Source organism: Ralstonia sp. 1138 (assembly GCF_040544795.1).
Taxonomy (GTDB): Bacteria; Pseudomonadota; Gammaproteobacteria; order Burkholderiales; family Burkholderiaceae; genus Ralstonia; species Ralstonia flatus.
This window is the reverse complement of record NZ_JBEPKQ010000002.1, coordinates 56,790-112,835: the sequence shown is the minus strand read 5'-3', so window position 1 is coordinate 112,835 and position 56,046 is coordinate 56,790. Positions and strand designations below refer to the sequence as shown.

Genomic DNA, 56,046 nt, shown 5'->3' with positions numbered 1-56,046 from the left:
GCAAAACACGTCGAGAGGAGCCTGCCTACATGAACTGGACCGCGACCCGGCCGATCCGCGTGGTCGTGCTCGATGACCATGCGGTTGTCCGCCATGGTCTGGCTGCGCGCCTGAAACAGGAAGCCGACATCGAGGTTTCCGGCATGTTTGCCTCGGGCCGCGACATCGTGCGGGCGCTCAGGGACGCCACCGTGGAGGTGGACGTCCTGCTGATGGACTACTCGCTCGGGCCGACCGAGATCGATGGGCTGAACCTGATCCGCCTGATTCGCGTGCGCTACCCGGACTTGAAGATCCTGGTGGCGTCCGCGCATCACAACAAGGCGACCGTCGGCATGGTCATGCATGCCGGTGCGCGCGGATTTGTCGGCAAGGAAGAAGACCTGTCGGAACTGGTGCGCGCCATCCGTACCGTGGCCGCGGGCGGCAAGCGCCTGAATGCCGCCCTGGCGGCCGAGATGGAGCGGGATGCGCTTTCCACCGATGCGCCCGCGCCCGCCGCCAACAGCACCAAGCTGTCGGCGCTGCTCGACCGCTCCGAACTTAGCCCGCGCGAGCGCGAGGTGCTGCGCTGCTGCCTGGACGGCATGTCGGTCACGGACATTGCCGAGAAGTTCGCGCGCAGCATCAAGACGATCAGCTCGCAAAAGCAATCGGCCTTTCGCAAGCTGGGCATCCGCACCGATACCGAGCTGTTCAAGATCAAGCACGAGCTTGAGGGGCAGTGAGCGCTGAACCGCGCCCGCGCCATGCCGTGCGCGTCCGCAACGCCGTCGGCCAGCACGGCGCCGCCTGCCCAGCCGCCAACGCCTGAACCAGTCAGGCGTTATGCAGCACGCGCAGCAGCAGGTTCTCCAGCTGCTTGACCTCGGTCTGCGAAAACCCGCGCAGCAGGTGGTTCAGCACGTCGATGATCAGCGGCCGGATCTCCGGATACAGCGCACGACCCTGCTCGGTCAGCGAGACCACCACCGAGCGGCGATCCGCATCGCTGGGCGCGCGCTTGACGATGTTCTTCTTCTCGAGCCGATCGATCAGCCGCGTCATCGCGCCCGGATCGTAATGCAGCAGGCGCGAGAGTTCGGCCGGCGTGGTGGCCAGGTCTTCAGCCAGGTAGATGACGACCGTCCACTGCGCGGCCGTCAGGTCCAGCGAGGCCAGGGCACTGTCGATGTGCGTCACCAACGCGTGTCGGACTCGATGCACGAGCCGACCGATGTTGGTATCGCGGTCCATGGTGTCAAGCTGGTAGGCGCCTTCGGTGGTGCTGGCGTGGGCGGCCTCAGGTGTCTGTACGTCGATGCTCATGGTGGTGCTCCCCGTTCTGCCGGTGATCCGGCTTGTAAGGCACACCGCGTTCCCGTAACGCTGGCGTGCTTCATTGCACACTAATCGTCGCTTGCCCAGGCCGTCAAGCCGGGATCGACACCAACGCCGATCGTCAAATCTCGTTGGATACCGCTGCAAAACGATTGCGGCTGCCAAGGGGCGAGGTGCTTCGTATCATGGTTGAAACGCCGACGCCGTAACCCACGCGCACCATGTGGCGCGGCGTGCTCGTCCTCCCCCATATTCCTTTTTTGAACGCCATGAACCTCCACCTTCAGAACAAGCTTGCTCTCGTGACCGGCTCGACCAAGGGCATCGGTCATGCCATCGCTGTAGCACTGGCCGCCGAAGGCGCCCGCGTGATCGTCAACGGCCGTACCCAGGCGTCCGTGGACGACGCGATTGCGCGCCTGCGCACCGAAGTGCCCGACGCCCAGGTCGAGGGCTTTGCCGGTGACCTGTCCAATGCGGGACAGGTCGACGTGCTGCTCGGGCGCTTTCCCAAAGTCGACATCCTGATCAACAACCTGGGCATCTTCGATCCCAAGCCGTTTGAAGAAATCGACGATGCCGAATGGCAGCACTTCTTCAACGTGAACGTGCTGAGCGGCGCGCGCCTGTCCCGCGCCTACCTGCCCGGCATGCGTGCGCAGAACTGGGGCCGCATCGTGTTCATCAGCAGCGAGAGCGGCGTGCAGATTCCTGTGGAGATGATTCACTACGGCGTGACGAAGACCGCGCTGCTGGGCCTCTCGCGCGGGTTGGCCGAGCTGACTGCGGGCACGGCCATCACGGTGAATGCCGTGCTGCCGGGGCCGACGCGGTCCGAGGGCGTGGATGAGTTTGTCGAGAAGCTCTCGGGCGGCCAGAGCTTCGACGCGTTCGAGAAGACCTTCTTCGAGACGGCCCGCCCGACTTCGCTCATCAAGCGCTTTGCCAGCACGCAGGAGGTGGCCAACTTGGTCGCCTATGTCGCGAGCCCGCTGTCCTCGGCCACCACGGGTGCGGCGCTGCGCGTGGACGGCGGCGTGGTGAAGTCGGCGTTCTAGAACGCCAGCCCTGACGAACGCACCATTCCGGCGCACGGCCCCGGCTTTTACGCTGGCCGTGCCGCTGGTGCATGCCGGCGGGACCAGCCGGCAGCGTGTCTGTTCACCCGTATCGTCAAGAACGCAGACCAGCCAGACCGAGCGTGTCCTCGCCCGTGCGTTGGCGGCATTCCTTCCACACCTTCGGAGTGATTGCCATGTCCCACTGCAAAGTCTACGGAACCAAACCGGATAACGGCCCGGGCCTGCTCGCCGCGCAAGCCGCACGCGATCGCGTCAACCAGGCGCATGCCACCTGGGCAGTCACGCTTGCCTACGACAGCGGCACGACAACTGCTGTCTACACCTCCGCAGTCGCCAGCGCCGACAACCTGGAGAAGGCGTTCGAAGCGGAATTCCCGCAGTACTCGGTGGTCGGCTACTGAGCCGCGTACGCCTGCCATGCGCACCCGAGGTGCCCTGGCGGGCACGCAGCGGCCCCAAACATTGCAATCGGACGACTGCCCGACACAATAAAAGTCGGATCGACTTTTCGAGGACCGGGATGCAGGGCAGGCAGGCGGTGGGCAAGAAGCGGGTGTGGCGGTGGGCACGGCGGTGGCCCGCGTGGCTGGGCACCTGTGCGTTGGCGTGGGTGTTTGGCGTGGCGAACGCGGTCGCCCAGCAACCCGCAACGTCTTCTTCCGCTGATCCGCAGATCGCCTTCTACTACGGCCGCGATGTCCCCGTGGCTGAACTGCAAGCCTTCGATTGGGTCGTGCTGGACCCGGCCACGGCGGGCAGCTTCGATCCGAAGCAGCCATCGCCGACGCTGTGGTTCGCCCGTGTAGACCTGACGCAGCAGACCGACGCAATGCGCGCCAGCGCGTGGCCCGCCAATGTGATCGACCAGGTTTTTGCGCCGCTGCTGGCGCAAGGCTATGCGGGCTTCCTGCTGGATGGGATCGACGTGCTTCAGCACAGCGCGCCCGACGCGGGCAATCGTATTGCGGCCCTGGCCCAGGCGCTGCACGCCCGCGCGCCGCAGACCAAGCTGCTGGCCGGCGGCACGGCGTGGCTCGAGACGCTCGCACCGCGGTTGTCCGGCGTGGTGACGGCGGGGCTGGTGCGTGAGCGCACCGGCGGCGAGGGCTTGCAGGATGTGGCCGATGCCGACCGCACGGCGCGGATTGCCACGCTGCGCAACATCGGCACGCAGTACCACCTGCCTGCGGTGGCGCTCGATTACTGCCCCAACTACAACCGGGCCTGTCTGCGCGAGACCGCCAACGTGGCGCGCGCGGCGGGCGTCAGCAGCTACGCGACCACACCGGGCGCCGACTTCATCGGCATCGGCCGGCTGGAGGTGATGCCGCGCCGCATCCTGCTGGTCGAGCCGCAGGAGCCCGGCACCAGCACCAACACCGCGCCGTCGGTGCTTTATCTGGCCATGCCGATCAACTATCTCGGCTATCGTGTCGAATTTGCCGACGCCAACAAGCCGTTGCCGGCCGTCACGCCCGACCGCTATGCCGGCGTCGTCACGTGGTTCGATGGCGTTGCATCCCGGCCGGGCGCGTGGGCGTCGTGGCTTCGGCGGACGATGGGCGCCGGCGTCCGCGTGGCGATGTTCAACCAATTCGGGCTGAACATGGATGCCCCCACGGCGCAGATGTTCGATCTGCAAGCCGTGTCCGGCACGCCGGCAGGGCCGCTCGCCGTGGTCTCGCGCGATCCGATCATGGGCTTCGAGTTGCAGCCCCATCCCGACCGGCGCATGGCCGTGGGGGTACAGGTCGATTCCAGCGTGGCAGGGGCGCAGTCGCTGCTGCGGCTGTCGGCCGGGAGTTACGCCTACGACGCGGCGGCCATCATGCCGTGGGGCGGTTATGTGCTGCAGCCGTTTGCCGTGTTCCGCATGCCCGAGGTCGACCAGGCGCGCTGGGTGATCCAGCCGCTCGATTTTCTGCGCCGCGCGTTGCAGCTGCCGGCCATGCCCGTGCCCGACACCACGACGGAGAACGGCCGCAGGCTGATGACCGTGCATATCGACGGCGACGGATTTGCCTCCCGCACCGAATTCCCGCCGAGCGAGTTTTCCGGCCAAGCGCTGCTGCGCGAGATCCTGGACCGCTACAAGGTGCCGACCACCGTGTCGATCATCGAGGGCGAAGCGGCGGCCGACGGCGTGTACCCGAAGCTCACACCGCAACTCGAGCCGATCGCGCGGACCCTCTTCGCACAGCCTTACGTGGAACTGGCCAGCCACACGTTCTCGCATCCGTTCAACTGGCTGCGCACCACCAATCCGCCCGATCCGGCCTCCGCCGCAACGCCCGAGGGCAGCGACACCTCTTTCTCGTTGAGGATTCCCAACTACCGCTTCAGTTTCGACCGCGAGATCGCCGGCTCCATCCAGTACATCAACACGAAGCTGGCGCCGCCAGGCAAGCGCGTGAAGGTGCTGCTGTGGAGCGGCAACGGCCAGGTGCCGCCGATTGCCGTGCAGAAGACGGTGGAGGCCGGGGTGTTGAACATGAACGGCGGCGACACCTACATCACCCGCTCCAACCCGAGCTGGACGGCCGTGGCGCCGCTTGGCGTGGACAAAGGCGATGGCCTGTTCCAGGTCTTTGCGCCAGACCAGAACGAGAACATCTACACCAACCTCTGGCACGGCCCGTATTACGGGTTCTCGCGGGCCATCGAAACGTTCGAACTGACCGACAAGCCTTATCGCTTCAAGCCGATCGGCATCTACTACCACATGTATTCGGGCACCAAGCTGGCTTCGCTCACCGCCTTGCGGCAGGTGTACGACTGGGCGGTCGCCCAGCCGGTCATGCCGATCTACGCGTCGGACTACATCCGCAAGGTGCTCGACTTCCGCGCCATCGCCGTTGCGCGTGACGGCGATGCCTGGGTCGTGCGGGGCAATGGCGACCTGCGCACCGTGCGCTGGGCCGGCTCCGGTGTGCCGCGTCTTGCGGATGCGCGCGACGTGGCGGGCTACGCTGCCGGTCCGGGCGGCACGTATATCCACCTGACCAGCGGCTCGGCGCGCTTTGCGCTCGACAGCGGCGGCCCAACGCTGCCGTACGTGCGCGAGGCCAGCGGCCGCCTGTCGAACTGGCGGCGCAGCGCGGACGGCCGTTCGCTTTCGGTCGATGTTGCCGGCTACACGCGGCCGTTCATCCGCTTTGCCAACGCCGGACGCTGCCGCGCCACGGTGGAGGGCCGCGACGTGGGCGCCGCGCGCGGCGCTGACTGGCGCATCGAACTCGGCGCCGGCAACCCCGCCAGGCTCACGCCGCAGCATGTCGAGCTGACCTGCGACCGGTGACGTCCGGGATGGCAGACAGTTGTCTGGTTTGCCAGACAAAGCTGTTTGTAAAACGTTTGCGCTCAAGGTTTTCCCGGTCGATCCGTTGTTAACCCGACTGACGACCCCCAGGAAAAAAAGTATGAGAGCGTCTGCGCCCCTGTCCGAAGTTTCACAATCGCCAACGAGCCTTGGCACCCGTCTGGCCGTGATTGGCTTGATCGCCCTGGTGGCGGTGTTCGGCATGTTTGCCTTGGCCAACTCGCAATCGAGCCTGCGCATGCTGGAGGCCAATACGCAGTCGGCCATGCACAACCAGGAAGCCGCCATGCGCGACATGATCAGCCTGTTCGACGGCACCATGCGCACCGAGGCCGACCGCTTCCTGACTGCCTTTGCCGACGCGGCGCCCGGGCCGTACAGCGTAGATCCGGCGCAGACCGTGGAAGTGGCCGGCAAGCCGACGCCCACCTTCAAGAGCGGCGACACGGTGCTGAACCTCAACTTCACCGTGCCGGACAAGTTCTTCGCGCGCACCGGCGGCACGATCGCCACCGTGTTTGCCCGCACCGGCGACGATTTCGTGCGCGTGACCACCTCGCTCAAGAAGGAAAACGGCGAACGCGCGATCGGCACGCTGCTCGACCGCGCCCACCCGAGCTACAAGGCGCTGATGGCCGGCGAGCCGTTCCGCGGCCTGGCGTGGCTGTTTGGCGTGCCCTACATGAGCAAGTACGAGCCCGTGCGCGATGCGTCGGGCAAGGTCATCGGCGCGCTGTACGTGGGTGTGGACGTGCGCTCGGAACTGGCGCTGCTCAAGGACAAGATCCGCTCGCACGGTATCGGCAAGACGGGCGGCTATTTCGTCATCGACGGCAAGCCCGGCGCAGACCAGGGCAAGGTGCTGATCGACCATGCGCAAGACCGCGAAGGCAAGAATCTGCTCGACGCCAAGGACACCGGCGGCCAGGCCTGGGTGCGCGAGATGATCGCACGCAAGGACGGCACGCTGCGTCACGTGCTGGCCGACACGGAAGGCGGCACCGCGCGCGAGCGCCTGACCGTCTTCACGCAATATCCCGACTGGCAGCTCGTGATTGCCGGCACGGCCTACGTAGACGAACTCAACGCCGACCTGGTGGCCGCCCGCAACCGGTTCCTGCTGCTGGGGCTGGCGCTCGGCGCGCTGCTGGCCGGCGGCTTGTACTGGATGCTGCGCCGCGCCGTGAGCACGCCGCTGGCCGAGGTGGTGAACGTGGCGCAGCGTGTGGCTGCAGGCGACCTCACGCACCGCCTGCCCACCACGCGCCGCGATGAGATCGGCCAGGTCATGCGCGCCGTCAACGGCGTTGGCGACGGCCTTTCGGGCATCGTCGACAAGGTGCGCGCCAGCGCCTCCACCATCGCATCGAGCACCGGCCAGATCGCCGCCGGCAATGCCGATCTTTCCGCCCGCACCGAAGCGCAGGCTGGCAACCTGGAACGCACCGCATCCAGCATCGAGCAACTGGCCGCCACCGTGCGCCAGAACGCCGAGAGCGCCCACCATGCGCACGACATGGTGCAGTCCGCCAGCGAGGCGGCCAATGCCGGCGGCCAGACCGTCGAGCGGCTCGTCGGCACCATGTCGGGCATCCACGCCACCGCGCAGAAGATTGCCGACATCACGGGCATCATCGACGGCATCGCGTTCCAGACCAACATCCTCGCGCTGAACGCCGCCGTGGAAGCCGCCCGCGCCGGCGAACAGGGCCGGGGCTTTGCCGTCGTGGCCGGCGAGGTGCGCAGCCTCGCCCAGCGCAGTGCAGCGGCCGCCAAGGAGATCAAGGAATTGATCAGTCGCTCGGTCGAAGAAGTGCAGGCCGGTAACGAGGCCGCCCGCGGCGCCGGCGATGCCATGCAGGACATCGTGACGCGCGTGGAGCGCATCGCCGGCCTGATGGGCGAGATCAGCCACGCGTCGCGCGAGCAGTCGCAAGGCATCGAAGAGGTCAACCGCGCAGTCACGTCGATGGACGAGGTGACGCAGCAGAACGCCGCGCTGGTCGAGGAAGCGGCTGCTGCGGCCGAAAGCCTGCGCCAACAAGCCCAGGAACTGCGCGGCGCGGTGGACGTGTTCCGGCTCGCCTGAAGCGGTTTGTGGTCGGCTGAATGAGAAAAACCCGGGCCGAAACCCGGGTTTTTTGTTGACGCCTGCGCCGCGCGCTGCGGCCTAGTGCAGGATCACGCGTCGCACCACGGCCACCAGGGGCGGCCGGATCGAGCGCTCGAACCCAGGCCGCAGGCGCAGCGGCTTGAGCAGCATCTTGGCGGCCATGTCGAGCGGCAGGTATGAGCGCACCAGGGCGCTCACGCGCGAGTTCAAGGCGCGGACATCGGCTTCGGGCACATCTTCCTGGCCGCGCTCGATACGCAGCACATTGCGCAGCGCGATCATCGAATCTTCATTCTTGATTTCACGCAGGCGCGAGGCGAGCGCCTTGAGCACGCGCGCGCGGCCCACGCCCTCGCTCGCGTTGCACTCGTTGAAGAAACGCAGGAAGTGTTTGTAATGCCGGACTTCATCGGCCGAGATGCGGCTGGCGAGGTCGCGCAACACGGGTTCGTCGGCGTCGGCCGCGGCCTGGGCGATAGCGCGATAGAAGGTGGCCGTGCCCATTTCGACGACGCAGCGCGCGACCATTTCCAGCGCCTGCGTGGGCTCGAACTGGTCGACCGAACACGTGACCGAGTATTCCTCGAAGAAACGGGCGTAGCCGCGCTCCCAGTCGAACTCGGGCCAGACGGCTCCAACGTAGTGGCGCAACGCGCGGCCGTGCTGCAGCTCTTCACGCTCCCAGTGGTGGGTCAGCCAGTGCGCGGTTTCGGGCCGATCGGCGTAGTACTGAGCGAGGTTGCCAGCGTAGAGGTCGGAGCCGCTCTCGACAAACGAGGCACTCGCAACCAGGTAGAACAGCGTGCGGTTTTCGCGCACGCGCGCAACGTCGATGCTGCCGTAGCTGATCTCTTGGATCGACCACGGCATGCGCTCGCTCGCAGATGACGTTTCCAGATGAACCTGTGACAAGGCGTTTCCTCCGTCGGCAATCTCGCAAAAAGCGGGCCGGTCATCCTATGAGAATGAAACATCACGTCCCATGTTTCAAGACAGATGTGCGCTTGCAAAGGTTCCGAAAAGCAATCTTGTGCCCACAAAGTGGTGAATGCGTCATGGCAATTGCGTCACCTTGGGACGCGACGCAGCCGCCGGGACGTTGCGTTTTTGCGCGTTCCGCAAGCCGTAAACGAAGGCCGCCAATGCGACGAGGGCGGCTCCGACCATCGCCCACTCGACTGCTGCATAACCACCGCTGGCACGCCACAGCAGTGCCCCCAGCCATGGCGCGCTGGCCTGCGCAAGCAGCACGGGCGTCATCATCAGGCCGTTGAGCGTGGCGTACTGATTGCGTGAAACCAGCTCCGGCATTGCAAGCGCGCGGACCATCGTGTTGATGCCGTTCGCTGCACCATAGACCAGCGCAAACACGAGGAGCAGCGGCCCGCTGGAGAGTGCCAGCAAGACAAGCGCAACCGCCATGGCGCCGTACGTCCAGGGTGCGATGCGCAGGGGGTGCGCCGGGCGTGAACGCATCATTGCCAGCCGCCCGAGCACTTGGGCGGGGCCGATGAGCGCGGCGATCAGCAACTGGCGACTGGTCGGCACGCCTTTCTCCGTCAGCAGCGGAATCAAGTGCGCGCCGAGCACGGTGGCGATCAGGCTGGTGGCCACGAAGGCCAGCACCACCGCCCAGAACACAGGTAGGCGCAGCACCATGCGCCATGCCGAGGCATGCACCGGTGCTGTCGGGTCGAGCGCATCGGCTGGCGCGTGCAGGGGCGGGCGCACACGCACTCGCGCATGGATCGGTAGGCAGATCAGCACATGCGCCAACGCAAAGAATTGCAGCGTATGCCGCCAGCCGAGGTGTTCCACACCCCACTGCGCGAGTGCAATGCACAGCGTGCTGGAGAACCCCGCGATCAGCGTGAGGCCGATGATCGGGCGCTGATACCCATCGCCAAACGCTTGGCGAAGCACAACGAAGGCGGGGTCGTAGAGCGTGGTCGCCATCGCAAGGCCCATCGGTAGCCAGAGCAGCAGGAAGGCCGTCTCACTCGAGACGAAGGACCACGCCAGCAGGCCGGCTGCCGCAAGCAAGGTGCCTCCGCCCATCACGAGGCGCGCGGGCCAGCGGTCGAGCGCGCGTCCGACCCAGAACGAGCACAGCGCCCACACCAGCAGCCCAAGCGAAAACCCGCCCGCCAGAAACGGCCGCGCCCAGCCGAGCGTGCTGTGCATTGGCCCCAGAAATACGGTGAAGGTGAAGTACAGCGTGCCCCACGAAACCATTTGTGCCAGGCCCAGCAACAACACAAGGCGCCGGCCTTCAGGCGAGCCGGCCGAGAACATGGGGTTCATGGAGATGGTGGCGGTGGAAGGGGCAGATCTGCGCGGGAAAAATCCATTTTATCGGCGCCGATTGTGGCGCGCGTGCCCCGTGCGCAGGGCACGCTCAGGAAGCGTGCCCGCCCATCAGCCTCCGCAAAGCTCCCGCATCGACGATCTCGACGGTCCGGTAATGGCAGCGGATCCAGCCCGCGCGCTGCCACGCCTGCAGGTACTTTGAGATCGTCTGCCGCGAGCGGGCCAGCATGCGGCCGAGTTCTTCATTGCTGGCGGCCACGGAGCGGCCATCGCCGGCGCGGGCGAGCTGCAGCAGTCGCTGGGCGAGGCGGGCGTCGGCGGGCATTTCGCTGGCGTGCTCGAACTCGTCGAAGATCAGGCGGATGCGCTGGCAGAGCTGCTGCATCAGCGCCCACATGCCGGCCGGGTAAGCCGACACCACGCGCGCAAACGCCGCGCTGCCCAGCAGGACGAGCGTGGTCGGCCCCTGTGCATGGGCGCTGTGCGTGCGTCCGCCGCCGTCGATGAGCGCGATCTCGCCAAACCATTCGCCCGCCCGCAGCACGCCGTAGACGAGTTCGCTGCCGCCGTCGGTGGTCCGGCTGATGCGCACGCGGCCGCGCACGATCAGGAACATGCCCTGGGCGGGGCCGCCGTGCGGGTGGATGCATTCGCCGTCGGGGTAGGTGATCAGGCGTGCGGTGGGCGCAATCTCGGCCAGCAGATCGGCGGGGGCGTCGCGCAGCCAGCCCTGCGCGAGCTGTGCTGGCGTGGGCGCGGCGGCGGTGTGGGTGGCGTCTGCGGGCATGGCGGCAGGATGCGGCGAGGGCGGTCCGATCATTGTCAAACGCTTGACAGTCTGCATGCAAGCGGCGGGCAGAGAATGGCCCGCTAGCCGCGCACTCAGCCATTAAGAAATACGACGCGGTACCGACGCGACCATTCCGGCGACGAAGGAGACACTCCAATGACCGATCCGCAACACACCGCTCCGCGCGCGACGTTTTCCCATATGGAGCACGGCACGCGCGAAGACTGGGCCGCCATCTCGGCGGAGTTCATGCCTTTTGCCCGTGCGCTGCCCGACCGGGTGCTCGCGCACCTGAAGCTGCTCGACGGCGATTGCGGCGGCTTCCCGATCGACCGTCTCGCGCATTCCCTGCAAACCGCCACGCTCGCCCACCGCGACGGGCGGGACGAGGAATACGTCGTCTGTGCGCTGTTGCACGACATTGGCGACACGCTGGGCAGCTTCAACCACCCGGACATCGCCGCGGCCATCCTCAAGCCGTTCGTGAGCCCCGAAAACCTGTGGATGGTCGAGAAGCACGGCATCTTCCAGGGCTACTACTTCTTCCACCATCTCGGGCTCGACCGCAACCTGCGCGAGCAGTACCGCAACCAGCCCGAGCTGTTCGAGCGCACCGCCGAGTTCTGCGCCAAATACGACGCCGCGGCCTTCATGCCCGATTACGACAACCTGCCACTGTCGTTCTTCGAGCCGATGGTGCGGCGCGTGCTGGCCAGGCCGCGCAACTCCATCTACGTGAAGGAAGGCGAGAGCGAACTGTCGCAGCCGAAAGCCGCGGCCTAGGCCTTCACCACATTGACGGGCGCGCCTGCCGCCCACGCCGCCACGTTCGCGAGCGTGGTGTCGGCAATGCCCGCCAGCGCTTCGCGCGTGAAGAACGCCTGATGCGCGGTGACGATGACGTTGGGAAAGCTCAGCAGGCGCGCGAGCACGTCGTCCTGCAGCACGTCGGCGGAGCGGTCTTCGAAGAACAGATCGGCCTCTTCTTCGTAGACGTCCAGCCCGAGGTGGCCGAGCTGGCCGCTCTTGAGCGCGTCGATCAGGGCGGGGCTGTCGACCAGACCGCCGCGGCTCGTGTTGATGAGCATCGCGCCCGGCTTCATGCTGGCGAGCGCGCTGGCGTCGATCAGGTGGTGTGTGCCGGCGTTGAGCGGGCAATGCAGGCTGACGATATCGGCCTGCGCCAGCAATTCGGGCAGCGGCACGTAGCGCACGCCCAGCGCCGTCAGCGCCGCTTGCGGAAACGGATCGAATGCCAGCACGTGACAGCCGAAACCCGCCATGATGCGCGCGAACACCTGGCCGATCTGCCCCGTGCCGACCACGCCGACGGTCTTGCCGGCCAGGTCGAAGCCCAGCAATCCGTCCAGCGAGAAATCGCCTTCGCGCGTGCGATTGCAGGCGCGGTGCAGCCGCCGGTTCAGCGTGAGGATCATGCCGACCGCATGTTCTGCCACCGCGTGCGGCGAATACGCCGGCACGCGGACCACCGTCAGCCCCAGGCGCTGCGCGGCCGCCAGGTCGACATGGTTGAACCCTGCCGAGCGCAACGCGATCAGCCGCGTGCCGCCTGCAGCCAGCGCCTCGAGCACTTCCGCACTGAGCGAATCATTGACGAACGGACACACCACTTCAAAGCCAGCCGCGAGGGATGCCGTCTGCGCGTCGAGGTGCGCGCGCTGGAAGACGAGGTCGAAGCCGTGGCCGCCACGCGCGAGTGAGGCGCGGAAGCTGTCTTCGTCGTATCGGTGGCTGCTGAAAAAGAGAATGCGCATGGCGGGTGGGGCAAGCGGACGTGATGCCTGCAGCTTACTCGCACCGCCGGGTGCCGGCGCTCAGAGCGTCAGGACGATGCGGCCATCCACCTTGCCGGCCTTCAGATCGGCGAACACTTGGTTGATGTTGTCGAGCTTGTCGCGGTGAATGTGGGCGCGTACCAACCCCTCGGCGGCAAACTGCAGTGACTCCTGCAAGTCGCGCCGCGTGCCCACAATCGAGCCCCGCACGGTGATGCCGTTGAGCACCGTGGAGAAGATGGGCAGCGGAAAATCGCCCGGCGGCAGCCCGTTGAGCGAGATCGTGCCGCCGCGCCGCACCATGCCCAACGCTTGCGCAAAGGCACTGCGGGACACCGCCGTCACCAGCACGCCGTGCACACCGCCGATCTCTTTCTGGATCACGGCCGCCGGGTCTTGCTGTGAGGCATCGACGACGAGCTTGGCCCCAAGCTCCCGTGCCAGCGCCAGCTTGTCGGGCGCCACGTCGACGGCCACCACGTGCAGGCCCATCGCAATCGCGTACTGCACCGCCACGTGTCCCAGCCCGCCAATGCCCGAAATGGCGATCCACTGGCCCGGCCGCGTATCCGTCATGCGGATGCCCTTGTAGACCGTCACGCCTGCGCAGAGGATCGGCGCGATTTCTTCGAAGCTGACCTGTGCGGGCAGGTGGCCGACGTAGTTCGGGTCGGCCAGTACGTATTCGGCATAGCCGCCGTTAACGGAGTAGCCGGTGTTCTGCTGCTCGTGGCAGAGGGTTTCCCAGCCGCTCAGGCAGTGCTCGCAGTGGCCGCAGGCGGTGTAGAGCCAGGGCACGCCCACGCGGTCGCCTTCTTTGACGGCGGTCACGCCTTCGCCCACGGCTGCCACATAACCCACCCCTTCGTGCCCGGGGATGAACGGCAGGCTGGGCTTGACGGGCCAGTCGCCATCGGCGGCGTGCAAGTCTGTATGGCAGACGCCCGAGGCCGCGATCTTGACAAGAATCTGTCCGCGCCCAGGTGTGGGAATCGGCACTTCCTCAATGCGCAAGGGTTCGCCAAACGCATGGACTACCGCGGCTTTCATCGACTTGGCCATGAGACATCTCCGGGTTGGGGGAGATACCAGTCTGGTTGACGCCTGCCCGATGCGGGTTGATGTGAGTCAACCGCCAAGGAGGGCGAGCGGGATGGGCAACACTGTTAACATGCCGGCATCTTCAGTGTTTTCCAGCGAGCCGCTGCCTTGCCCGTCACTCCCACCTTTCTCTGGCACGACTACGAAACCTTCGGCGCCGTGCCGCGCCGTGATCGTCCCGCGCAGTTTGCCGGCATCCGCACCGATGCCGAACTGAACGAGATCGGCGAGCCGGTCGAACTGTTCTGCCAGCCGTCCAACGATTGGCTGCCCGATCCGGTGTCGTGCCTCATCACCGGCATCACGCCGCAGCAATGCGCCCGGCAAGGCATTCCGGAATACCGCTTCGCCCAGGCCATCGAGCGCGAACTCGGCACGCCCGGCACCATCGGCGTCGGCTACAACACCATCCGTTTCGACGACGAGGTCACGCGCCACCTGTTCTGGCGCAACCTGATCGACCCGTATGCGCGCGAGTGGCAGAACGAATGCGGACGCTGGGATCTGCTCGATGTCGTGCGCACCACGTGGGCCCTGCGCCCGGAAGGCATTCAATGGCCGACCCACGAAGACGGCCGGCCGAGCTTCAAGCTGGAGCATCTGTCCAAGGCCAACGGCCTCGTGCACGAGGCGGCGCACGATGCGGTGTCCGACGTGCGCGCGACGATTGCGCTGGCGCGCCTGATTCGCAATGCGCAGCCGCGCCTGTTCGATTTCTGCCTGGCGCTGCGCAAGAAAGACCGCGTGGTGGCTGAGATTGGCGATGCGCCGCGGCCGTTGCTGCACATCTCCGGCATGTACGGTGTGGAGCGCGGCTGCATGGCCGTGGTGTGGCCGCTGGGTGGGCATCCGACTAATAAGAACGAACTGATCGTGTGGGACCTGGCGTTCGACCCGTCCGAGCTGTTCCACATGGATGTGGCGACGATCCGCGAGCGCATGTTTACGCGCACGGCCGATCTGGCCGAAGGCACCACGCGACTGCCGATCAAGTCGATCCACATCAACAAGTCGCCCATCGTCATCAGCAACATGAAGACGCTGCAGCCCGCGCAGGCAGAACGCTGGGGCATCGACTTCGCCACGATCGAACGCCACGCCGCCATCGCCCAAGGCGCGCCCGACATGCGCGAAACATGGCGTCAGGTGTACGCCCGCGAACTGGAGCCGATCGAAGACGTCGACCAGAACCTCTACGGCGGATTCGTCGGCAACGACGACCGCCGCCTGCTCAACGAGCTGCGCACGCTCAGCGGCGAACAGCTCGCGCGCTTGCACGCGGAGTTTGCCGACGCGCGCCTGCCCGAACTGCTGTTCCATTACCGCGCACGCAACTTCCCCGACACGCTGAACGAAGAGGAATACGAGCAGTGGGAGCAGTTGCGCGCCGAGCGGCTGTTCGAAGGCCGTGACGGCTACATGACGTTCGAAATGTTCGGCGAGCGGCTTCAACAGTTGGGCGCGGAAGCGGCAGAGAACGGCGACACGCGTGCGCAGAGCATCCTGCAGGATCTGTACGACTACGCGCAGCAGATCGTGCCGGGCTGACGAAGCCGACGCATCAAGAAAAACGGAGGCCGAAGCCTCCGTTTTTTGTTGGCGATGCCGAACGCTTAGCGCCGATCAGGCCGCCTGCTGTGCCCCCGCCGGATCGCGCCACTGGGCCAGCAGCTTGTTCCAGCGGATGCGCGCCGCAGCCAGGTTGGCCTCCTTCACATGGCCGAAGCCGCGAATGTCCTCCGGCAGGCGAGCCAGTTCCACGGCTTGGGCCAGCTTTTGCGCCGTCAGGCCCTTCACCAGTTCATCGACCAGCGCGCGGTATTCGCCGATTAGCGCGCGCTCGGTGCGCCGTTCTTCGGTCTTGCCGAAGATGTCGAGCGCCGTGCCGCGCAGGCCCTTGAGCTTGGCGAGCAGCTTGAAGATGCGCATCGTGTTCGGGCCAAAGCGTTGCTTGACCAAGTGGCCCTTCTCATCACGCTTGGCCGTCATGGGCGGCGCGAGCCAGAAGTTGAGCTGGTAGTCGCGGCCGGGTTCGCCTTCGAACTGCGCGCGCAGCTTGTCGAGGAAGGCCGGATCGGTGTACAGACGGGCGACTTCGTATTCGTCCTTGTACGCCATCAGCTTCGACAGATTGCGCACCACGGCTTCCGTGAACGCCAGCGGTTGGCCGGCACCCACCACGGCGGCCTCGGCTGCACGCACGCGCTCGACCACCGCGCGGAATTCAGCGGCATACGCGGCGTTCTGGTATGCGGTCAGCAGATCGACACGGCGGGCGATCAGCGTGTCCAGCGAGGGCAGGGCGATGACGTCGGCCTTGGCACGGGGCGCATCGCCGGCGAGCTTGAGCACCGCCTCGCGGTCTTGCGCGAGGTGGCGGCCCCATTCGAACGCGGTCTTGTTCTTCTCGACGGCGACGCCGTTGAGTTCGATCGCGCGGATGAGCGCGTCGTGCGTCAGCGGAACCCAGCCCTTCTGCCATGCAAAGCCCAGCACCAGCGGGTTGGTGAAGATCGCATCGCCCAGCAGGCGCACGGCCAGCGTGTTGGCGTCTTCAAACGCGCAGGCGTCGCCGACAGCCGCGCGGATGTCCGCCTCGGCCGAGCTGCCCGGGAAGCGCCAGTTCGGGTTCTTGATGAAGTCGGCCGTGGGCGATGCGGTGCTGTTGATGATGGCGCGCGTCTGGCCGTGCTGCACCTTCGACAGCACTTCGTCCGACGCCGACACAATCGCGTCGCAGCCGATCACGAGGTCGGCCTCGCCCATGGCGATGCGCGTGGCGTGGATCGAATCGGGGCGCTCGCCGATCTGCACGTGCGAGAGCACCGCGCCGCCTTTCTGCGCCAGGCCCGCCATGTCGAGCACGGTCACGCCCTTGCCTTCGATGTGCGCGGCCATGCCGAGCAGGCCGCCGATGGTCACCACGCCTGTGCCACCGACGCCGGTCACCAGCACGCCATACGCGCGGTGGATGGCCGGCAGCTCAGGATGCGGCAGCAGCGGCAGGCCGTCCATCGACACGCCGTGCGACTCCGGCTTGCGCACCTGCGCGCCTTCTGCCGTCACGAAGCTCGGGCAGAAGCCGTTCACGCACGAAAAGTCCTTGTTGCACGACGACTGGTTGATCTTGCGCTTCGTGCCCAGCTCCGTTTCCAGCGGCTCGACCGACAGGCAGTTCGACTTGACCGAGCAATCACCGCAGCCTTCGCACACGGCGTCGTTGATGAACGCGCGGCGGGCCGGATCGGCCATCGTGCCGCGCTTGCGGCGACGGCGCTTTTCCGTCGCGCAGGTCTGGTCGTAGATCAGCACGCTGGTGCCTTGCACTTCGCGCAGCTCGCGCTGGATGGCATCGAGGCGATCGCGGTGATGCACCGTTACGCCTTCCGGGAGCTTGATGGCGGCGTTGTACTTCTCGGGCTCGTCCGTGACGATGACGATGCGCGACGTGCCTTCGGCGTAGACCTGCGCGGCAATCTGCGGGACGGAAAGCGGGCCGTCGACCGGCTGGCCGCCCGTCATGGCCACGGCGTCGTTGTAGAGGATCTTGTAGGTGATGTTCACCTTGGCCGCAATCGACGCGCGGATCGCCAGCAGGCCCGAGTGGTAATACGTGCCGTCGCCCAGGTTGGCGAACACGTGCTGGTCGCCCGAGAACGGCATCTGGCCGATCCACGCCACGCCTTCGCCGCCCATCTGGCTGAAGGTGTCGGTGCGGCGGTCCATCCACACGGTCATGTAGTGGCAGCCGATGCCGGCCAGCGCGCGCGAGCCTTCCGGCACGTTGGTCGACGTGTTGTGCGGGCAGCCCGAGCAGAACCACGGCTTGCGCTCGGCGGTGATGCGCGGCTTGGCGAGCGCTTTTTCTTTGGCGTCGATGATGGCGATGCGCGAGGCAATGCGCGCGCGCACGTCCGACGGCAGCTCGAACTTCTCCAGGCGCGTGGCGATGGCGCGCGCGATGAGCGCAGGCGACAGTTCGTAATGCGCCGGCAGCAGCCAGTTGGCCATCGGCACCGACCATTCGCCGCCGGCGTTGTCCTTCTCGTCAAACTTGCCGTACACGCGCGGACGCACGTCGTCGCGGTAGTTGTACAGCTCTTCCTTGAGTTGGTATTCGAGGATCTGGCGCTTTTCTTCCACCACCAGGATCTCTTGCAGCCCTTCGGCAAAGGCACGCGCGCCGTGCGCTTCCAGCGGCCACACGCAGCCGACCTTGTACAGCCGGATGCCGATGCGGCGGCAGGTGTCCTCATCGAGGCCGAGATCGACCAGCGCTTGGCGCACGTCCAGGTACGCCTTGCCGGCGGTCATGATGCCGAAGCGCGCCTGCGGCGAATCGAGCACCACGCGGTCGAGCTTGTTGGCACGCACGTACGACAGGCCGGCGTACCACTTGTAGTCGAGCAGCCGCGCTTCCTGCACCAGCGGCGGATCGGGCCAGCGGATGTTCAGCCCGCCCTGCGGCATGACGAAATCTTCGGGCAGGATGATCTGCGCACGGTGCGGATCGACGTCCACCGAGGCCGACGATTCCACCACGTCCGTCACGCACTTCATCGACACCCACAGGCCGGAGTAGCGGCTCATTGCCCAGCCATGCAGGCCGTAGTCGAGGTACTCCTGCACGTTCGACGGATACAGCACCGGAATGCCGGCCGCCTTGAAGACGTGCTCCGACTGGTGCGCCAGCGTGGACGACTTGGCGGCGTGGTCGTCGCCTGCCAACACCAGCACGCCGCCATGCGCGGACGAGCCGGCCGAGTTGGCGTGCTTGAACACGTCGATCGTGCGGTCGACGCCCGGCCCCTTGCCGTACCACATGCCGAACACGCCGCTGAACTTGGCATTCGGATACAGATTGACCTGCTGCGAGCCCCAGACCGCCGTGGCGGCCAGGTCTTCATTGAGCCCCGCCTGGAAGACGATGTTGTGCCCGGCCAGATGCTTCTTGGCCTTCCACAAGGCCTGGTCCAGCGCACCCAGCGGCGAGCCGCGGTAGCCGGAGATGAAGCCCGCCGTGTTCAGCCCAGCGGCGCGGTCGCGCTCTTGCTGCAGCATCGGCAGACGCACCAGTGCCTGCGTGCCGCTGATGTAGATGCGGCCACGCTCGAGCGTGTACTTGTCGTCCAGGGAAACGGTTTCGAGCGCGCGGCGTAGCGCGTCGTTCAGAGGGGCATTCATGCGTGCTCCGTGTGGGTGTGCCGGGATCACCGACAGCAGGTCTCTTTTGGTGCCGCCTGCGCCGCTTCTTGTGGAAACTGGCAGACGGCCGTGGGTCGAGGCATCGTAGCATCGCGTGACATTCGGAACACCGTGCAACGCAGCAAGAATGGGGGTGGGTTTTCCCTTGGTTGTGGTGTCCGATGCACGCATGCAGAGGGACGGAAGCGGTGGTTGCACCGGTTGTGCGGTGCATGCAACGTTTGCGGCTAAATCGGCAAACTTCGGTGAAGAAGCTGCGACCAAGTCACGCGATCCCTGGACTTTCGCCAGCCGCGCCGCCATCCTGCGCAGTTCCGCCCGAATTCCTCAATCCACGATCGTGATCGCCACCGCTTTCGCCGCCGCCCGACCCCGGCACACGCTGCCGGCAGACGGTGCGCGCCTGCGTGGTGGCGCTTGGCGCGATCGGCTCAACACGCACGTCGCCCTCCGGCACTTCCTGCTCGCCCGGCTTTCGTAAGCCGTGCGGGGCGCCGCCACAAGCTGGCGCACCTGCCCCGTACGGCACGCTCCGCTCCCGTCTCCCTTTCATTCCGGCTTGGCGCAAACACGCGCCGGCGCCGGTACGCCTGCCATCGCCGGATGCAACCCGGCGCGGCGGCGCAGGAACCGTCATGGAACTCACGCAAAACTTCGTCAAGGCCAAGCGGCCTTGCGCGGATGGCTACCGCTGGTACATCCGCAATCGCCACAGCGGCACCGACTACCAACACCTGCTCGACAGCCTCGTACGCGAAGGCCGCATTGGCGATGCGATCTGGCTGCTCGACAACTTCGGCCCGACCGATGCCGTGCTCGATGCCGACGACATCGAAGCCGATGCGCTCGTCTTTGCCGGCACCATCGTTGTACGCGGCGGCATTCACGTCGACGGAGTGTTGCGCGCCGGTCAGGCCATTCGCGCCGGCGGCGGCGTGCGCGCGGGCGAGTCGATTACCACCGGCGGCGATCTGGAAGCCAAGGCCGGTCTTTATTGCGACGGCGCCGTGCATGTCGGCGGCGACCTGCGCGTTGGCTGGGGCGTGACCGCCACCGGCGCATTGCATTGCGGCGGGCTGGTGCGCGTGCATCGCGACTTGCATTGCGATGCCGGCATCGACGCGGCCGCGGATTTGCTGGTTGGCGAGGCACTGGCGGCGCGCGGCAACGTGCGCTGCGGCAAGGGCCTGCGCGCTGGCGGCGAGGTGATCAGTGAGGCCGGCATCGTCAGCGCGAACGGCATCTTCGCCGGTGGCGACCTGTGCGCCGACACGCATCTCGAAGCAGGGTGGGGCATCCGGGCGGGCGGCGACATTGAAGCGGGCGGCGCTATCCGGGCGGGCGAAGGCGTGGAGGCCGGCGGCACGATCGTGGCCGGGCCCGGCTACGGCGTGTATGCCGGGCTGGCGGTGCGCATGGCCGACTGGCCCGTCAGCGCGCGCGTGTATGCCGTTGCGCGTCCTGACGGTCTGGTCAGCGGACACTGGGGTGCGCGATGAGCTGCGCGCTGCCCATCCCGCCGCCCATCGATTGGCCGACGCTGCCTTCCGTCTTGCAGCAGTTGCAGCACTGGCTTGCACCGCTCGGCTTGCGCATCGACGTCGAGCACGGCAGTGAAGACATCGAGCGCGAACTCGACACGCTGTACGAGCGCATGCAGACGCCCGGCACGCCGCTGCACGGCATGGCCTGCGACGATGGCACCTTGCCCGGCTTTCGCCTGCACACACGCAAGGCCGACGGCGAGATTTACGTCTACGTCCAGGATGTGGCCGCGCGGCGCTTTGCTGGCGTCACGGTGTTCAACCGGCTGATTGAACTCGACAAGCGTGCCGACCGCATCCTGCGTGCACCGCATTCGAAATATGCGGCGCGGTATCAGCGGCGCGGGCTGGCATCGGCGGTGTACCGGCGCGCGCTGGATGGCGGCATGTGCCTGATGAGCGGGGCGCGGCAGTCGACGGGCGCGCACGCGCTGTGGCAGTCGCTGGCGGCGCGGTATGCGTCGGGTTACGTGGAGGTGCGCGACAAGCGCTTGCGCTATCTCGGCGATGCGGTGGGCGGCGACGTGCTCGACGCCTTGCACACGCGCCGCGTGTTGTTGGGCGCCGGCTGGACCATCGCGGCGTTGGCGGCCGCCACGAAGATGACCGCGTGAAAATCAGCCGGCGACGCTCTCGATCACGTCGCGCATGCGCTGGGCCAATCCGTCCATCGCGTCGGCCGGCACGTTGCCGTAGCCGAGCACGAGGCCGTTGTATTGCGCGGTCAGCGTGCCGGGCAGGCAGAAGCGTGACAGTGGCCGCAGCACCATCCCGCGTTCCCGGGCGACGCGGCTGACCTCGGTGTCGCGCACCGGTGCATCAAGGCGCGTGGAAAGATGCATGCCGCCTGCTCCGCCCGATACGGTGACGATGCCGGCCAGGTGTTGCTCGATTGCGGTCTGCAGCGCATCGCGGCGCTCGCCATACAGGCGACGCATGCGGCGCAGGTGCCGCGTGAAATGTCCCGCCTCGATGAACTCGGCCAGCGCGAGCTGCTCGGCCACGCGCCCGCGCAGCATCAGCGCCCCTGCCGTTTTTTGGAGCACGGGGGCCAGTGCCGGCGGCACCACCATGTAGCCCAGGCGCAGCGCCGGGAACAACATCTTGCTGAACGTGCCGAGATAGATGACCGGCGCATCTTCGGTCAAGCCTTGCACGGCGGATAGCGGCGCGCCGGTGTGGCGGAATTCGCTGTCGTAATCGTCTTCGATGATCCACGCGCTGGCTGCGCGTGCATGCTGGATGAGCGCAAGACGGCGCTCCAGGCTCATCACCGCGCCCAGCGGGTATTGGTGCGACGGCGTGATGTAGATGAGCCTGGGCGGCGTGTCGCGCCAGTCTTGCTCACGCGGCGCAAGGCCATCGGCGTCGACGCTGATCGGTACCAGACGCATGTCGGCGGCTTGCAACGCGGCGCGCGCCCCGTAGTAGCCGGGATTCTCGATCCATGCGGTGTCGCCTGCATCGGCCAGCGTGCGGGCGCACATGTCGAGGCTGTTCTGCGTGCCATCGGTGATGAATACCTGCGTCGCATCGCAGCGCACCCCGCGCGAGACGCGCAGGTATTCCGCCACGGCTTGCCGCAGCGCGACGTTCCCTTCGACCGGGCCGTAGCCCATCTGTCCCGGGCCGATGCGGCGCCACCCGCGCTCCATGCAGCGGCGCCATTGCGCCAGCGGGAATTCGTCCAGCGCAGGCGTGCCGGGCAGGAAGGGCAGCAGGTCGCTCATTTCGCCGCGCGGGCGTTCGAGGTCTTTCACGCGGTGCGACAGCTCGGGCGCGGCTTCGGGCGCCTGCGCGGGCGTCTGCTGCAGGCCGACGCGCGCCACCACTGTGCCTTGCCGCCGGCTGAGCACAAAGCCCTCCGTGGCGAGTTGCTCGTACGCGTAGAGCACCGAGTTGCGCGCGATGCCCAGCTCTTCGGCGAGCGTGCGCGATGGCGCCAGGCGCGTGCCTTCCTCGATCTGTCCGCTCAGGATGGCCGCACGCAGGCAGGCATACAGACGATGCTGCTGCGAGGTGCGGGCTCCGCCTTCGCCGTGCATCGCCGTGCGTTCGTAGTTCGACAGCAGGACGCCGTAGTCCATCGTGGCTCCAGGATTTTGGATTTTTGTGGGTCTATGCATGGTGCCACGGTTTTTTTATCGTCGGCATATCGATTGACGATTCACGATTCGGAGCCGCCGCATGTCCACCACAGAACCCACATCGCCCAGCGCCCGCACCCGCGTGCGCCGCATCGCGCACCGCGGCCACTATGACCGCACCACGCTGCATGCCATCCTCGACGAGGCTTACGTCTGCCACATCGCCTTCGCCGACGAGCACGGCGTGCATTGCATCCCGACCGCTTGCTGGCGCGAGGGCGATCATCTGTACATCCACGGTTCCAACGGCAGCCGCATGCTCAAGCTGGCCGGCAGCGGGGCGCAGGTCTGCGTCACGGTCACGCACATCGACGGTTTGGTGCTGGCGCGCTCGGCGTTCAACCATTCGATGAACTACCGGTCGGCCGTGATCTACGGCGCGTTCGACGTCGTGCCGGATGGGCAGAAACCTGCGGTGCTCGATACCTTCATGGAAGTGCTCGCGCCGGGCCGTTCGCGACAGGCGCGGCCCGGGAATGCCAAGGAGCTTGCTGCTACGACCGTGTTGCGCATTCCGCTGGATGAGGCGGCGTGCAAAGTGCGCACGGGCGGGCCTAAGGATGATGCTGAAGACCTTGACCTGCCTGTGTGGGCTGGGGTGCTGCCGATGGCGCTGTTGCCGTTGCCGCCGGTGGTGGAGGCTGCGCCGGCGGGTACGCCGGATTACGTGCAGGAGTGGAGGGACAGTGCGCGTGGGCTGGTGGGGGATGTGGTGGTGTCGTGATGGCTGTGGGGTAGTCGATTGGTTTTGTTTTGGCCTTGGTGGTCCACCTCCCTTTCGTTCCCTGCCGGGACCGACTTACTTTTCTTTGTCTTGCCAAAGAAAAGTAAGCAAAAGAAAGGCGCGCCCGAGATGGCGACTTCCCCTTGAATTTGCGTAACCGGGCGGAGGTGGGGAAAACTCGCTTCGCTCAGACAGTTCCCCACCTTTTTTCCGCCCGTTTACGAAAATTCAAGGCGCCATCAAGGGCTCAACGTCAAAAGAAAAAGGCCAACCCGTCGTGAGGCTGGCCTTGTCGCTTGGGCTTGCGCCCAGATGGTGTGGCTTTTGTCTTTTGACTTTCCCTGCCCTAGATGGCGCCTTGAATTTCTGTTGCAGGGAGGAAAAAGAGGGGAGGCCTGTCTGAGCGCAGCGAGTTTGCCTCCCCTCCCTCCCTGCGACAGAAATTCAAGGAGGGGGTCGCCATCTCGGGCGCGCCTTTCTTTGCTTACTTTCTTTGGCAAGACAAAGAAAGTGAGTCAGCCCCGGCAGGGGATGAAACAAGAGATGCACCAAAGCCCCAAAAAACCCCCTCAGTGCACCAACTGATTAATCTCAATAATCGGCATCAACACCGCCAACACAATCAACAACACCACCACACCCATCGTCAAAATCAGCGCCGGCTCAAGCAAGCCAGTCAGGAACAGCGTCCGACGCTCAAGCTCTTGCGCCTCGCCTTGCGCAGCCCGCTCCAACATCGCAGGCAGATTCCCAGTCGCCTCACCCGAGCGAATCAAGTGCACCAGCACAGGCGGAAACTGGTTCTGCGCTGCCAACGCCCGCGCCAGCGAAGTCCCTTCGCGCACGCGCGTGGAGGCGTCCTCGACGTTGGTCTTGAGCGCAACGTTGTTCAGCGTTTCCCCCGCTGCCTGCAACCCACGCAAGATCGGCACGCCGGCACTCGTCAGGATCGCCAGCGTGCTCGCGAACCGCGCGGTGTTGTAACCGCGGACGAGCTTGCCGAACAGCGGCGCAGTCAGCAGCCATTTGTGCCATGACAACCGCAGCGCCGGCTGCTTGAGCAGATTGCGGATCAGCACGCCGATCGCCACCAGCACGATCGCCGCCAGCCAGCCCCAGTTCCGCACAAAATCCGACAGCCACAGCATGATGATCGTGAGCGTCGGCAGCTTTTGCTTGGTGTTGGCAAATACGCTGACCACCTGCGGCACCACGTACGACAGCAGGAAGATCACGATCGCAAACGCCACCACCGTGACGATGGCGGGGTACGTGAAGGCCAGTTTGATCTTCGAGGTGAGCGCGTTGCGGCTCTCGATGTAGTCGGCCAGGCGCGAGAGGACGAGGCCCAGGTTGCCGGAGTGCTCGCCCGCTGAAACGAGGGCGCGGTAGATGTCGGGAAAGTCCTTCGGATGCTGCGCCAGCGCGACCGACAGCGAGCTGCCGCCCACCACTTCCGCGCGGATGGCGGCGAGCAGTTCGCCGACGTAGGCGCGTTCGGCCTGATCGGCCAGCGCGGCCAGCGCTTCGTCGAGCGGCAGGCCCGCCACGAGCAGGCTGGCGAGCTGGCGCGTGACGAGCGCGTTTTCCTGCGCCGAGAGCCGCTTGCCGAAGCTCGACCCGCCGCGCTTGGTGGCCTGTGCGCCAAGCGCGTCGACCAGCAGCGGCGTCAGCCCGCGTGCGCGCAGCAGCGTGCGCGCCTGGCGGGCGCTGTCGGCTTCGATGACGCCCTTGTCGGTCTTGCCGGTGGCGTCGGCGGCTTCGTAGCGGAAGGCTGGCATGCGCTATTCGTTGATTCGCGTCTTAGTCGCGCGTGACACGCAGCACTTCTTCCAGCGACGTGGCGCCCGTGTCGATCCAGCGCTGTGCGTCCATGCGCATCGTCTGCATGCCCTGGCCGATGGCGAACGCCTTGATCTCGGATTCGGCGGCCTGGCGGTGGATCATCGTCTGGATTTCGGGCGTGACGGTCAGCAGTTCGTACACGCCGGTCCGGCCCTGGTAGCCGGAGTTGCTGCAACGCTCGCAACCGACGTGATGCCACACCGATTTGCGTGCCGGCGTGGCCGGTGCCACACCGTCGGCCACGGGCGTGCCGGCCACGGCTTCCACTTCTGCGGGCGTGAGTTCGAGCACTTCTTCGCGGCGGCAATGCACGCACAGGCGACGTACCAGCCGCTGCGCCAACACACCCAGCAGCGACGACGACAGCAGGAACGGTTCGATCCCCATGTCGATCAAGCGCGTCACGGCGGATGCGGAATCGTTCGTGTGCAGCGTCGCCAGCACCAGGTGGCCCGTCAGCGAGGCCTGCACGGCAATCTGCGCGGTTTCCAGGTCGCGGATTTCCCCGATCATGACCACGTCCGGGTCCTGGCGCAGGATGGCGCGCAGGGCCTTGGCGAAGGTCATGTCGATCTTCGGGTTGACCTGCGTCTGGCCAATGCCGTCGAGGTCGTATTCGATCGGGTCTTCCACCGTCATGATGTTGGTGGACGACGCGTCGAGCCGCGACAGCGCCGCGTACAGCGTGGTCGTCTTGCCCGAACCCGTCGGGCCGGTGACGAGCACGATGCCGTGCGGCTGGTTGATCAGGTGGTCGAAGCGTGCCAGCGTGCCGGCGCCCATGCCGAGCTTGCCCAGGTCGAGCCGGCCGGCTTCCTTGTCGAGCAGACGCAGCACCGCGCGCTCGCCGTGGCCGGTGGGCAGCGTGCTCACGCGCACGTCCACCGGGCGGCCGCCCACGCGCAGCGTGATGCGCCCGTCCTGCGGCAGGCGTTTCTCGGCAATGTCGAGCTGCGCCATGATCTTGATGCGCGAAATGAGCGCGCCGTGCAGCGCCTTCTTCGGGCGCACGACGTCGCGCAGCGTGCCATCAACGCGAAAACGCACGACGGAGGCATTCTCGAACGGCTCGATGTGAATGTCCGAGGCGCCTTCGCGCGCGGCCTGCGTGAGCAGCGCGTTGATCATGCGGATGATCGGTGCGTCATCTTCGGATTCGAGCAGGTCTTCCACGGCCGGAATGTCCTGCATCAGGCGCGAAAGGTCGACTTCGCCTTCCACTTCGCCCACCACCTGGGCCGCGCTGCCGTCTTGCGCGTTGTAGGCCGTCTGCGTGGCGGTGGACAGCGCTGCTGTGTCGAGCGTCACCAGCTGCAGCGCGCCGAACACGCGGCCGAGTTCGGCCAGCGCGGTGCGCGAGGTTTCGGGGCAGACCCACACTTCCAGCGTGTCGACGTCCTGGCGGGCCACGAGCAACCTGGCGTCGCGCGCAAACGCATACGGCACGAGCCGCACGGCCGACTGCGAGGGCGGCTCGAGCGTGCTGACGTCGGTGGTGGGAGCGTGCGTTGCCATGGTTCGTTGTCCGTTGTCAGCCGCCATTGCGCGGCGCGTTGCCGTCGTAGCCGCCCGAGGTGGGCGCCGCGAAATTCTGCAGGCGCGGCTGGCTGCGCGTGGTGCCCTGCGGCATCGGCATCGGGGCGCCCGGGGGCACCTGCGTGCCGGCCGGGCCCTTCGGCACGATCGACACATCGCCGTAGTTGTCGGCCGGGCGCATGGCGTTGGGCGAGGGCAGCACCGGCGTGTCCTTGTCCGATGTGGTCGGCAGCATGTTCGGCGAGACAAAGCCCTGCTGCGTATCGCGCATGTAGTTGTAGCGGTTGTCCGACAGCGCGCCGGTCGCATCGGCCGTGCGCAGGATGATCGGGCGCAGGAACACCAGCAGGTTCGTCTTCACACGCGTCTTGTTTTCCGAGCGGAACAGCGCGCCCAGGATGGGGATGTCGCCCAGGCCCGGCACCTTTTGCTCGCCGTCCTGATAGTTGTCTTCCAGCAGGCCACCCAGCACGACGACCTGGCCGTCGTTGGCCAGCACATTGGTCTCGATCGAGCGCACGTTGGTGGTCGGGCCCTGCGTCGCATTCTGCGTGCCCGGCACCACGGCCGAAGACTCCTGGAAGATCTGCATCTTCACCAGCCCGCCGTCGGTGATCTGCGGCTTGACGCGCAGCGTGATGCCGACGTCCTTGCGGTCGAACGTCTGGAACGGCGTGACCGAAGCCGCGCTGCCGGTCTGCGCATAGGAGCCGGTTGTGATCGGCACGTTCTGGCCGATGAGGATCTTGGCCTCTTCGTTGTCGAGCGTAATCAGGTTGGGCGTGGACAGCACGTTGACCGAACCGTCCGAACCCAGCGCGCTGAGGATGGCGCCCAAACCGCTGCCCCTGTTGAACACCCCGAAGTTGCCGCCGTTCAGTTGGCCAACGCTATTTGAGAGCGTGCCGATGGCCGTCTGTGCGGCCGTACTGCCGATGCCGCCGCTCGTGATGGTGGCGATCGTGCCCGCCAGGTTGATCAGGTTATTGGCGCCGGTCCCGAAGTTGGTGCCGCCGCCAAAAAACGTGGTCGGCCCGCCCCCACCGGCCATCCACTGGATGCCGAGTTGCGATGCCTTGGTGGCCGTCACCTCCACGATCATCGATTCGATGTACACCTGCGCGCGGCGCGCGTCGAGGTCGTCGATCACGGCGCGCAGGTTGCGATAGACCGGCTCGCTGGCGGTGATGATCAGCGCGTTGGTGGCGGGATCGGCTTGGATGATGCCGCCGGTGGTCGGCGTGTTGTTCTGCCCGAAGGAGGCGCGGAACGACGAGCTGCCGCTGCCCGAGCCGCTGCCCGAACCCGAGCCGCTGCCGTAGTTGGTGTTCTGCGTGTTCTGATTCTGCAGGTTGCTCACGCCGCCGGCCGGCTGCGAAGTCGCACCTTGCGCGGCGCTCTGGCCGCCCGGGCCGGTCGATGCGGAGGCCGACAGCGTCGCATCGGCCGCCACGATCGCGCGCAGCGTCGTCGCCAGCTGCACCGCGTTGGCGTTCTTGAGCGGCACCACCCAGATGTTGCCGGGGCGCGCGTTCGGCACGTCCAGCTTGGCGATCAGTTGCTTGGCCTGGGCAAGACGGGCCGCACTCGACGCACGCACCATCACGCTGTTCGAACGCGGCTCTGCCACGACCGACGTACGCAGGCTTGGGTCCGACAGCGCCGCGCCGGCACCGGCCGCGCCGCCTGCACCACCGGCCGACGGATCGAGTAGCTTCTGCAGCGTGGCCGCCACGTCGATGGCCACGGCGTTCTTCAGCGGAATCAGTTCGGTCTCGCCGGCCACGGGCGTGTCGATCGACGCGATGATGCGGCCGATGCGGCGCAGGTTATCGGCGTAATCGGTAATGACGAGCGTGTTGTTGGCCGGGTAGGCGGTGATCGTGTTGTTGGGCGCGATCATTGGGCGCAGCACCGGCACCAGGTTGTTGGCCGATTCGTGCTGCAGGCGGAAGACCTGCGTGACGACCTGCTCGCCGCCGCGCGCGCCTGCCGCGCCGACGCTGGTGGGCGAGCCCTGCAGCTTGGCATCGGCTTCCGGCACGACCTTGGTGAAACCGTTGCCCTCGACAATCGCGTAGCCCTGCATGCGCAGGATCGAGCCCAGCGATTCGAGCGCCTGCGCGCGCGTCACCGGTTTTTCGGTGACGAGGTTGACGGTGCCCTTCACGCGCGGGTCGACGATGAAGTTCTTGCCGGTGGCCTGGCCGACGGCCTTGACCACGGAGTCGAGATCCGCGTTGACGAAATTCAGCGAGACCTCATCCCCTGGGTTGCCGGCGGCGCCGTTCTGGGAGGATGCCGCACTGGGCGGGGCGGCGAAGACTGGCATCGAGCCGGCCACCATTGTTGCGCAGCATGCCAGGACGATGGCGCGAACGGTGAGTCGGGAAGAGGCGTTGTACATGGTCTCGTTCATGGTTGTCGGCACGCTGGCTCGCGCGCCGGCTTGAGGATCAAAAGCGGAGTCGATGGAGGGACCCGTCGCGCGGGCCCAGCAGACTCAACAGGCCAATCAATTGCGGTTCCGACTCCGGCGTGGCACTGGCCACCCCGTCAAAATGCGCGCCCTGGCCAAGGGTACCCCGGCCCTGCAGGGTGAGCGGCCCGGCCAGTGTCGACAGCGACAACTGCATCGGCGCACCGCTCACGCCGCCAAACGACACCACCGCCTGGTAACTGCCCAGCGGCCGTACCCGGCTGAGGCTGGATGATACCTGCTCGAGCGTGACAGTCAGCGCGCCCTGGGCGGTGTTTGGCTGGCCCTTTCCACTGCCGAATTGGCCCGAGAGCGGCGTCCACTGCGCCCGCAACCGGCCATCCAGCTTGAGCGTGTTGAAGGGCGCGCCCACGCCTTCCAGCAACGATGCCGGCAACGCGATCGCGCCGGCCTCTGCCTCCCAATGCCCCGGCGTGACCGTCAGCGTGACCGGTTTCTCCAGCGCGCGATCGTGCGCCAGGTGCGCGCGCAGCGTGCCCGTCAGCAGCGGCAGCATGTCGATCGACCAGGACAGCCGGCCGGGCAGCACGGTCGCATCGGCGCCGCCGTTGCCGGCGGTCAGCGCAAGCGTTGCACTGCCGTGCCAGAGACTGCCCTGGCTGTCGGCCAGCAAAACACGGTGTCCCGTGGCTGCGGCGATGCGCTCCGCCGCCCACGCGGCCGGATACTGCGCCACCACGGTTGCGCCCACGGCCAGCAGCGCCACGCCACACCACAGCACACGCCAGCCGAGGCCCGTGCGCTCGTCCGGCCCGGCACGGCGGCGCAAACGCAGCGGCGGCAGCGATTCAATCCCCATCGGCACGATCGGACCCGTCAGCGGCCAGCGGCGGCGGGGCCTTGCAGCGTCGCCGTCACGTTGACCAGGGCCGTCGCGCCCACGTATTTGATGTTCGTGTCGATCACCTTCATGCGCTGCGCCTGGCGCACCTCCTGCAGCCATTCGGCGACGGCGCCGAAGGGCACCTTGTCCAGTTGCACCTGCACGCTCTCGCCCGACATCGCCATCCGCGTGGCCTTCAGGCCGTGGTTGGTCAGGCTCGTGTTGAGCGCCTGCTGCAGTTCCGCACCGCGCGGCACGGGCGCGGCGGCAATGGCCGACAGGCCGCGCGCTTCCTGGCCCAGCGTTTCCATCTCGGCGAGCTGCGTACGCATTTGCGGCAGCGCTTTCTCGATGCGGCGCTGGCCTTCGAAGGCCGGCTCCCACAGCACGAGGTAGACGATCACAAGCAGCAGCACCACGCCGCCACCGGCCAGGATGCGGCGTTCGCGCGGCTCGCGCTGCATCCAGAACGTCGTGGCAGCGTCGCGCACCGAGTCCGGCACGCCGATGCGCGGCAGGCGGCGGGATGACGATCGGGAAGAGGAAGGGGAGGAAGTCGCCATGGAGGAAGCGTTATTGGGCGATGGAGACCGTCCAGCGCGAGCCCGGTACGGTCGCCTCGGCACCGCGCGGGGCCTCGGCGGTGTCCATGTTCAGGCCGACATTGCGGGCGGCGGTGCGCAGGCTGGCGGTGTCGGTGCCGTCCTTGAGCGTGACCGTGAGCGCGCGGCCGTGGTAATCGAGCGCGAGCAGCGCATCGGGCGCGAGGCCGGTGGCAGCCTGGGCAAAGCGGTCGGCCAGCGGCAGGAAGTCTTCGGGCGCCGATTTGCCGGCGGCCAGCCGCAGCTGCTCGACCTGGCGGCGCATCTGCGCGGGCGGGTCGAGAATCACGGGCGTATTCGGGAATGCCGTCTGCAGCTGCGCGCGCATGGCGGTGTCGAGCCGCTTCTGCTCGGCGCGCAGCGTGAGCCAGCGTGCGTTCATGCCGATCAGCTGCACGACCACGATCAGCACGGCCAGCGCGATGGACAGGCGCCAGAGGCTCCAGTCCATGCCGGCCACGCCGCCGCGTGCAAAGTCGAACTGGCAGAGATCGGCTTCGCCTGAAGCCAGCGCATCGCGTGCGCCGACGGCCCAGGTAGGCCAATCGAGCGTGGCGGTGGCGGGGTCGGCCGACAGGCCGGGCGCCAACTCGCGCAGTGCCGGCGACACCATCAGCGTGGCCGGCGTGGGCGCAATGCCCAGCCAGTTGCCGACGTTGGCCGGCAGCACGCGCAAGCCGTAGCCCTCGGCGCGGCCGGTGCGTACGGTGATGTCGATGGCCACGGGCGCGTCCGGGTCGGACGACGGCGCCGCGTCGAGCGCGATGGTGGCCGGTGTGACCACAGTCACGGCTTCAGCCGCAGGCAATTCGACTACAGGCTCGGCGGCAGCGGAAGCATCGAGCGACGGCTCCGCGCGTTCGACGGCGTTTGCCGATTCTGCAACCAGCGCTGCCGCTACGGCAGGCGTTTCAAACGGCACGCAAAGCTGCGCAGGCAGCAGATGGCAGGTGCGGTGCTTGTGGCCGGCAAAGGTATCGAGGATGAAGCGGACCCAAGCGCGGTCGGCAATCATCAGCGCGCGCGATTGCGGCTCGCGGGGTGCCCGCCAGCCACGGGCCGGGGCATCCCCCAAGCGCGGCCCAAGGGCGATATGGCATTGCTGCGCGTCCTGCACGAGGCGGTCTTCCACCAGGTTGGGCAGGGCCAGACGCAGTTTGGGCAGCGCGAGCGGCGGCACGTTGGCCGGCACCAGCAGCACATCGGCGGCGGGCAGCAGGAGGACGAGACGATCGGCCGCGGGCAGCTCGTCGGTGCGCGACGTGCCTTCGCGCTGAACGCGTTGGGCCCCAAGCGCGCCTTCTTCACGCACCAGCGCGAACGGCACAGAGGCAAGCGCGCCCGCCGACCAGCGTTCGGGCGATTGAATGGGCCGGTGCGGCAGGCGCACGTACAGGGAGGTCGTCAAACCGCTCCTCTATTGATCTTGAGAGTGTGAATGCGAACTGCCAACGGAAGCGCCGGATTGCGCAAGACCCGCGATGCTGAACGATGCGGATGACAATACGGCGAAGGCCAGGGTCTGTCTACAAGCGGCGCGTACGCACGTGGAGGGGTGTTGCGCCGCTGTCATGACGGAATCTCGTCGATGCGGCGGATCCAGACGATGCGGGTCGCGTTATTGTTGATCGGATCACCACGTGAAACAAGCGCCACTTCTCCGATCCGGGCGCGCTCGTGGCGGGCCATGCCGTAGACCAGGAAATAGTGCGTCTGCACGTCCAGCAGATTGGCCGCGGCGGTGGTGTCGACCCCGGGCGCGATGCCGCGCAACTGATTGGTGACGTCGCCGATATTGCGGAAGTACGCGCGGTCGCGCGCCTGCACCAGGGCGCGGGCGCGGTCCAGGCTCAGGTTCGGGATGACGGCGGCCAGCACTTCGGCGCTGGCCGTGTTGGCGTTGATCTGCGTGCGGGTGGGCAGCACAACCACGTAGGGGCGCAGCTTGGCGATCATGTCGGCCGTGTAGCCGGGAATCGTCAGCAGGCTCGCCACGTCGTCGAGCGGTCTTGGGCCGTTGCTGTTGGCGCCACTTCCGCCGCTATCTTCACCGCCTTGCTGACCGCCCTGCATGCCTTCGATCGACTGGAAGCCGCCCAGCATCTGCGCCAGGTACGTCGCCGTGACATTGGCCAGGGCGGGGTCGATGCTCAGCGACTGCAGCAGCAGGCCGTAGGCCTTGATGGCGTCCTTGTCGCGGCCCGTGATGAGGGTGCGCGAGCCCAGCGTCTGCGCCGTCAGCAGGTTCATCAGGTTGAAGCGCGCCTGGGCATCGAAGATGCGGCCCGAGAGGTACGACTCCTCGCCGGCGGTGTCCGTGCGCAGCGAGCTGCCGAGAAAGTCCGACAGCTTGGTTTCCTGGATCGGCACGGCCCAGATTTCACCCAGGTGGTCGACGGCGCCGGTGCGGCGCTGGTCGTCGCGCAGGATGAGGCGCGCCCAGTCGATGCCCGCACGCGCGATCCACGTGGCCTGCGCTTTCAGGCGCTGATTTTCTACGGCGCGAATTTCTACTTGCTGGCGCCACAGCATGCCCGACACGATCACCACGGCCAGCGTGACCACCAGCAGCGCCGTGATGATGGCCGCGCCGCGCTGGCGTGCATTGCGTTGAGAAGGTCGACGGGAGCATCGCGCCATGTCAGAGCCCCGTCATGCAGATGCGTGTGAAGCGCTGCGGCGCGCCCTGCGGCGTCATGCGCACGAGCAATGCCAGTTCCACCGCGCGCACCGACGCGGCCGGCACCACCACGCCCGGGCTGTTGGCCGACGGCGCCGACGCGCTGGGCGAGGAAGCCGACGGCAAGCCGGTGAGGGTGGTGGTGTTGCTGCCCGCCGGGAACAGCGCCGCCGACAGCGCGCCCGTGTTGTCCATCCAGCCGCCGGGTTCGATCCAGGCGCGCGCGCTGATGCTGTCAACGTTGGCGGCGAGCAGGTAGCGCGCGGCACCCACGCCGCCCTGGCGCAGGTTGTCCATCGCGTTGCGCAGGTCGCCGCGGTTGGTGATCGGTTGGGTCTGGAGGCGCTCGAGCCGGCCGTCGACGATGCGGTAGAGCACCACTTGCCACGCGGGCGGCTGGCCATCGTCGCGGCGGTCGCGCACCATCAGCACGCGGTTGGCGTCCACCTCCACCGGCGAGCGCGACAGCGTGTTCGGATCGGCCAGTTGGGTGCAATCGGCATCGAACTGGGCGTAGGCGGTCTTGAGTGCTTCGATGCGTTCGTCGCGCTGGGCCAGCGCTTCGTGCGTGCGGGTCATGCTGTCCAGCCCGCGCCAGGCGATCACGGCCAGGATGGCCAGCAGCGTGATTGCCACCAGCAGCTCGAGCAGGGTGAAGCCGCGCGCGCCGATGTTCGCGGGGCGATTAGAAGACATTGCGCGCATCGTTCGGCAACAGGGTCACGAGCCACGCCAGCCGCACGGATTTGGAGGCATCCGGGTAGACGGACACTTCCACGCGGCGGAACACCGGATTGGGCGTGCTGGCGATGGTCTCTTCGCACCACAGTTGCGTATCGCCTTGCGGACACGCAAAGCCGCGCGCGCCCGGATCGGGGAAGACGCGTGCCAGGCGCAGGTTGGCGAGGTGGTTTTCGGCGCTCCAGGTGGCGATCATGCGCGTCTGCAGGGAATCGCTGGCGGTGGTCATGCTGCCCATGGCGCGCATGGTGGCGGTGAGCGCCACGGCCACGATGGTCAACGCCACCAGCACTTCGAGCAGGGTGAAGCCGCACGTGCGCACGCCGGATGCAGGGCGGAGGAAGCGGCGCGTCATTGCGTTTGCGCCTCCGTCAGCACGCGCGGGCCGCCGTCGGACACCACGTCGACGCGCGCACCCTGCGAGGTCAGTGCCACGCGCCACGGCAGGCCGATGGCCTCACGACCGAACACGAGGCGCTGCGGGGCGCCGGGCACCGCAGCGGCACCTGCGACGATCTGTACGTTGTCCATGCCTTGGCGCCAATGGCCGGGTGCGAGCACGTCGCGGTTGAGCACGCGCCAGCCGGTGGGCGTCGATTCGTAGAAGCGCCAGCCTTGCGCATCGCCCTCCCACGCCACGGGGCGGGAGGTGAGCTGTGCCTCTTCCTGTGCGAGTTCGATCAGGCGAGCCAGCTTCTGCGCGTCATCGGCCAGTTGCGAGCGCGGATTGGGCGTGGCGTTCACGGCCACCACGGCCAGCACGATGCCGATGATGACCACCACCACCAGCAACTCCAGCAGCGTAAAGCCGAGGGGGCCGCGACGGCCGCGAGGGTGCCGGCGGCGGCGTGGTGGGCCGAACATGGCGCGCGGGTGGCCGGGGCGACTGCGGCGGCTTAGTTGTCCCAGTTGCCGATATCGGCGTCGTTGCCCGTGCCGCCGGCTTGGCCGTCGGCGCCGAAGCTGAAGACGTCCACTTCGCCGCGCACGCCCGGGTTCAGGTATTGGTACGGATGGCCCCACGGGTCTTTGGGCAGGCGTTCCAGATAGCCGCCGCCTTTCCAGTTGTTGGGGATGGGCTCGGTGGTCGGCTTGGTCACCAGCGCGCTGATGCCCTGCTCGGTGGTCGGGTAGCGGCCGTTGTCCAGGCGATAGAGCTTGAGCGCCTGCGAAATGGAAGCGATGTCCTGCTTGGCGGCGATGATCCGCGCCTCGTCGGGGCGGCTCATGATCTTCGGCACCACCAGCGCGGCGAGGATACCCAGGATCACCACCACCACCATGATTTCGATCAGGGTGAAGCCGCGCGCTGCATGTCGGGCGAGGGCACGCTGGCGGAAGGAGGAGCGAAGTTGGCCTTGCATCATGGCGACAGAGTTGGCAATAAGGGGAAGAGACACAGTATATCCGTGAGATATGACCATATATTGCGCGGCAGGGTCATGCTGTGTTGGCTCTAGAGCCGCCCCTCCAAGCTGTTCACCGAACCGGCATGAAGGGCGGATAGAATCGGCATATTCCTACGGTGCCTCGCCCCATTTCATGAACGCTCGACAGTCGTCCCGCCTGCTCAGCCTTGTACTGTTTGCTGCCCTGTGTGCGCTCCTGACGCACTGGGTGCTGACGCTGTCGTCGCTGCGCTCGCTCGGCGCGCCGCGTGAGGCCCGCGTGGCGCAGACCGATGCGCTGGAGACCGGCGCGGCCGTCACGCTCTTCGGCGGCGGTCCGCAGAATGGCCCGCGCGATGTGCAGGTGATGGGCGTGGTGGCCGATCTGGCCGATGGTTCGGGCGCGGCCATCGTGTCGGTGGATGGCGGCGCACCGCAGGCCGTGCGGGCCGGCAAGTCGCTGTCGTCCAATCTGAAGCTGGTGGAAATCAAGGCACGCTCCGTGGTGATCGAGCGCAATGGTGCGCGCCAGGAGATTCCGCTGCCGGCCAGCGCCGTGGCAGGCGTGTCGCCGGCCAATCGCAATGCGCCGGCCATGCCGCTGCCGCCCGCGGGTGCTGCAGCACCAATGTCTACGCCGCCAGCGCCTCCCGCACCGGCGGTGGCCAACAACCCGGCCAACACCGCCATGCCGGGCGCCATGCTGCCCATCGCCCCCGCACAGATCAATACAGGCGACGAGCCTGCCAACCAAGGCGGCGGCATCGTGGGCCCGCGCCACCGCGCAGCGGCCGCTGCACGCAAGGGCGACACGCCCCAGCCGGGCGCCGACCAATAAGCATGGCGCCCGTGTCGTGACTGGCCATGCGCGGGCGGGCGCATATTACAGCGGGTGTCAACGGGGTAACAGCGTGTAAAAGCCGGCAACGCGCCGGCATTGTCGGGTTCTAATCGGCTACACAGTCCATGTGAAAAGGAGCTGACCATGACCAACAAACGTGCTGTCCAAGCCTTCCTCGCCACCTCGGCCCTGTTCCTGGCCATGTCGGGCATGAACGCCCGCGCCCAGGATGCCAGCGCCCCCGCCGCCAGCGCACAAGCGCCGGCCACCGCCGCTGCGCCGGCTGCACCGCAGAATAGCGCCCGCGCAGGCAAGCCGGGCCACCACGGCGGCTTCAAGGCCATCGACACCAACGGCGACGGCCAGATCTCGCGTGACGAGGCCAAGGGCCATGCGTGGCTCGAGAAGAACTTCGACCAGATTGACGCCAACCACGACGGTCAACTCAGCAAGGACGAGCTGGCGGCGTGGCACAAGGCCCACAAGGGCGAGATGCATGAAAAGATGGCGCAGCGCTTCGACGCCAAGTTCAAGGCGGCCGACAAGGACAACGACGGCAGCCTGACCAAGGACGAAGTGCAGGCCGGCATGCCGCGTCTGGCCAAGAACTTCGACCAGATAGACGCCAACCACGACGGCAAGATCACCGAAAACGAGATCCGCGCTTACATGAAGGCCCGTCACGACGCCCGCAAGGCGCAGATGAATACGCCGGCGGCGGCAGCCATGCCGGGCGGCCCGTCGGCGACCAAGGGCGAGTGACGCCTCGTTTGAATCTCCGCACGCAAGCGGCGCCTTCGGGCGCCGTTTTTATTGCCTGTGCCCATCCGTATCCTCAATGCATTGCAAGACCGGCGTGGGTCGGTTTGGCGACGGGGCCATGTCAGCGCCGCATGCGCGCATGCCGCAACGCCCATAAAAAACACCCCGATGGCGAACCATCGGGGTGCGGGTACAGCACGCCTGAAGCTTGAGGGTCTTCAGGCCGGCTGATCGTCGGCCTTGAGCACGCCGCGGCGCATCTGGTCGAGTTCGATCGACTCGAAGAGCGCCTTGAAGTTGCCCTCGCCAAAACCTTGGTTGCCCTTGCGCTGGATGAACTCGAAGAAGATCGGCCCAAGCTGGTTTTCCGAGAAGATCTGCAGCAGCAGGTCGCCCGGCGCGCCATCGATGAGGATCTTGCGCTTCTTCAGTTCCGCCACGTCTTCGCCATGGCCGGGGATGCGCTTGTCGACCAGTTCGTAATACGTGTCGATCGTGTCGAGCAGCTTGATGCCCTTGCTGCGCAGCGCGTCCACCGTGTTGAACAGGTTGGTCGAACCGAGCGCGATGTGCTGGATGCCCTCGCCGTGGTACATGTCCAGATACTCCTGGATCTGACCGGCCTTCTCCGTCCCTTCCTCGTTGATGGGGATGCGGATGTTGCCGCACGGGCTCGTCATCGCCTTGCTCTTCACGCCCGTGACCTGGCCTTCGATGTCGAAGTAGCGCACTTCACGGAAGTTGAAGAAGCGTTCGTAAAACTCGGCCCATTCCTTCATCCGGCCACGGTAGACGTTGTGCGTCAGGTGGTCGATGTAGGTCAGGCCGTGCCCGGTGGGGTTGGGGTTGGCGCCCGCGATGGGCACGAAATCGACGTCGTAGATGCTGATGTTGCCGATGTCGCCGGCCTTGGCGTCGTTCTTGCCGGTCCAGCGGTCGACCAGGTAGATCAGCGAATCGCCGATGCCCTTGATGGCCGGAATGTTCAGCTCCATTGGGCCGCTGTGGGTGTCGAAGCCCCAGGCGCCCAGTTCCAGCGCACGCTTGTAGGCGAACGCGGCGTCCTGCACGCGAAACGCGATCGCGCAGATCGACGGGCCGTGCAGGCGCGCAAAGCGCTGCGCGAACGAATCCGGCTCGGCGTTGATGATGAAGTTGATCTCGCCCTGGCGATACAGCGTCACGTTCTTGTGACGGTGCTTCGCGATGGCGGTAAAGCCCATGTTTTCGAACAGCTGGCCCATGGCAACGGGGTCCGGCGCGGCATATTCGATGAACTCGAAGCCGGCGGTGCCCATCGGGTTTTCCCAAGGCGTGAATTGCATGGTGAGTCTCCTGCGGGGCGGGCGCCGTTAGGGCGCTCAGGTCTTTGACGATCCTCGCAGTGTAGGAGTGTCCGTCCAAGCAAAAATTGCGAAGTTGTGCCCACCTTGCTAAATTTGCGCAAGAAAATTGCCGAATTAATTGGTGCGGAGCAACAAAATGAATAAAGTAGAACTCGACAAGATCGACCGCAAGATCCTGGAAGTCCTGCAGAACAACGGCCGCCTCACCAATCTGGAAGTCGCCGAGCGGGTGAATCTGTCGCCCAGCCCGTGTTTGCGACGCATCCGGCGCCTGGAAGAGTCCGGCGTCATCCGCCAATACGCCGCGCTGCTCGACCCGACCAAGATCGGGCTGGGGCTGTCGGCGTACATCAACGTTCGGCTGGAAAAGCAGGGCGGCGCGCCCAAGGGCAAGGGGCCCTCAGACATCTTTCGCGCCGCGGTGGCGACATGGCCCGAGGTGGTCACGTGCTACGCCATGACCGGCGAGATGGATTACCTGCTCAAGGTGTTCGTGGAAGACATGGAGCACTTCGCGCGCTTCATCCGCGATCAGCTGCTCGCGCACCCGGCGGTGATCGATGTAAAGAGCAGCTTTGCGTTGGAACGGATCAAGGATACGACGGCGTTGCCGGTGGTGGTTTGAGGGGTTGCCGTCTGTGACGCCACTAGGGCATGTCAACCCGAATGTTGTTCTGCGAGTCGATTCAACTCAGCAAGGTAGGAGCCGGGCGCTTGTTGTAGTTCACCATCGGGGCCGAGCACGCCGATGAATCCATCGATTGCAACTTGCAGGCCTGCCGGTATCGCGAAAAAACGAATCAAATCGGGCCGATCGATCCCGAGCTGATACAGCGAGATGCGCACGTAGTTCTCAGGGCTGTCGGCGTCGGATGTGTCCTCCAAGTCAGTGATCATCCAACCCGAATCGGCATCTCTCGGCTCATACCTGGTCAAAAGCAGTCGGCGAGCCGTCTTGTAGCTTTTGTGTACGACCGCACTTTGCTGTAGCGATGGGAATGCAATCTCCTGAGGCGGACGCAAACTTTCGACGATGTCTTTCTGATTGCGCAGGTGTGTCAGCGTACTGTCGATCGATTCAACGAATCGAACGGGGATCACCTGCATGTCAGGTTCGGTCACGCGCAGCAGCCCGTCGGACCCGTCTTCAATACGGGTGATCATCCAGCCGACTTGCAGTGTCTGCCCGACGCGGAACTGAGTGCCAGCCGCAACGCGCGCTTCAAGAAATTGGAGGAACCAGGCAATGTCACCCGGCAGCACAGCGCTGCTTGATGCGTTGACCTGAATCTCGGGATGACCGAATCGGGCGCATGCGGAAGTTGTGTAGAGCATAGTTTCTCAGCGCGGATTCGAGTCAGCCATCACCAAATTCGCATCCCGCACCAACCGCCACTTCCCATCCGCCTCTTTCCGCAGAATCGTCAACGTCTGCCCCGAGCGCCGCATCTCCTTTCCATCCGGCATCGTGATGACGATGCGCAGCGCGTTGCGCAAGTAAGCCATGTCACCAAACACCTGCACCTCCTGAATATCGCTCGTGCCGTCGATGTGCACGTCCTTCATGTCGCCCGACATCTTGGCGAAGGCGTCCTTGCCGAAGGGCGGTTGGCCCGGCGTGAGAAACAGCACGTCATCGGTCATCAGGCCGAGCACGGTATCGATGTCGCCGGTTTTGCTGGCGGCGAGCCAGGTGTCAACCACGTTGCGGATGGCGCGTTCGTCGTCGGTCATGGCGATGCGGGTGTCGGTGAAGGAGGCGGCTTTCACTCTACACCGCAGGTTCGACCGGTGGCGCCACGCGGCGCTTGATGAAGACGGCAGGCGATAACACCGGGATATGCCGGGCGCGCAGCGTGACAAGCCAATCACCCTCGGCGTTTTCGCAGGTCAGGCGGAAGTGGTTCCCGTCGATCCACTCCACCTCATCCAGCCAGAACGTGTAGTACGCCGCACCGATGGTGCCGGTGCTGATCGCGCGCGAAAGGTCGGGCGCGATGAGCGTGATGGAGACGGCCTCTTCAAACGGGCAGTCGTAACTGGTGATGAGGACGAAGCCGAGGTCCGTCTGGTATTGCCGCAGCAGCTCGTAGCCGGGGATGGTGAGCGTCGGGTGCGGAACGCCGTCGACGATCACGCGGGTGCGCATGGGCCACTGCTCATACGGGCCGCTGTGTTTCTCCAGGGCGAAGCGTTGGAGCGGCTGCATGGCGGCGGCGCGTTGGCTGCGCTATTCCTTGCGCATGCCGCACAGGGCGACTTGGCGTGCGGGATCAGCGGAATCCTTCCAGCCGGGATCTTCGCGCTTCTGGTACGCCTCCATCGTTGGGTAGCCCTTTACGCTCCACGAGAACTCGCTGTAGCGGGAGACCTCGATGACGGCCAGGCCGCAGCGCTTGTGGCGGTCTTCAATCTTGAACGCCGCATGCGGATGCTCGCCCGACAGGTCCTGCTCGATCACCTTGTAGCGCGCGGGGCCGCACTTGAAGAAGCTGGCATTCCACTCGATGGTCTTCGGGCGGACGAACAAGGCGCCGTAGCAGGCACGGCCATCGCCGCGGAAGGTTCCGGTCAACGCATCTGCGGCCATGGCCGATTGCGCGGCGAGCAGCGACACGGCGATAAGGAGGCGGCCTACTTGCATGCGGCGGTTCCGATCTTCGGGATGAGCGTGAGCACGTAATCGAGTTTCCGGATGTACGCGGCGTCGCCGTGGTTGTACAGCACGGCAATGTTCTGCGTCGTCACGGGCCGCCAGCCGGTAATCACCTTGCGCATGGCGGCCTTGCGGTATTTGACCACCTGTCCGGGTTTGAGTGTTGCGGCATTCGGATTGAGCGCGCGCATCTCCGCCAGGGTCGAGCCCTGCGCGCGGGCGATCTTGTCAAAGCTGTCGCCTGCCTTGACGGCGACTTCGTAGACCTTGTCGTCGGCATCGCGCACGCTCCGGACGTCGAACTTGGCCATGCGCGTGAGCAGGTAGCCGACGCCGGCGCGAATGTTCCACGCCGGCACCGTCCGGGCCAGGCCCGCGTTCAACCGGGTGCGGATGGCGGGCGGGACGATCAGGTCGCTGCCTTCTTCGCCGCGCAGCAGGGTATTCAAGGCGGGGTCGCCCAGGTTGCCGATCTGCATTGGGCAGGTGGACCACGCTTCCGAATCGGCACCGGTCTCGACCCACACCATCGCCTTGACGATCTGCCAGTCCAGCGGCAGATAGCCGGCGTTGCCCATCAGGTGGCGGTTGTATTCCGCCACCGCAGCCCGGATGTCGCAGTCGTAGCCATTCCAGCGGTCGGGGTGCTGGGCGGCCGTGTTGATGTAATCCTGCCAGCGCTCGAAATCGGTTTTGGGCTTCGCCTGGGCCTGGGTGACCATCTGCCCCTCCGTGGTTGCTTGACCTGTGGAGGGGCATGGTAGCCAGCGCCCGGCCGCCGCGTGTTAACGGCTGTTTATGTACCTTGCCGGCCGCTGGCAATCATCGACGCTGGCGCGTCAGGCGTTACTGCTTGGCCGACGGATCGTCCTGCGGGTTGACGTATTTGACGTCCAGCGGCCCCGTGCCATGAATCTGCACCACCGTTGCCGTCTTGGTGAAGGCGTAGTGATGCATGCCTCCTGGCAGATTGTGAAAGCCGCCGGTCTTGAGCGCATGCGCGGCGCCCATGTCCATGGTGTCGCCGCTGCCCAGATAGAGGGTGCCCGAGATCACCGTGAGGTTCTCCGTCTGGGTGTGCCAGTGCGGCGGCACCTTGTAGCCGCCCGGCGCTTTCAGGCGGACGACATAGGGGCCGTCCTTGCCCGGGTCACCGTAGAGCACGGCCAGCTTGGCGCCCTTGGGCAAGCCGGGCGGCGCGTCGACCCACTTCAGGGCGGAGGGGTTGATCATCGTCATGTCGCCCATGGCGGCGTCCTGCGCGGCAGCGGGCGCAGCGCCCAGGCAAAGCAGCATGGCCGTGACCAGCAGCATCGATTGCGCGGATGGTGTCTTCATCGTCGTCTCCTTCTTGCCTCGGCATCGGCTCGCTGGCGACGCTGATGGCCGCCGCTGGAGAGCGAGAGGTGCCGCATCCTCATCGTAGGGAAGGCACCCGCGCGGCTGACAAGCACGCAATTGCCCTAGGCGGTGGCAGTCGGATCCGGATAGGCACGGATCTCCAGCGCGTGGCCGTCGGGATCGTCAAAGTAGATCGATGCGGCCATGCCGCGCGCGCCAAAGCTCTGCCCGACCTGTCCACTGCGCCGGTCGAACGGCGAGCCGCCGTACGCGATGCCGCGTTCCACCAGCCGGGCGTGGATGGTGTCGAACAACGCGCGGCCCATGCTGAAGGCGAGGTGTTCGCTCTGGAGTTCGTCGACCTCGCGCAAGTCGAGCGTGAAGGTGTCGTTCACGCGCACGACATCGAAAGGGCCCATCTGCCCCTCGTGCGCGAAGCCGAGCACCTGGGTATAGAAGTCGACCGCGCGGGCCGCGTTGCGTACCCGCAGGATGGTGTGATCAAGCACAATCATGGCGAACCTCCTTCAGCCGACATAACGGGCAATGACCATGCACACCAGGGCGACAGCCAACAGCGGCGCTGCAACGCGATGCGCCAGGGCGGGTCGCTTGCGCAGTGCGCCTTGCACGCCGGCCGCCGCAACGGCCGCCAGCGCGCCGATCATGAGCACGGTGCGCGGCCAGCCGAGCAGCCCGGCGTGGACCATCGCGCCGAGCGCGAGACCTGTCAGCACGGCCATCGTTGCCGCGCCCATCTGCGGGCGAAACATGACATCGGCATTGGCACCGCCGGTGCGGGCGAGCATGAAGGTGGAACCGGTCCAGAACACTGTGGCCATGGCGTGAAGCGCAATCAACAGAATCCAACTGAATTGCATGGTGACTCCTGATTTGAACTGCGGGTTGGGCAAGCACTCGGGGTCCATCTGGCGCGGACCATTCTTTGACATCGAATGATTCGATATCTATCATAGGCCAACATGAAGCCAAAGCAAGCCCATGGCACCCCTGTGGGATTCCTCCTCGCCCAGACCGCCAAGACGACGGCCCGCGCGTTTGACGACGCATTGCAGGAGCGGGGCGGATCGCTGCCGATGTGGCTGATCCTGAAGGCGCTGATGGCTGGTGAGCACCGTACCCAGGCTGAGCTGGCCGCTACGGTGGGCGTGCAAGGGCCCACGCTCACGCATCATCTGAACGGCATGGAAAAGGACGGCCTATTGATGCGAAGCCCGCTGCCCGACAACCGCAGGGTCCATCAGGTGGCGCTGACGGATGCGGGGCGGGCGCTCTTCTTCAAGCTTCGGGATGCGGCCATCGCGTACGACGCGCGTTTGCGCGCCGGTATCGACGTGGCCGATCTGGAGCGCTTTCGCGCCGTGCTGCAGCGCATGTCAGCCAATGTCGAAAGCGCCGCGGGGGCCGATGAAGATAATGCCGCTGGGTGACACCTGACGGTTCACCCCAAGCACTGCCGCTTACACAGTGCGCTTTTGCGGCACCAGTGAGCGCCAGAAGCGCTGGCCGAAACGGCGCACGTCACGCAGGTTGCGCTTGAGCATGTAGTCGAGATCGGCGACTTGTTCGTCGATGGCTTCGGTCAACAGGCTCATCGTGTCAGCGGGCGGCAATTCCAGGTAGGCATCGGCCTCGCCGTAGGCGTATTGCACGCGCATGCCGGCCTTCTTGGCGATGTGCATCATGGCCGCGTTGCGCGACAGGCAGTGCATGTACAGCGTGCGCACCTTGGTGTTCTGGCCATGCATGGCGGCACGCTGGAACAGCGCGCTGCCCACGCCCTTGCCGCGCGCCGATTCCGACACCGACACGCCGAACTCCGCCACGCGCCCTTGCGGGTTGTCGCGCAGGTAGGCGAGGTGGCCCACGCCGGTCAGCTCCAGGCGCTCGTTGTAGACGCCGAAAACCTTGTCGTGGTCGAAATCGATGCTGTCGACGTACGCCTCGATGACGTGATCCCGCACCACCTGGCCGAAACGCAGCAGGCGGTCTTCCTCGCCCAGGGCAAGCAGGTGTTTGAGCAGGCGCGACCGGTGGTGCGCAGCAAGCTCGCGCACCAGTACGGTGGAACGCGGCGCGCCTTGCGCAGCTTCCGTTTTGTCGATGTCGTCCTGAGTGACGACGCCGATGGCCTTGCTCAGTTCGAGCGGGTTCACGACACGGTTCCTGTTCTGATCGCGCCCGTCAGTAGAGGGCGGCAAAGTGGTGAGTCGGAGGTGCGGATGGCGCCCCCGGGGCACTCAATGGGGTGCAACTGAGTGTTGTGCAATGCACCATGCTATTGTAGTGCAATCAGGGTTTCCCCGTAAGTCTGGCGTCAGACTTTCCACGGGATTTCCCGATAAATCATTGATTTAGCGCAGCCGGGCGCAGCTCTCGGGGTTGTGGCGTTCTGACAACGTCGATGCTGCGTCGCGCAAAAAAGCGCGCAAAGCAGCGCTTTGCCAGGTGCCATCTCCGTGGCGGCACCGTGCCAGCCGCCGTCCCGCCCGTAACGCCGCTCAACAATAGCCGTGCGAAGATGCGCCATCAAGCCGCCCCAGCCTCCTGATTTTCCATGACGTCCTCGCCCATTCTTGTGATCTACGCGCATCCTGCGCCGCGCCGTTCACGCGCCAACAAGCCGTTGGCGCGTGCGCTGGCCAGTCTGCCCGGCGTGGCCATGCATGATCTCTACTGGCATTACCCCGATTTCGACATCGACGTGCGCGTCGAACAGGAGGCGGTGGAGGCGGCGGAGCTGATCGTCTTCCAGTTTCCGGTGCAGTGGTACGCCACGCCGTCGCTGCTCAAGGAGTGGATCGACGTGGTGCTCGAGATGGGCTGGGCCTACGGGCCGGGCGGCACAGCGCTGCGCGGCAAGCATCTGATGGTGCTGGCCACCACGGGCGGCCGCGCACATTCCTATAACGCCGACGGCATTCACGGCCACACGTTCGACATGTTCCTGCTGCCGCTGCAGCAGACGGCAGCGCTGTGCGGCATGCAATGGCAGCCGCCGCATGTGCTGCACGACGCGGACGATGCATCCGCCGAGACCATCGATGCCCATATCGCGCAGGTCCGCGCCGCGCTGCAACCCTGGCTCCCGGCCGACGCCGACGCCTGACGTTTCCCGATCTCTTCCCTGCCCATGCAATCGCACGATCTGCTCGTTAATTTCGTCATCTACCTGGCTGCCGCGGTGGCGGCGGTGCCGCTCGCGCGTCGCCTGGGGCTGGGATCGGTGCTCGGGTATCTGCTGGCCGGGGTCATCGTCGGGCCATGGGGCCTGCGGCTCATCACGAATGTGCAATCGATTCTGGATTTCTCCGAATTCGGCGTCGTGCTCATGATGTTTGTCATTGGCCTGGAGCTGGAGCCGGCGCGGCTGTGGTCGCTCCGGCGCAGCATCTTCGGATATGGTGGGCTGCAGCTCGTGGTGTGCGCGCTGGCCGTGGGGCTGGCGGTCATGGCGGTCGGCCACCCGTGGCGTGCGGCGGTGGTGGCCGGCCTGGGGCTGGCGCTGTCGTCGACGGCCATCGCGCTGGCGACGCTGACCGAGCGCAACCTGATGCGCACGCCGGCGGGCACGGCCAGCTTCGGCATTCTGCTGTTCCAGGACATCGCGGCGATCCCGATGATTGCGCTGCTGCCCCTGTTGGCGACGGACGCCGGCGATGCTTCCGGCGGCCATAGCTGGGTAGCGGCGGCCAAGGCGGTGGGCGTGGTGGCGGCCGTGATCTTTGGCGGGCGCACGTTGCTGCGGCCCGTGCTGCGCGCGATTGCTCGCACCAACATGCGCGAGATGTTCACTTCGTTCTCGCTGCTGCTGGTGGTGGGGATTGCACTGCTGATGCACAGCGTCGGCCTGTCGATGGCGCTGGGTGCCTTTATTGCCGGCGTGCTGCTGGCTGATTCGGAATACCGTCACGCGCTCGAAACCGACATCGAGCCGTTCAAGGGGCTGCTGCTCGGCCTGTTCTTCCTGGCCGTGGGCATGTCGATCGACTTCGGTGTGCTGATGCGCCAGCCGTGGGCCGTGATCGGCCTGGTTGCGGTGTTCCTCGCCGTGAAGATCGGCGCGCTGCGTCTGTTGGCCACGCGCTTTGGCATTGCGCGCGGACAGGCGTGGCTGTTTGCCTTCCTGCTCTCACAGGGCGGTGAGTTCGCGTTTGTGGTGTTCGGCCCCGGCGTGGCCGGCAACGTGCTGGGCGACGAGACGGCCGCCGCCCTCAACCTCGTGGTGGCGCTGTCGATGGCCGCCACGCCGTTGCTGCTCCTGCTGCACGACAAGGTGCTGGTGCCGCGCATGATGGACGGCAAGAAGCGCGCGCCCGACGCCATCGAGCCGCAGGACAACCAGGTCATCATCGCGGGCTTCGGGCGTTTCGGGCAGATTGTCGGCCGCATGCTCTACAGCCAGGGCTATAGCGCCACCGTGCTCGACCACGACCCGGACCAGATCGACATGCTGCGCCGCTTCGGCTTCAAGGTCTTCTACGGCGACGCGACGCGCATGGACCTGCTGGAAACCGCCGGCGCCGACAAGGCCAGCATGATGGTCGTCGCCATCGACGACATGGAAACCAACCTGGAAGTGGTCGACCGTGTGCGCGAGCGCTTTCCGCACCTGAAGCTGTACGTGCGGGCGCGCAACGTGTCGCACGTCTACCAGCTGCGCGACCGAGGCGTAGAGGTGATCGAGCGTGAAATGTTCGAAGGCTCGCTCATGCTAAGCCGCCACGTGCTGGAAGGCCTGGGCAAGGAGCCGTACGAGGCGCACCGCATCGCTCAGACGTTCCGCCGCCACACGCTCAATTCAATGGAGCAGGTCTACCCGGTTTATCGCGATCAGAAGAAGCTCGTGTCGCTTGCACAGCAAGGGCGTGACGAGCTGGCCGAAATGTTCCAGCGCGACCGCATGCAGCGCAAACGCCTGCGCGAATCCGGCATGCCGTGGGGCGAGGGGGATGTCCATAGCGACGTGGAAGACGCCCAGCCCGATGGCGATCTTGCCAACGAAGTTGATGGCGGCGATGCGGAAACCCCGATCGATTGCCCGGCGCGCGCCGGCATCCGGCGCGACGGCTGAGCCGCTTCGATGGCGAATGGGTTTTAAGCGCAAGCGCCGCGACCCAACAAAAAAGGAGCGCTTTGGGCGCTCCTCGGGGCAGACGGGCAGGGCTGTGTAGCGTCTAGACGGCCACGCTCACATTGCGCCGCAGCTCGCAGGTGCTGAGCGAATCGGCCTCGCCGCGCAGCAGCAGTTGCCCGTTGCCGACCAGTTCGCGGCAGCGCCAGAAGACAAACCAGTCGCTCGCGAGCAGTCCGTCGATGGCGCCCATGATGCTGCCCACCACGTCGCGTGCGCTAGCCCAGTCGGTCGGAACGTGCTCCAGGATCACTTCATCGACGGTGCCGTACGACACCGGCACCAGCGTGTTGCCCTTCCACAGCCGCGTGTCGGCGTTCTCGCGCACGGTCTGCTGCCATTCGTAGGCCAGGCGGCCGATGCGCAACACCGACACCGGCGCGATGGTCGAAAACCGCCGCGCCAGCCGGGCGCCCGAATACATGCCGATGGTCGTCAGCGGGCCTTGACCGTTGGGGGCCTCAAGTTCGCGCACATCCATGCCGACTTCATTGATGCGCTGGGGCGATTGGTGCAGATGGAACGCCACCCGGCGCAGCATGAGCTGGTCCGACGCGCTTTGGCCGTGCCAGATGGCGACTTCCGTGGTGGCATCGCGCAGGTCGGCGAGCGACGCCAGTGCGTCGCGCATCTCGGCGGCGAAGTCGATGTTGCTGTTGGGCGCCACGCGCTGCCAAAAGCCGGAGCGCGCCATGGCGACACTGTCGACGTCGACCAGCGGCCCGACGGCGAGATCGTCGCGCAGTACGACTACGGAATCGGGGCGGCCAGCCTGTGCGAGCGCCTGCTTGAGCGTGGCGCCGGCAACATCGCCGTTGACGACATGGATGTATTGCATGGCAGCAATTGTAGCGAGAGTGTCAGCCCAGCGCTTTCGTTTTGCGCATCTCTATCAGTATTCCTTTGCGCGGTGTCATGCGCCTAGCCGAAGGGGGGATGGCCCTCGGGCAATCCTCAGGCGGGCGTGAGAAAATCGCGGATTTGTTGCAGACCATAACTAAGAACAGGTGAGGAAACATCCATGAGAGCCCCGTTGTTGCCCAAGGGCGTGCGCCCTGCAGTGCTGGCCGTTGTCGCATTGGTGGGGGCGCTGGCTGCAGGCCAGGCCGCCGCCGTGCCGCCGGCTGAAATCTACAAGCGCGCCCAGCAGGAAAAACCCGCGCTGATCGACACCATGAAGACATTGGTCTCGATCGAATCGGGCAGCAAGGACATCGAGGGCCTGGACAAGATTGCCGGCGTGATCGCCGAGCGCCTGCGCGGCATGGGCGGCGACGTCAAGCTCATCGACCCGAGCGACCAGGCCTACCGCATGGCCGACACGCCCGAGAAGATCGGCAAGATGGTGCTCGCGCGCTTCAAGGGCGAGGGCAAGCGCAACATCATGCTGATCGCGCACATGGACACCGTCTACCTGAAGGGCATGCTCGCGCAGCAGCCATTCCGCATCGACGGCGACCGCGCCTATGGGCTGGGCATTGCCGACGACAAGAATGGCGTGGCGGTCATCCTGCACACGGTGTCGATCCTGCAGGCGGTCAACTTCAAGCAATACGGCACGCTCACGGTGCTGATCAACGGCGATGAAGAGATCAGCTCGCCGGGTGCGCGGGCCATGCAGGCCAAGCTGGGCGCCGAGCAGGACGCCGTGTTCTCGTGCGAGGGCACGCGCGTGACGTCGGACAAGCTGTCGCTGGCGACCAGCGGCATCGGCGCGATCCTGCTGGATGTGAAGGGCAAGGCTTCGCACGCGGGCGGCGCGCCGGAGCAGGGCCGCAACGCGCTGTACGAACTGGCGCACCAGGTGCTGCAGATGCGCGATCTGTCCAAGCCCGAAACGGGCCTGAAGGTGAACTGGACGGTGGCGCAGGCCGGTACCAACCGCAACGTGATCCCGGCCGTGGCGAGCGCCCAGGCCGATGTGCGCCTGCTGCGCGCGGCCGACGCCGACAAGCTGGAAGACACCGTCAACGAACGCATCAAGAACAAGCTGATTCCGGATACGCAGGTCACGGCCAAGTTCGAACGTCGCCGCCCACCGCTGGAAGCGACGCCGGCCTCGCGCGCGCTGGCCGAGCACGCCCAGAAGATCTACGGCGAACTGGGCAAGACGCTGGAGATTGACGACAAGGCCGAAGGCGGCGGTACCGATGCCGCGTTTGCCGCCTCGAAGACCAAGGCGCCCGTGATCGAGCGTTTCGGCCTGGCGAGCTTTGGCGCGCACTCGAACGACGCCGAATACGTCGACCTGAACTCGATCGTGCCGCGCCTTTACCTGCTGACGCGCATGGTCATGGACGTATCGCGCGATCGCGTCGGCGTTACCAAGTAACTGCACTGCAACGCGGCGCGTAAGCCTTACACGCGCCGCAGCACATTTCCTGCGCGAAGCCGCTGTCCTGCGGCTTCCCACCGCCCGGGTGCCGGGTATTCCGCTTGCTTTCCCCTGACGCATGTCCCCAGCGACGGCCGCCCGGCCGGTGGAGCGCGCGTCATGTCCGAACATCCCTCCGCAGCCCCAAACGATCCCTCCCGCGAATCGGATGGATCACCCGCCCGCCCCAGCCGGCGTGGTTTTTTGCAGAGCGCGGCGGCCGCGGCGTCGGCGTTGGCGCTGCCGCATGAAGCCGCCGGCGCACGCCCTCCGGCGCAGGGCGCGGCCCGCTCCGCGGCGTTGGCGCCGGCGCGGCCGGTCTCGCTCAATATCAATGGCAAGCCGTATGCGTTGTCGCTGGAGCCGCGTGTCACCTTGCTCGATGCGCTGCGCGAGGTGCTGGGGCTGACCGGCACCAAGAAAGGCTGTGACCGCGGCCAGTGCGGCGCATGCACCGTCCTCGTGAACGGCCGGCGCATCAACAGTTGCCTGACGCTGGCGATCATGCACGAAGGCGAGGCCATCACCACCATCGAGGGCCTGGCGCACGCGCACGACGGGGTGGTCGACCGTGCGGCGCTGCATCCCGTGCAGGCCGCGTTTTTGGAGCACGACGCGTTTCAGTGCGGCTATTGCACGCCGGGGCAGATCTGCTCGGCGGTGGCGGTATTGGAAGAGGCGCGGCGCGGCATGCCGAGCACCGTCACGTCGCCCGAGGCACTCGGCGCAGACGGCCCGGTTGCGCTGACCGAAGACGAAATCCGCGAACGCATGAGCGGCAACCTCTGCCGCTGCGGTGCGTACCCCAACATCGTGGCGGCGATCCGCGTGGTGGCTGCCAAGTCCGGCAGCACGGTTTAAGGAGCCGCCATGCAATCGATTGCCTATGACCGCGCGTCTTCCGTCGAGGCTGCCGTGCGCTTGGCCCAGGAGCCGGGCGCACGCTATATCGGCGGGGGCACGAACCTGCTGGACCTGATGAAGGGCGGCGTCGAGCAGCCGCAGCGGCTGGTGGATGTCAGCCGTCTGCCGCTGGCGCAGATCCGCGCGTTGCCCGACGGTAGCCTCAGACTTGGTGCGATGGCACGCAATGCCGATACGGCGGCGCATCCGCTGGTGCGCTCGCGCTATCCGCTCCTGACTGAGGCGATTGTGTCGGGCGCGTCGGGCCAACTGCGCAACATGGCCACCAACGGCGGCAACCTGATGCAGCGCACGCGCTGCCATTACTTCTACGACACGGCGTACCCGGCGTGCAACAAGCGGCAGCCCGGCTCCGGCTGCGCCGCGCGCGAGGGCTTCAACCGCATGCACGCCATCCTCGGTGCGAGCGAGGCCTGCGTGGCGACGCATCCATCCGACATGGCCGTCGCGCTGGCCGCGCTGGACGCGACGGTGGTGGTGCACGGCACGCATGGCGAGCGGCGTATCCCGATCGAAGCGTTTCATCGGTTGCCGGAAGCGCATCCCGAAATCGACACGACGCTCCGGCCTGGCGAGTTGATCGTCGCCATCGATCTGCCGCCGCCCGTGTTCGGCTCGCACGTGCATTACCTGAAGGTGCGCGACCGCGCGAGTTATGCGTTTGCGCTGGTGTCGGTGGCTGCGGCGCTGGCTTTGCAGCCGGATGGGCGGACGATCCGCGAGGCGCGCATTGTGCTCGGCGGTGTCGCACACAAGCCGTGGCGTGCGCATGCGGCCGAGCAGATGCTGGCGGGCCAGGCGGTGGATGCGCAGTTGTTTGCCCAGGCGGGCGCGCTGGCCGTGCAGGGCGCCCAGCCGCTGCGCGACAACGGCTTCAAGGTACCGCTTGCACAGCGGGCGGTGGCCCGGGCGCTCGCCATCGCGGGCAATCTCGCCAATCCCGCCAAGCCGACAGGAGGTGTGGCATGAGCAACGTCGGCCAACCGCTGGACCGCACCGACGGTCTGCTCAAAGTCACGGGCCAGGCGCGCTACTCAGCAGAGTTCCAGGTGCCGCGCCTGGTGCATGCGGTGCTGGTGCAGAGCACCGTGCCGGCCGGTCGCATCACGCGGGTCGATACCCATGTCGCGCAGGCCATGCCCGGCGTGCTGCTGGTGATGACGCACGAGAACGCACCGCGCCTGCCAAACGGCGGCAAGCCTGCGCTCGAGCCGCCGGCTGGGCGCGTGCTCTCGTTACTCCAGGATGATCAGGTGCACTACAACGGCCAGCCCGTCGCGCTGGTCGTGGGCGACACGCTGGAACACGCGCAGGCCGCCGCGCGCATGGTGCGCGTGGAGGTTGCCCAGCAGCCGGCGCGGCTCGACTTCGAAACGGCCCGCGCCGATGCGCACTCGCCCGGCAAGGTGCAAGGGCAATCGGCCGACACCGCCCGCGGCGACATGGCTGCGGGCATGGCGCAGGCGGCGCAACGCATCGAGGCCGTCTACGGTACGCCCATGGAAACGCACAACCCCATGGAGCCGCACGCGACCATCGCCGTGTGGGAGGGCGATTCGCTCACGCTGTACGACAGCACGCAGTACGTCTCGGGCGTGCGCCGCACCGTTGCCAAGACGCTTGGCTTGTCGCCGGACAAGCTCCGTGTGGTGTGCCCGTTCGTGGGCGGCGGGTTCGGCTGCAAGGGCTCGGTGTGGTCGCACGTGGTGCTGGCGGCGATGGCTGCGCGGCAGGTGGGGCGGCCCGTCAAGCTCGTCCTGGAGCGGCCGCAGATGTTCGGCCCGGTGGGCGGCCGCCCGCGCACCGAGCAGCGCATCGCCCTGGGCGCCGCCAGCGATGGCCGCTTCACCGCCATCTCGCATGACTCGCTGACCACCACGTCGATGATCGAGGACTGGACCGAGCCCTGCGCCATCGTCACGCGCATGCTTTACGACACCCCGAACCAGCGGACGACGCATCGGCTGGCGCGTCTGAACGTCGGTACGCCCACCTTCCAGCGCGCACCTGGCGAAGCCACCGGCACGTTTGCACTGGAAGTCGCGCTGGACGAGATGGCCTACGCGCTCGGCATCGACCCCGTGGAGCTGCGCCTGCGCAACGATGCCGCGCAAGACCCGGAAAAACGCATCCCGTGGTCGAGCAAATCCCTGGCTGCCTGCTACCGGGCGGGCGCCCAACGCTTCGGCTGGGCGCGCCGCAACCCGCAGCCGGGCAGCATGCGTGAGGGCAACACACGCGTCGGCTGGGGCATGGCCACGGCCACGTACCCGGCCAATCGCAGCGCGGCCGCTGCCACGGCGCGCTATCTGCCGGACGGTACGGCGCAGGTGGAATCGGGCTCGCAGGATCTGGGCACCGGCACCTACACGGTGATGACGCAGGTGGCGGCCGATGCCATGGGCATGCCCGTCGACCGCGTGCACTTCAGCCTGGGCGATACGCGCATGCCGGAAGCGCCGGTGTCGGGCGGCTCGCAGAGCGTGGCCAGCGTCTCGCCCGCCGTGCAGGCCGCCGGCCAGCAGGCGCGCGATGCATTGATTGCCGCGGCCATTGCCGATGCCAGTTCGCCGCTGCATGGGCTGGCCGCTGGCGACATCACGGTGGCCGATGGTGTCCTCACCGCACGCAGCGGTGCGCGGGAACCGGTGGCTGCCGTGGTTGCCCGCCATGGCCGCCCCATCGAGGTGACGGCCAAGGTGCAGCCGGGCGAGGAGAAGCAGAAGTTCTCAATGCACTCGTTCGGCGCGGTGTTTGTCGAAGTGCATGTCGATGCCGACCTGGGCGTGGTCCGCGTCCCGCGCATCGTCGGCAGCTACGGCGTGGGGCGGTTGCTCAATGCCAAGACGGGGCGCAGTCAGCTGATGGGCGGCATCGTGTGGGGGATGGGCATGGCGCTGTTCGAAGAGAGCCTGCTCGACACCCGCTACGGCCGCATCGTGAACAACAACCTCGCGGAGTACCACGTGCCCGTCAACGCCGATGTGCCCGACATCGACATCCTCGTACTCGACGAGGCGGACGCGTACGTCAACCCGCTGGGCGCCAAGGGCATCGGCGAGATCGGCATCACGGGCGTGCCGGCGGCCATCGCCAACGCCGTCTATCACGCCACGGGCCGGCGCGTGCGCGAATTGCCGATCACGCTCGACAAGCTCATCTGAGCGCGCATGAAAAAGCCCCGCTGGCGCATCACCGGCGGGGCCCGAGTGGGCCAAGAGGCGGAAAACGGAGGATGCCTGGAGACCGGCCCGTAACTGACCAATGCGTAACGGCTGCGTGACGAACGCGGTGAATGCCGTTCAGCGCATCAATTCGGAACCGGATACCCGTAGACCGTACCGCCGCCCTCGCGGGCGCGGCCGGCCGGGTCGCTGCGCATGCCTTCCGAATACGGATCGAAGCGGCCTGCGCGCGCGCCTTCTGTATACGTGTCGAAGCGTCCGGTGCGGGCACCGTCGCTGTAGACGTCGAACCGTTCGGCGCGTGCATCCTGCCCGAACACTTCCACGCGGCTGGCCTGCGCCCAAGCGCTGCCCGCCGCGAGGGCCCCGACCGCCAGCATGGCGGCCAATCCCATCTGCTTGAGTCGCATGGCGAACTCCTTCTTCAACTGATTTTCGGTGCTGTTTTTAAGCGTGGTCATTTGATGTCCTGCCACGGTCTACAGCCTAGGTCAGGGGACATACCGTATCCACGGTGGTGCGACGAACGGTTCGTTGTCGGCGCCGAAATGATGCAAGTCAGCGTGAACGGCGCTGAAAAGCGCGCCAATGGCGTAACGCGTCCTGCAATCCCCCAACCTTTTTGTCTAATCAAGAGATGGGGTGAAAGCCGGCGCTCGGCGTTGATGCACCACAGCAGGGCGTCACGAGCCGGCAAGCCTTGCCATAGGCCGATTTGGTGCAGTGCATTAAGAGCGATGCGCGCTTACCACACTTGGTAGAACGATTCCGTGAATTGCTTTGCCGCGCATATGGGCTTTTGTTAAATTTGCGCGGCACTTCCGACACGGAAGTTAAGGAAACGGAGGAGCCCAACCTCATGCACACGGGGTCGGGCGGTTTGAGACAACTCTTTTATTACGAGCCCACATGAAAAAGTCTGCCATTCTGGTTGCAGTTGGCGCCCTGTTCGCAGGTTCTGCCTACGCCCAATCGAGCGTGACGCTGTACGGTATTGTCGATACCAGCATTCACTACATCAACAACGCCAACCAAGCTGGCAACAGCGTGACCCAGATGGAAAGCGGTGCTGTGTCGAACAGCCGCTGGGGCCTGAAGGGCTCGGAAGACCTGGGTGGCGGCAACAAGGCACTGTTCGTGCTGGAAAGCGGCTTCAACTCCGACTCGGGCCGCATGAGCAGCACCGGTACGCTGTTCAACCGTCAATCGTTCGTGGGTCTGTCGAACAAGGACCTGGGCACCATCACCCTGGGCCGTCAATACAACTTCGGCTTCACGACGGGCGGCAACTTCGACCCGCTGGGCGTGGGTAACTACGACGGCAACTCGTGGATGTACTACGGCCTGACCGGTCTGCGTGAATCGAACATGCTGAAGTACGAAGGCAAGTGGAACGGCCTGTCGGTCGGCCTGGCCTACGGCTTTGGCGAAGTGGCTGGCGCTGCTAGCCAGAACTCGTACGTTGGCGGCACGGTGGCCTATGAATTCGGCCCGGCCTACATCGGCGCATTCGCACAGCAGCACAAGGACGTTGCTGGCAACAAGCAAACCGTTTGGGGTATCGGTGGTAACTACACCATCGCTGCAGCCAAGCTGTTCGCAGGCTACATCGACAGCAGCGACGCCACGGGTTGCGTGAACAGCTCGGCTAACTGCGTCGGCGGCAGCGCCTTCGGCCTGAATATCTACGGCAACGCCACCTCGGGCGCTGGCCTGACCCCGGGCGCCACGAAGCGTCGTGACCACGTCGGCATCCTGGGCGTGACGTACAACATCACCCCGGCCCTGGCTCTGACCGGCGCGTTCTACTACGACAGCATCAAGAACGCCGCTCTGACCGCCGGCAACGACGGCAAGCGCTACACCGGCGTGCTGCTGGCCGAGTACGCCCTGTCC

At 66.3% G+C, this 56,046-nt stretch carries 53 protein-coding genes (1 of these 53 cut by a window edge); 22 read left to right on the top strand and 31 right to left on the bottom strand.

From position 1 onward, the window contains the following. Positions 1–29: 29 nt before the first annotated feature. On the top strand, positions 30–728 hold the full coding sequence (locus ABIC76_RS08120; protein WP_354533640.1) for a response regulator: 699 nt from the start codon (positions 30–32) through the stop codon (positions 726–728). A gap of 91 nt (positions 729–819) precedes the next feature. Here ABIC76_RS08120 and ABIC76_RS08115 read toward each other — a convergent pair whose 3' ends face one another. Next, a complete protein-coding gene (locus ABIC76_RS08115; RefSeq protein WP_102063907.1) occupies positions 820–1,308 on the bottom strand; it encodes a MarR family winged helix-turn-helix transcriptional regulator in 489 nt (162 codons plus the stop codon). A 281-nt stretch (positions 1,309–1,589) separates the two neighbouring features. Between ABIC76_RS08115 and ABIC76_RS08110 the strand changes: the two genes are divergently transcribed. The 4 genes from ABIC76_RS08110 (at position 1,590) to ABIC76_RS08095 (ending at position 7,810) form a co-directional block, all read left to right on the top strand. Beyond that, a complete protein-coding gene (locus ABIC76_RS08110) occupies positions 1,590–2,378 on the top strand; it encodes an SDR family NAD(P)-dependent oxidoreductase (RefSeq protein WP_354533639.1) in 789 nt (262 codons plus the stop codon). A 197-nt stretch (positions 2,379–2,575) separates the two neighbouring features. Beyond that, positions 2,576–2,803, top strand: coding sequence for a hypothetical protein (locus ABIC76_RS08105; protein ID WP_354533638.1), 228 nt, complete (start codon positions 2,576–2,578; stop codon positions 2,801–2,803). A 119-nt stretch (positions 2,804–2,922) separates the two neighbouring features. After that, a complete protein-coding gene (locus ABIC76_RS08100) occupies positions 2,923–5,700 on the top strand; it encodes a bifunctional glycoside hydrolase/polysaccharide deacetylase family protein (protein WP_354533637.1) in 2,778 nt (925 codons plus the stop codon). 121 nt (positions 5,701–5,821) lie between these two features. Next, positions 5,822–7,810, top strand: coding sequence for a methyl-accepting chemotaxis protein (locus ABIC76_RS08095; protein ID WP_354533636.1), 1,989 nt, complete (start codon positions 5,822–5,824; stop codon positions 7,808–7,810). A gap of 81 nt (positions 7,811–7,891) precedes the next feature. On the opposite strand, the gene ABIC76_RS08090 is transcribed toward ABIC76_RS08095, so the two are convergent. From ABIC76_RS08090 to ABIC76_RS08080, 3 genes are all read right to left on the bottom strand, one after another. Beyond that, positions 7,892–8,704 (bottom strand): ferritin-like domain-containing protein, encoded by an 813-nt coding sequence (locus ABIC76_RS08090; RefSeq protein WP_354534201.1) that lies wholly within the window; start codon positions 8,702–8,704, stop codon positions 7,892–7,894. Between the two features lie 183 nt (positions 8,705–8,887). Then, complete coding sequence (locus ABIC76_RS08085) at positions 8,888–10,129, bottom strand: MFS transporter (protein ID WP_502947855.1); 1,242 nt, start codon at positions 10,127–10,129, stop codon at positions 8,888–8,890. 103 nt (positions 10,130–10,232) lie between these two features. Continuing rightward, positions 10,233–10,964, bottom strand: a complete 732-nt coding sequence (locus tag ABIC76_RS08080; protein WP_354533634.1) for a Crp/Fnr family transcriptional regulator — start codon at positions 10,962–10,964, stop codon at positions 10,233–10,235. Positions 10,965–11,090: 126 nt separating this feature from the next. On the opposite strand from ABIC76_RS08080, the gene ABIC76_RS08075 reads away from it, so the two are divergent. Continuing rightward, positions 11,091–11,717, top strand: coding sequence for an HD domain-containing protein (locus tag ABIC76_RS08075; protein ID WP_354533633.1), 627 nt, complete (start codon positions 11,091–11,093; stop codon positions 11,715–11,717). Here ABIC76_RS08075 and ABIC76_RS08070 read toward each other — a convergent pair. Together ABIC76_RS08070 and adhP are read right to left on the bottom strand one after the other, a co-directional pair. Next, positions 11,714–12,709: a 2-hydroxyacid dehydrogenase gene (locus tag ABIC76_RS08070; RefSeq protein ID WP_354533632.1), complete on the bottom strand. Its 996-nt coding sequence runs from the start codon at positions 12,707–12,709 to the stop codon at positions 11,714–11,716. The genes ABIC76_RS08075 and ABIC76_RS08070 overlap by 4 nt on opposite strands. Positions 12,710–12,769: 60 nt before the next feature. After that, complete coding sequence (gene adhP, locus ABIC76_RS08065; protein ID WP_354533631.1) at positions 12,770–13,792, bottom strand: alcohol dehydrogenase AdhP; 1,023 nt, start codon at positions 13,790–13,792, stop codon at positions 12,770–12,772. A gap of 147 nt (positions 13,793–13,939) precedes the next feature. Between adhP and sbcB the strand changes: the two genes are divergently transcribed. Further along, on the top strand, positions 13,940–15,379 hold the full coding sequence (sbcB, locus tag ABIC76_RS08060; RefSeq protein ID WP_354533630.1) for an exodeoxyribonuclease I: 1,440 nt from the start codon (positions 13,940–13,942) through the stop codon (positions 15,377–15,379). A gap of 75 nt (positions 15,380–15,454) precedes the next feature. On the opposite strand, the gene ABIC76_RS08055 is transcribed toward sbcB, so the two are convergent. After that, on the bottom strand, positions 15,455–19,015 hold the full coding sequence (locus ABIC76_RS08055; RefSeq protein ID WP_354533629.1) for an indolepyruvate ferredoxin oxidoreductase family protein: 3,561 nt from the start codon (positions 19,013–19,015) through the stop codon (positions 15,455–15,457). 148 nt (positions 19,016–19,163) lie between these two features. Between ABIC76_RS08055 and ABIC76_RS08050 the strand changes: the two genes are divergently transcribed. From ABIC76_RS08050 to ABIC76_RS08040, 3 genes are all read left to right on the top strand, one after another. Continuing rightward, entirely contained in the window at positions 19,164–19,517 is a 354-nt protein-coding gene (locus ABIC76_RS08050) for a hypothetical protein (protein WP_354533628.1), read from the top strand. 154 nt (positions 19,518–19,671) lie between these two features. Beyond that, positions 19,672–20,535: a hypothetical protein gene (locus tag ABIC76_RS08045; protein WP_354533627.1), complete on the top strand. Its 864-nt coding sequence runs from the start codon at positions 19,672–19,674 to the stop codon at positions 20,533–20,535. Next, entirely contained in the window at positions 20,532–21,194 is a 663-nt protein-coding gene (locus ABIC76_RS08040; protein WP_354533626.1) for an N-acetyltransferase, read from the top strand. The genes ABIC76_RS08045 and ABIC76_RS08040 overlap by 4 nt, the downstream gene beginning before the upstream one ends. 3 nt (positions 21,195–21,197) lie before the next feature. On the opposite strand, the gene pdxR is transcribed toward ABIC76_RS08040, so the two are convergent. After that, a complete protein-coding gene (gene pdxR / locus ABIC76_RS08035) occupies positions 21,198–22,667 on the bottom strand; it encodes a MocR-like pyridoxine biosynthesis transcription factor PdxR (protein ID WP_354533625.1) in 1,470 nt (489 codons plus the stop codon). 100 nt (positions 22,668–22,767) lie between these two features. Here pdxR and ABIC76_RS08030 point away from each other — a divergent pair, with 100 nt between their 5' ends. Further along, positions 22,768–23,451 carry a pyridoxamine 5'-phosphate oxidase family protein gene (locus ABIC76_RS08030; protein WP_354533624.1) on the top strand — a complete coding sequence of 228 codons (684 nt, stop codon included), beginning with the start codon at positions 22,768–22,770 and terminating at the stop codon, positions 23,449–23,451. A gap of 569 nt (positions 23,452–24,020) precedes the next feature. Here the strand turns inward: ABIC76_RS08030 and gspF are convergent. From gspF to gspG, 11 genes are all read right to left on the bottom strand, one after another. Beyond that, complete coding sequence (gene gspF / locus ABIC76_RS08025; protein ID WP_102063919.1) at positions 24,021–25,232, bottom strand: type II secretion system inner membrane protein GspF; 1,212 nt, start codon at positions 25,230–25,232, stop codon at positions 24,021–24,023. Between the two features lie 22 nt (positions 25,233–25,254). After that, the gene (gene gspE / locus ABIC76_RS08020; RefSeq protein ID WP_354533622.1) at positions 25,255–26,811 is read right to left on the bottom strand and encodes a type II secretion system ATPase GspE; all 1,557 of its coding nucleotides are present in this window, start codon (positions 26,809–26,811) and stop codon (positions 25,255–25,257) included. 16 nt (positions 26,812–26,827) lie between these two features. Next, complete coding sequence (gene gspD, locus ABIC76_RS08015; RefSeq protein WP_354533621.1) at positions 26,828–29,251, bottom strand: type II secretion system secretin GspD; 2,424 nt, start codon at positions 29,249–29,251, stop codon at positions 26,828–26,830. A 37-nt stretch (positions 29,252–29,288) separates the two neighbouring features. Then, positions 29,289–30,131, bottom strand: coding sequence for a type II secretion system protein N (locus ABIC76_RS08010; protein ID WP_102063921.1), 843 nt, complete (start codon positions 30,129–30,131; stop codon positions 29,289–29,291). 17 nt (positions 30,132–30,148) lie between these two features. Next, the gene (locus ABIC76_RS08005) at positions 30,149–30,718 is read right to left on the bottom strand and encodes a type II secretion system protein M (RefSeq protein WP_015855827.1); all 570 of its coding nucleotides are present in this window, start codon (positions 30,716–30,718) and stop codon (positions 30,149–30,151) included. A 10-nt stretch (positions 30,719–30,728) separates the two neighbouring features. Further along, on the bottom strand, positions 30,729–32,165 hold the full coding sequence (gspL, locus tag ABIC76_RS08000; protein ID WP_354533620.1) for a type II secretion system protein GspL: 1,437 nt from the start codon (positions 32,163–32,165) through the stop codon (positions 30,729–30,731). A 161-nt stretch (positions 32,166–32,326) separates the two neighbouring features. Continuing rightward, the gene (gspK, locus tag ABIC76_RS07995) at positions 32,327–33,397 is read right to left on the bottom strand and encodes a type II secretion system minor pseudopilin GspK (protein WP_354533619.1); all 1,071 of its coding nucleotides are present in this window, start codon (positions 33,395–33,397) and stop codon (positions 32,327–32,329) included. Position 33,398: 1 nt separating this feature from the next. Beyond that, entirely contained in the window at positions 33,399–34,142 is a 744-nt protein-coding gene (locus tag ABIC76_RS07990) for a PulJ/GspJ family protein (protein WP_354533618.1), read from the bottom strand. Continuing rightward, positions 34,123–34,533: a type II secretion system minor pseudopilin GspI gene (gene gspI / locus ABIC76_RS07985; protein ID WP_354533617.1), complete on the bottom strand. Its 411-nt coding sequence runs from the start codon at positions 34,531–34,533 to the stop codon at positions 34,123–34,125. The genes ABIC76_RS07990 and gspI overlap by 20 nt, the downstream gene beginning before the upstream one ends. Continuing rightward, positions 34,530–35,042 (bottom strand): GspH/FimT family pseudopilin, encoded by a 513-nt coding sequence (locus tag ABIC76_RS07980; protein ID WP_354533616.1) that lies wholly within the window; start codon positions 35,040–35,042, stop codon positions 34,530–34,532. The genes gspI and ABIC76_RS07980 overlap by 4 nt, the downstream gene beginning before the upstream one ends. A gap of 32 nt (positions 35,043–35,074) precedes the next feature. Continuing rightward, positions 35,075–35,545, bottom strand: coding sequence for a type II secretion system major pseudopilin GspG (gspG, locus tag ABIC76_RS07975; RefSeq protein ID WP_009239680.1), 471 nt, complete (start codon positions 35,543–35,545; stop codon positions 35,075–35,077). A 175-nt stretch (positions 35,546–35,720) separates the two neighbouring features. Here gspG and ABIC76_RS07970 point away from each other — a divergent pair, with 175 nt between their 5' ends. Both ABIC76_RS07970 and ABIC76_RS07965 read left to right on the top strand, forming a co-directional pair. Further along, positions 35,721–36,404 (top strand): type II secretion system protein N, encoded by a 684-nt coding sequence (locus ABIC76_RS07970; protein WP_354533615.1) that lies wholly within the window; start codon positions 35,721–35,723, stop codon positions 36,402–36,404. Positions 36,405–36,551: 147 nt separating this feature from the next. After that, positions 36,552–37,169: an EF-hand domain-containing protein gene (locus ABIC76_RS07965; protein WP_354533614.1), complete on the top strand. Its 618-nt coding sequence runs from the start codon at positions 36,552–36,554 to the stop codon at positions 37,167–37,169. A 218-nt stretch (positions 37,170–37,387) separates the two neighbouring features. Here ABIC76_RS07965 and hppD read toward each other — a convergent pair whose 3' ends face one another. Continuing rightward, positions 37,388–38,494, bottom strand: coding sequence for a 4-hydroxyphenylpyruvate dioxygenase (gene hppD / locus ABIC76_RS07960; protein WP_102063930.1), 1,107 nt, complete (start codon positions 38,492–38,494; stop codon positions 37,388–37,390). A 157-nt stretch (positions 38,495–38,651) separates the two neighbouring features. Between hppD and ABIC76_RS07955 the strand changes: the two genes are divergently transcribed. Further along, a complete protein-coding gene (locus ABIC76_RS07955) occupies positions 38,652–39,140 on the top strand; it encodes an Lrp/AsnC family transcriptional regulator (RefSeq protein ID WP_027680403.1) in 489 nt (162 codons plus the stop codon). Positions 39,141–39,172: 32 nt separating this feature from the next. Here ABIC76_RS07955 and ABIC76_RS07950 read toward each other — a convergent pair whose 3' ends face one another. From ABIC76_RS07950 to ABIC76_RS07915, 8 genes are all read right to left on the bottom strand, one after another. Next, a complete protein-coding gene (locus ABIC76_RS07950) occupies positions 39,173–39,850 on the bottom strand; it encodes an immunity protein Imm33 domain-containing protein (RefSeq protein ID WP_354533613.1) in 678 nt (225 codons plus the stop codon). Between the two features lie 6 nt (positions 39,851–39,856). Then, positions 39,857–40,249, bottom strand: coding sequence for an SgcJ/EcaC family oxidoreductase (locus ABIC76_RS07945; RefSeq protein WP_354534200.1), 393 nt, complete (start codon positions 40,247–40,249; stop codon positions 39,857–39,859). A gap of 37 nt (positions 40,250–40,286) precedes the next feature. Further along, positions 40,287–40,724 carry a hypothetical protein gene (locus ABIC76_RS07940; protein WP_354533612.1) on the bottom strand — a complete coding sequence of 146 codons (438 nt, stop codon included), beginning with the start codon at positions 40,722–40,724 and terminating at the stop codon, positions 40,287–40,289. 21 nt (positions 40,725–40,745) lie between these two features. Next, positions 40,746–41,159: a hypothetical protein gene (locus ABIC76_RS07935; protein WP_354533611.1), complete on the bottom strand. Its 414-nt coding sequence runs from the start codon at positions 41,157–41,159 to the stop codon at positions 40,746–40,748. Beyond that, the gene (locus tag ABIC76_RS07930) at positions 41,150–41,893 is read right to left on the bottom strand and encodes a LysM peptidoglycan-binding domain-containing protein (protein WP_354533610.1); all 744 of its coding nucleotides are present in this window, start codon (positions 41,891–41,893) and stop codon (positions 41,150–41,152) included. Before ABIC76_RS07930 ends, ABIC76_RS07935 begins: the two co-directional genes overlap by 10 nt. A 124-nt stretch (positions 41,894–42,017) precedes the next feature. Beyond that, positions 42,018–42,509 (bottom strand): cupin domain-containing protein, encoded by a 492-nt coding sequence (locus tag ABIC76_RS07925; protein WP_354533609.1) that lies wholly within the window; start codon positions 42,507–42,509, stop codon positions 42,018–42,020. A gap of 125 nt (positions 42,510–42,634) precedes the next feature. Further along, on the bottom strand, positions 42,635–43,027 hold the full coding sequence (locus ABIC76_RS07920) for a VOC family protein (RefSeq protein WP_354533608.1): 393 nt from the start codon (positions 43,025–43,027) through the stop codon (positions 42,635–42,637). 12 nt (positions 43,028–43,039) lie between these two features. Continuing rightward, entirely contained in the window at positions 43,040–43,393 is a 354-nt protein-coding gene (locus ABIC76_RS07915) for a hypothetical protein (protein WP_354533607.1), read from the bottom strand. Between the two features lie 102 nt (positions 43,394–43,495). Between ABIC76_RS07915 and ABIC76_RS07910 the strand changes: the two genes are divergently transcribed. Beyond that, the gene (locus ABIC76_RS07910; RefSeq protein ID WP_354533606.1) at positions 43,496–43,963 is read left to right on the top strand and encodes a MarR family winged helix-turn-helix transcriptional regulator; all 468 of its coding nucleotides are present in this window, start codon (positions 43,496–43,498) and stop codon (positions 43,961–43,963) included. Between the two features lie 30 nt (positions 43,964–43,993). On the opposite strand, the gene ABIC76_RS07905 is transcribed toward ABIC76_RS07910, so the two are convergent. Then, positions 43,994–44,689, bottom strand: coding sequence for a GNAT family N-acetyltransferase (locus ABIC76_RS07905; RefSeq protein ID WP_027680412.1), 696 nt, complete (start codon positions 44,687–44,689; stop codon positions 43,994–43,996). A 401-nt stretch (positions 44,690–45,090) separates the two neighbouring features. On the opposite strand from ABIC76_RS07905, the gene kefF reads away from it, so the two are divergent. Both kefF and kefC read left to right on the top strand, forming a co-directional pair. Next, the gene (gene kefF, locus ABIC76_RS07900) at positions 45,091–45,642 is read left to right on the top strand and encodes a glutathione-regulated potassium-efflux system oxidoreductase KefF (protein WP_354533605.1); all 552 of its coding nucleotides are present in this window, start codon (positions 45,091–45,093) and stop codon (positions 45,640–45,642) included. A gap of 24 nt (positions 45,643–45,666) precedes the next feature. Next, on the top strand, positions 45,667–47,607 hold the full coding sequence (gene kefC / locus ABIC76_RS07895) for a glutathione-regulated potassium-efflux system protein KefC (RefSeq protein WP_354533604.1): 1,941 nt from the start codon (positions 45,667–45,669) through the stop codon (positions 47,605–47,607). Between the two features lie 103 nt (positions 47,608–47,710). Here kefC and ABIC76_RS07890 read toward each other — a convergent pair whose 3' ends face one another. Beyond that, positions 47,711–48,505 carry a DUF1835 domain-containing protein gene (locus ABIC76_RS07890; RefSeq protein WP_009239689.1) on the bottom strand — a complete coding sequence of 265 codons (795 nt, stop codon included), beginning with the start codon at positions 48,503–48,505 and terminating at the stop codon, positions 47,711–47,713. Positions 48,506–48,688: 183 nt separating this feature from the next. Between ABIC76_RS07890 and ABIC76_RS07885 the strand changes: the two genes are divergently transcribed. From ABIC76_RS07885 to ABIC76_RS07870, 4 genes are all read left to right on the top strand, one after another. Next, positions 48,689–49,999: a M20/M25/M40 family metallo-hydrolase gene (locus tag ABIC76_RS07885; protein ID WP_102063941.1), complete on the top strand. Its 1,311-nt coding sequence runs from the start codon at positions 48,689–48,691 to the stop codon at positions 49,997–49,999. Positions 50,000–50,161: 162 nt separating this feature from the next. Then, entirely contained in the window at positions 50,162–50,902 is a 741-nt protein-coding gene (locus ABIC76_RS07880; protein ID WP_354533603.1) for a 2Fe-2S iron-sulfur cluster-binding protein, read from the top strand. Positions 50,903–50,911: 9 nt separating this feature from the next. Next, positions 50,912–51,934: an FAD binding domain-containing protein gene (locus ABIC76_RS07875; RefSeq protein ID WP_354533602.1), complete on the top strand. Its 1,023-nt coding sequence runs from the start codon at positions 50,912–50,914 to the stop codon at positions 51,932–51,934. Next, positions 51,931–54,129 (top strand): xanthine dehydrogenase family protein molybdopterin-binding subunit, encoded by a 2,199-nt coding sequence (locus ABIC76_RS07870; RefSeq protein WP_354533601.1) that lies wholly within the window; start codon positions 51,931–51,933, stop codon positions 54,127–54,129. The genes ABIC76_RS07875 and ABIC76_RS07870 overlap by 4 nt, the downstream gene beginning before the upstream one ends. Before the next feature lie 146 nt (positions 54,130–54,275). Here ABIC76_RS07870 and ABIC76_RS07865 read toward each other — a convergent pair whose 3' ends face one another. Continuing rightward, positions 54,276–54,560, bottom strand: a complete 285-nt coding sequence (locus ABIC76_RS07865) for a hypothetical protein (RefSeq protein ID WP_027680419.1) — start codon at positions 54,558–54,560, stop codon at positions 54,276–54,278. A gap of 499 nt (positions 54,561–55,059) precedes the next feature. On the opposite strand from ABIC76_RS07865, the gene ABIC76_RS07860 reads away from it, so the two are divergent. Then, positions 55,060–56,046, top strand: partial view of a porin gene (locus tag ABIC76_RS07860; protein ID WP_027680420.1) — the 5' portion only. It continues 144 nt past the right edge of the window; 987 of the gene's 1,131 nt are visible here — the first part of the coding sequence; it begins with the start codon at positions 55,060–55,062; the stop codon falls past the right edge of the window.

Coding starts and splice junctions, on each gene's coding strand:
- ABIC76_RS08120 (WP_354533640.1), top strand. CDS start 30: ATGAACTGGACCGCGACCCGGCCGATCCGCGTGGTCGTGCTCGATGAC.
- ABIC76_RS08115 (WP_102063907.1), bottom strand. CDS start 1,308: ATGAGCATCGACGTACAGACACCTGAGGCCGCCCACGCCAGCACCACC.
- ABIC76_RS08110 (WP_354533639.1), top strand. CDS start 1,590: ATGAACCTCCACCTTCAGAACAAGCTTGCTCTCGTGACCGGCTCGACC.
- ABIC76_RS08105 (WP_354533638.1), top strand. CDS start 2,576: ATGTCCCACTGCAAAGTCTACGGAACCAAACCGGATAACGGCCCGGGC.
- ABIC76_RS08100 (WP_354533637.1), top strand. CDS start 2,923: ATGCAGGGCAGGCAGGCGGTGGGCAAGAAGCGGGTGTGGCGGTGGGCA.
- ABIC76_RS08095 (WP_354533636.1), top strand. CDS start 5,822: ATGAGAGCGTCTGCGCCCCTGTCCGAAGTTTCACAATCGCCAACGAGC.
- ABIC76_RS08090 (WP_354534201.1), bottom strand. CDS start 8,704: ATGCCGTGGTCGATCCAAGAGATCAGCTACGGCAGCATCGACGTTGCG.
- ABIC76_RS08085 (WP_502947855.1), bottom strand. CDS start 10,129: ATGTTCTCGGCCGGCTCGCCTGAAGGCCGGCGCCTTGTGTTGTTGCTG.
- ABIC76_RS08080 (WP_354533634.1), bottom strand. CDS start 10,964: ATGATCGGACCGCCCTCGCCGCATCCTGCCGCCATGCCCGCAGACGCC.
- ABIC76_RS08075 (WP_354533633.1), top strand. CDS start 11,091: ATGACCGATCCGCAACACACCGCTCCGCGCGCGACGTTTTCCCATATG.
- ABIC76_RS08070 (WP_354533632.1), bottom strand. CDS start 12,709: ATGCGCATTCTCTTTTTCAGCAGCCACCGATACGACGAAGACAGCTTC.
- adhP (WP_354533631.1), bottom strand. CDS start 13,792: ATGGCCAAGTCGATGAAAGCCGCGGTAGTCCATGCGTTTGGCGAACCC.
- ABIC76_RS08055 (WP_354533629.1), bottom strand. CDS start 19,015: ATGAATGCCCCTCTGAACGACGCGCTACGCCGCGCGCTCGAAACCGTT.
- ABIC76_RS08050 (WP_354533628.1), top strand. CDS start 19,164: ATGGGGGTGGGTTTTCCCTTGGTTGTGGTGTCCGATGCACGCATGCAG.
- ABIC76_RS08045 (WP_354533627.1), top strand. CDS start 19,672: ATGGAACTCACGCAAAACTTCGTCAAGGCCAAGCGGCCTTGCGCGGAT.
- ABIC76_RS08040 (WP_354533626.1), top strand. CDS start 20,532: ATGAGCTGCGCGCTGCCCATCCCGCCGCCCATCGATTGGCCGACGCTG.
- pdxR (WP_354533625.1), bottom strand. CDS start 22,667: ATGGACTACGGCGTCCTGCTGTCGAACTACGAACGCACGGCGATGCAC.
- ABIC76_RS08030 (WP_354533624.1), top strand. CDS start 22,768: ATGTCCACCACAGAACCCACATCGCCCAGCGCCCGCACCCGCGTGCGC.
- gspF (WP_102063919.1), bottom strand. CDS start 25,232: ATGCCAGCCTTCCGCTACGAAGCCGCCGACGCCACCGGCAAGACCGAC.
- gspE (WP_354533622.1), bottom strand. CDS start 26,811: ATGGCAACGCACGCTCCCACCACCGACGTCAGCACGCTCGAGCCGCCC.
- gspD (WP_354533621.1), bottom strand. CDS start 29,251: ATGAACGAGACCATGTACAACGCCTCTTCCCGACTCACCGTTCGCGCC.
- ABIC76_RS08010 (WP_102063921.1), bottom strand. CDS start 30,131: ATGGGGATTGAATCGCTGCCGCCGCTGCGTTTGCGCCGCCGTGCCGGG.
- ABIC76_RS08005 (WP_015855827.1), bottom strand. CDS start 30,718: ATGGCGACTTCCTCCCCTTCCTCTTCCCGATCGTCATCCCGCCGCCTG.
- gspK (WP_354533619.1), bottom strand. CDS start 33,397: ATGGCGCGATGCTCCCGTCGACCTTCTCAACGCAATGCACGCCAGCGC.
- ABIC76_RS07990 (WP_354533618.1), bottom strand. CDS start 34,142: ATGCGCGCAATGTCTTCTAATCGCCCCGCGAACATCGGCGCGCGCGGC.
- gspI (WP_354533617.1), bottom strand. CDS start 34,533: ATGACGCGCCGCTTCCTCCGCCCTGCATCCGGCGTGCGCACGTGCGGC.
- ABIC76_RS07980 (WP_354533616.1), bottom strand. CDS start 35,042: ATGTTCGGCCCACCACGCCGCCGCCGGCACCCTCGCGGCCGTCGCGGC.
- gspG (WP_009239680.1), bottom strand. CDS start 35,545: ATGATGCAAGGCCAACTTCGCTCCTCCTTCCGCCAGCGTGCCCTCGCC.
- ABIC76_RS07970 (WP_354533615.1), top strand. CDS start 35,721: ATGAACGCTCGACAGTCGTCCCGCCTGCTCAGCCTTGTACTGTTTGCT.
- ABIC76_RS07965 (WP_354533614.1), top strand. CDS start 36,552: ATGACCAACAAACGTGCTGTCCAAGCCTTCCTCGCCACCTCGGCCCTG.
- hppD (WP_102063930.1), bottom strand. CDS start 38,494: ATGCAATTCACGCCTTGGGAAAACCCGATGGGCACCGCCGGCTTCGAG.
- ABIC76_RS07955 (WP_027680403.1), top strand. CDS start 38,652: ATGAATAAAGTAGAACTCGACAAGATCGACCGCAAGATCCTGGAAGTC.
- ABIC76_RS07950 (WP_354533613.1), bottom strand. CDS start 39,850: ATGCTCTACACAACTTCCGCATGCGCCCGATTCGGTCATCCCGAGATT.
- ABIC76_RS07945 (WP_354534200.1), bottom strand. CDS start 40,249: ATGACCGACGACGAACGCGCCATCCGCAACGTGGTTGACACCTGGCTC.
- ABIC76_RS07940 (WP_354533612.1), bottom strand. CDS start 40,724: ATGCAGCCGCTCCAACGCTTCGCCCTGGAGAAACACAGCGGCCCGTAT.
- ABIC76_RS07935 (WP_354533611.1), bottom strand. CDS start 41,159: ATGCAAGTAGGCCGCCTCCTTATCGCCGTGTCGCTGCTCGCCGCGCAA.
- ABIC76_RS07930 (WP_354533610.1), bottom strand. CDS start 41,893: ATGGTCACCCAGGCCCAGGCGAAGCCCAAAACCGATTTCGAGCGCTGG.
- ABIC76_RS07925 (WP_354533609.1), bottom strand. CDS start 42,509: ATGAAGACACCATCCGCGCAATCGATGCTGCTGGTCACGGCCATGCTG.
- ABIC76_RS07920 (WP_354533608.1), bottom strand. CDS start 43,027: ATGATTGTGCTTGATCACACCATCCTGCGGGTACGCAACGCGGCCCGC.
- ABIC76_RS07915 (WP_354533607.1), bottom strand. CDS start 43,393: ATGCAATTCAGTTGGATTCTGTTGATTGCGCTTCACGCCATGGCCACA.
- ABIC76_RS07910 (WP_354533606.1), top strand. CDS start 43,496: ATGAAGCCAAAGCAAGCCCATGGCACCCCTGTGGGATTCCTCCTCGCC.
- kefF (WP_354533605.1), top strand. CDS start 45,091: ATGACGTCCTCGCCCATTCTTGTGATCTACGCGCATCCTGCGCCGCGC.
- kefC (WP_354533604.1), top strand. CDS start 45,667: ATGCAATCGCACGATCTGCTCGTTAATTTCGTCATCTACCTGGCTGCC.
- ABIC76_RS07890 (WP_009239689.1), bottom strand. CDS start 48,505: ATGCAATACATCCATGTCGTCAACGGCGATGTTGCCGGCGCCACGCTC.
- ABIC76_RS07885 (WP_102063941.1), top strand. CDS start 48,689: ATGAGAGCCCCGTTGTTGCCCAAGGGCGTGCGCCCTGCAGTGCTGGCC.
- ABIC76_RS07880 (WP_354533603.1), top strand. CDS start 50,162: ATGTCCGAACATCCCTCCGCAGCCCCAAACGATCCCTCCCGCGAATCG.
- ABIC76_RS07875 (WP_354533602.1), top strand. CDS start 50,912: ATGCAATCGATTGCCTATGACCGCGCGTCTTCCGTCGAGGCTGCCGTG.
- ABIC76_RS07870 (WP_354533601.1), top strand. CDS start 51,931: ATGAGCAACGTCGGCCAACCGCTGGACCGCACCGACGGTCTGCTCAAA.
- ABIC76_RS07865 (WP_027680419.1), bottom strand. CDS start 54,560: ATGCGACTCAAGCAGATGGGATTGGCCGCCATGCTGGCGGTCGGGGCC.